This is a genomic window from Brevibacterium sp. S22 (genome assembly GCF_004745485.1).
GTDB lineage: Bacteria > Actinomycetota > Actinomycetes > Actinomycetales > Brevibacteriaceae > Brevibacterium.
Map to the genome: position 1 here is coordinate 1 of NZ_RHFG01000024.1, position 57,671 is coordinate 57,671.

46 protein-coding genes and 1 riboswitch (1 of these 47 running past the window's edge) are annotated in these 57,671 nt (G+C 66.9%); of the genes, 18 read left to right on the forward strand and 28 right to left on the reverse strand.

The annotated features are described in order from the left end of the window. The first annotated feature begins 104 nt into the window (after window positions 1-104). Window positions 105-233: riboswitch (FMN riboswitch) on the forward strand. Window positions 234-348: 115 nt separating this feature from the next. The 4 genes from ribD to ribH all read left to right on the forward strand — a co-directional run bounded on the left by ribD (window position 349) and on the right by ribH (window position 4,225). Further along, window positions 349-1,455, forward strand: coding sequence for a bifunctional diaminohydroxyphosphoribosylaminopyrimidine deaminase/5-amino-6-(5-phosphoribosylamino)uracil reductase RibD (gene ribD, locus EB835_RS15950; RefSeq protein WP_240688792.1), 1,107 nt, complete (start codon window positions 349-351; stop codon window positions 1,453-1,455). Window positions 1,456-1,519: 64 nt separating this feature from the next. Further along, window positions 1,520-2,248, forward strand: a complete 729-nt coding sequence (locus tag EB835_RS15955; protein ID WP_135810445.1) for a riboflavin synthase — start codon at window positions 1,520-1,522, stop codon at window positions 2,246-2,248. Then, window positions 2,241-3,629, forward strand: a complete 1,389-nt coding sequence (gene ribB / locus EB835_RS15960) for a 3,4-dihydroxy-2-butanone-4-phosphate synthase (RefSeq protein ID WP_135810446.1) — start codon at window positions 2,241-2,243, stop codon at window positions 3,627-3,629. The genes EB835_RS15955 and ribB overlap by 8 nt, the downstream gene beginning before the upstream one ends. A 125-nt stretch (window positions 3,630-3,754) precedes the next feature. Next, window positions 3,755-4,225 carry a 6,7-dimethyl-8-ribityllumazine synthase gene (gene ribH / locus EB835_RS15965; protein WP_135810447.1) on the forward strand — a complete coding sequence of 157 codons (471 nt, stop codon included), beginning with the start codon at window positions 3,755-3,757 and terminating at the stop codon, window positions 4,223-4,225. Between the two features lie 30 nt (window positions 4,226-4,255). Here the strand turns inward: ribH and poxB are convergent, their stop codons facing one another. From poxB to EB835_RS16005, 8 genes are all read right to left on the reverse strand, one after another. Next, window positions 4,256-5,971, reverse strand: coding sequence for a ubiquinone-dependent pyruvate dehydrogenase (poxB, locus tag EB835_RS15970; protein ID WP_135810448.1), 1,716 nt, complete (start codon window positions 5,969-5,971; stop codon window positions 4,256-4,258). A 344-nt stretch (window positions 5,972-6,315) separates the two neighbouring features. Beyond that, complete coding sequence (locus EB835_RS15975; protein ID WP_240688793.1) at window positions 6,316-7,482, reverse strand: MFS transporter; 1,167 nt, start codon at window positions 7,480-7,482, stop codon at window positions 6,316-6,318. Then, entirely contained in the window at window positions 7,469-8,899 is a 1,431-nt protein-coding gene (locus EB835_RS15980; protein ID WP_135810449.1) for a Wadjet anti-phage system protein JetD domain-containing protein, read from the reverse strand. Before EB835_RS15980 ends, EB835_RS15975 begins: the two co-directional genes overlap by 14 nt. Beyond that, window positions 8,896-12,375 carry an ATP-binding protein gene (locus tag EB835_RS15985; protein ID WP_135810450.1) on the reverse strand — a complete coding sequence of 1,160 codons (3,480 nt, stop codon included), beginning with the start codon at window positions 12,373-12,375 and terminating at the stop codon, window positions 8,896-8,898. Before EB835_RS15985 ends, EB835_RS15980 begins: the two co-directional genes overlap by 4 nt. Beyond that, window positions 12,372-13,214 carry a DUF4194 domain-containing protein gene (locus EB835_RS15990; RefSeq protein ID WP_346763158.1) on the reverse strand — a complete coding sequence of 281 codons (843 nt, stop codon included), beginning with the start codon at window positions 13,212-13,214 and terminating at the stop codon, window positions 12,372-12,374. Before EB835_RS15990 ends, EB835_RS15985 begins: the two co-directional genes overlap by 4 nt. Continuing rightward, window positions 13,211-14,674 (reverse strand): DUF3375 domain-containing protein, encoded by a 1,464-nt coding sequence (locus tag EB835_RS15995; protein WP_135810451.1) that lies wholly within the window; start codon window positions 14,672-14,674, stop codon window positions 13,211-13,213. Before EB835_RS15995 ends, EB835_RS15990 begins: the two co-directional genes overlap by 4 nt. A gap of 45 nt (window positions 14,675-14,719) precedes the next feature. Further along, complete coding sequence (locus tag EB835_RS16000; RefSeq protein WP_135810452.1) at window positions 14,720-17,560, reverse strand: DEAD/DEAH box helicase family protein; 2,841 nt, start codon at window positions 17,558-17,560, stop codon at window positions 14,720-14,722. Next, window positions 17,553-18,005 (reverse strand): MmcQ/YjbR family DNA-binding protein, encoded by a 453-nt coding sequence (locus EB835_RS16005; RefSeq protein ID WP_135810453.1) that lies wholly within the window; start codon window positions 18,003-18,005, stop codon window positions 17,553-17,555. Before EB835_RS16005 ends, EB835_RS16000 begins: the two co-directional genes overlap by 8 nt. Window positions 18,006-18,058: 53 nt before the next feature. Between EB835_RS16005 and EB835_RS16010 the strand changes: the two genes are divergently transcribed. Beyond that, the gene (locus tag EB835_RS16010) at window positions 18,059-19,060 is read left to right on the forward strand and encodes an asparaginase (RefSeq protein WP_135810454.1); all 1,002 of its coding nucleotides are present in this window, start codon (window positions 18,059-18,061) and stop codon (window positions 19,058-19,060) included. A 54-nt stretch (window positions 19,061-19,114) separates the two neighbouring features. Here EB835_RS16010 and EB835_RS16015 read toward each other — a convergent pair whose 3' ends face one another. Continuing rightward, window positions 19,115-20,122, reverse strand: a complete 1,008-nt coding sequence (locus tag EB835_RS16015) for a LacI family DNA-binding transcriptional regulator (protein ID WP_135810455.1) — start codon at window positions 20,120-20,122, stop codon at window positions 19,115-19,117. A 237-nt stretch (window positions 20,123-20,359) separates the two neighbouring features. On the opposite strand from EB835_RS16015, the gene EB835_RS16020 reads away from it, so the two are divergent. The 5 genes from EB835_RS16020 (at window position 20,360) to EB835_RS16040 (ending at window position 26,924) form a co-directional block, all read left to right on the forward strand. Then, window positions 20,360-21,721, forward strand: a complete 1,362-nt coding sequence (locus EB835_RS16020) for an MFS transporter (RefSeq protein ID WP_205749961.1) — start codon at window positions 20,360-20,362, stop codon at window positions 21,719-21,721. Window position 21,722: 1 nt separating this feature from the next. Further along, the gene (locus tag EB835_RS16025) at window positions 21,723-22,076 is read left to right on the forward strand and encodes an L-rhamnose mutarotase (protein ID WP_135810456.1); all 354 of its coding nucleotides are present in this window, start codon (window positions 21,723-21,725) and stop codon (window positions 22,074-22,076) included. A gap of 75 nt (window positions 22,077-22,151) precedes the next feature. Next, window positions 22,152-23,321, forward strand: a complete 1,170-nt coding sequence (gene rhaI, locus EB835_RS16030) for an L-rhamnose isomerase (protein WP_135810457.1) — start codon at window positions 22,152-22,154, stop codon at window positions 23,319-23,321. Window positions 23,322-23,427: 106 nt separating this feature from the next. Next, on the forward strand, window positions 23,428-25,464 hold the full coding sequence (locus EB835_RS16035; protein WP_135810458.1) for a bifunctional aldolase/short-chain dehydrogenase: 2,037 nt from the start codon (window positions 23,428-23,430) through the stop codon (window positions 25,462-25,464). Further along, complete coding sequence (locus EB835_RS16040) at window positions 25,464-26,924, forward strand: rhamnulokinase (protein WP_135810459.1); 1,461 nt, start codon at window positions 25,464-25,466, stop codon at window positions 26,922-26,924. The genes EB835_RS16035 and EB835_RS16040 overlap by 1 nt, the downstream gene beginning before the upstream one ends. 98 nt (window positions 26,925-27,022) lie before the next feature. Here EB835_RS16040 and EB835_RS16045 read toward each other — a convergent pair whose 3' ends face one another. Both EB835_RS16045 and EB835_RS16050 read right to left on the reverse strand, forming a co-directional pair. Beyond that, window positions 27,023-28,045, reverse strand: a complete 1,023-nt coding sequence (locus EB835_RS16045; protein ID WP_135810460.1) for an NADP-dependent oxidoreductase — start codon at window positions 28,043-28,045, stop codon at window positions 27,023-27,025. Window positions 28,046-28,093: 48 nt separating this feature from the next. Continuing rightward, entirely contained in the window at window positions 28,094-28,981 is an 888-nt protein-coding gene (locus tag EB835_RS16050; protein WP_205749962.1) for a ribonuclease FAU-1 family protein, read from the reverse strand. A 123-nt stretch (window positions 28,982-29,104) separates the two neighbouring features. On the opposite strand from EB835_RS16050, the gene EB835_RS16055 reads away from it, so the two are divergent. Next, window positions 29,105-30,022 (forward strand): amidohydrolase family protein, encoded by a 918-nt coding sequence (locus EB835_RS16055; RefSeq protein WP_240688794.1) that lies wholly within the window; start codon window positions 29,105-29,107, stop codon window positions 30,020-30,022. Window positions 30,023-30,114: 92 nt separating this feature from the next. Here the strand turns inward: EB835_RS16055 and EB835_RS16060 are convergent, their stop codons facing one another. The 13 genes from EB835_RS16060 to EB835_RS16120 all read right to left on the reverse strand — a co-directional run bounded on the left by EB835_RS16060 (window position 30,115) and on the right by EB835_RS16120 (window position 46,936). Next, on the reverse strand, window positions 30,115-30,864 hold the full coding sequence (locus tag EB835_RS16060) for an SDR family oxidoreductase (RefSeq protein ID WP_135810461.1): 750 nt from the start codon (window positions 30,862-30,864) through the stop codon (window positions 30,115-30,117). A gap of 63 nt (window positions 30,865-30,927) precedes the next feature. Next, window positions 30,928-31,863: a DUF4097 family beta strand repeat-containing protein gene (locus tag EB835_RS16065; RefSeq protein ID WP_135810462.1), complete on the reverse strand. Its 936-nt coding sequence runs from the start codon at window positions 31,861-31,863 to the stop codon at window positions 30,928-30,930. A gap of 1 nt (window position 31,864) precedes the next feature. Beyond that, window positions 31,865-32,509, reverse strand: a complete 645-nt coding sequence (locus EB835_RS16070) for a response regulator transcription factor (RefSeq protein ID WP_135810463.1) — start codon at window positions 32,507-32,509, stop codon at window positions 31,865-31,867. Then, window positions 32,497-34,485, reverse strand: coding sequence for a sensor histidine kinase (locus EB835_RS16075; RefSeq protein ID WP_135810464.1), 1,989 nt, complete (start codon window positions 34,483-34,485; stop codon window positions 32,497-32,499). The genes EB835_RS16070 and EB835_RS16075 overlap by 13 nt, the downstream gene beginning before the upstream one ends. Before the next feature lie 285 nt (window positions 34,486-34,770). Beyond that, window positions 34,771-36,051: a trans-sulfuration enzyme family protein gene (locus tag EB835_RS16080; RefSeq protein ID WP_276606005.1), complete on the reverse strand. Its 1,281-nt coding sequence runs from the start codon at window positions 36,049-36,051 to the stop codon at window positions 34,771-34,773. A gap of 263 nt (window positions 36,052-36,314) precedes the next feature. Beyond that, window positions 36,315-38,345, reverse strand: coding sequence for an FAD/NAD(P)-binding protein (locus EB835_RS16085; RefSeq protein WP_168216761.1), 2,031 nt, complete (start codon window positions 38,343-38,345; stop codon window positions 36,315-36,317). Next, the gene (locus EB835_RS16090; RefSeq protein ID WP_135810467.1) at window positions 38,338-39,303 is read right to left on the reverse strand and encodes an LLM class flavin-dependent oxidoreductase; all 966 of its coding nucleotides are present in this window, start codon (window positions 39,301-39,303) and stop codon (window positions 38,338-38,340) included. Before EB835_RS16090 ends, EB835_RS16085 begins: the two co-directional genes overlap by 8 nt. Beyond that, window positions 39,300-39,917 (reverse strand): NADPH-dependent FMN reductase, encoded by a 618-nt coding sequence (gene ssuE, locus EB835_RS16095; protein ID WP_135810468.1) that lies wholly within the window; start codon window positions 39,915-39,917, stop codon window positions 39,300-39,302. Before ssuE ends, EB835_RS16090 begins: the two co-directional genes overlap by 4 nt. 1 nt (window position 39,918) lies before the next feature. Beyond that, entirely contained in the window at window positions 39,919-41,349 is a 1,431-nt protein-coding gene (locus EB835_RS16100; RefSeq protein WP_135810469.1) for an NtaA/DmoA family FMN-dependent monooxygenase, read from the reverse strand. Next, entirely contained in the window at window positions 41,342-43,300 is a 1,959-nt protein-coding gene (locus EB835_RS16105; RefSeq protein ID WP_135810470.1) for a dipeptide ABC transporter ATP-binding protein, read from the reverse strand. Before EB835_RS16105 ends, EB835_RS16100 begins: the two co-directional genes overlap by 8 nt. After that, window positions 43,297-44,235 carry an ABC transporter permease gene (locus EB835_RS16110; protein ID WP_135810471.1) on the reverse strand — a complete coding sequence of 313 codons (939 nt, stop codon included), beginning with the start codon at window positions 44,233-44,235 and terminating at the stop codon, window positions 43,297-43,299. The genes EB835_RS16105 and EB835_RS16110 overlap by 4 nt, the downstream gene beginning before the upstream one ends. Next, window positions 44,232-45,302, reverse strand: coding sequence for an ABC transporter permease (locus tag EB835_RS16115; RefSeq protein WP_135810472.1), 1,071 nt, complete (start codon window positions 45,300-45,302; stop codon window positions 44,232-44,234). Before EB835_RS16115 ends, EB835_RS16110 begins: the two co-directional genes overlap by 4 nt. After that, complete coding sequence (locus EB835_RS16120; protein ID WP_135810473.1) at window positions 45,302-46,936, reverse strand: ABC transporter substrate-binding protein; 1,635 nt, start codon at window positions 46,934-46,936, stop codon at window positions 45,302-45,304. The genes EB835_RS16115 and EB835_RS16120 overlap by 1 nt, the downstream gene beginning before the upstream one ends. Before the next feature lie 512 nt (window positions 46,937-47,448). On the opposite strand from EB835_RS16120, the gene EB835_RS16125 reads away from it, so the two are divergent. Both EB835_RS16125 and EB835_RS16130 read left to right on the forward strand, forming a co-directional pair. Continuing rightward, window positions 47,449-47,814: an ArsR/SmtB family transcription factor gene (locus EB835_RS16125; protein WP_135810474.1), complete on the forward strand. Its 366-nt coding sequence runs from the start codon at window positions 47,449-47,451 to the stop codon at window positions 47,812-47,814. After that, window positions 47,811-48,302: an SRPBCC domain-containing protein gene (locus tag EB835_RS16130; protein WP_135810475.1), complete on the forward strand. Its 492-nt coding sequence runs from the start codon at window positions 47,811-47,813 to the stop codon at window positions 48,300-48,302. The genes EB835_RS16125 and EB835_RS16130 overlap by 4 nt, the downstream gene beginning before the upstream one ends. Here the strand turns inward: EB835_RS16130 and EB835_RS16135 are convergent. Further along, a complete protein-coding gene (locus EB835_RS16135) occupies window positions 48,271-49,842 on the reverse strand; it encodes an acyltransferase family protein (protein ID WP_135810476.1) in 1,572 nt (523 codons plus the stop codon). The genes EB835_RS16130 and EB835_RS16135 overlap by 32 nt on opposite strands. Window positions 49,843-50,109: 267 nt before the next feature. Between EB835_RS16135 and EB835_RS16140 the strand changes: the two genes are divergently transcribed. Beyond that, window positions 50,110-51,141, forward strand: a complete 1,032-nt coding sequence (locus EB835_RS16140) for an NAD(P)H-dependent flavin oxidoreductase (protein ID WP_135810477.1) — start codon at window positions 50,110-50,112, stop codon at window positions 51,139-51,141. A 48-nt stretch (window positions 51,142-51,189) separates the two neighbouring features. Here EB835_RS16140 and EB835_RS16145 read toward each other — a convergent pair whose 3' ends face one another. Further along, on the reverse strand, window positions 51,190-51,921 hold the full coding sequence (locus EB835_RS16145; protein WP_168216762.1) for a response regulator: 732 nt from the start codon (window positions 51,919-51,921) through the stop codon (window positions 51,190-51,192). A gap of 168 nt (window positions 51,922-52,089) precedes the next feature. Here EB835_RS16145 and EB835_RS16150 point away from each other — a divergent pair, with 168 nt between their 5' ends. From EB835_RS16150 to EB835_RS16160, 3 genes are all read left to right on the forward strand, one after another. Next, the gene (locus EB835_RS16150) at window positions 52,090-53,001 is read left to right on the forward strand and encodes a DMT family protein (RefSeq protein WP_135810478.1); all 912 of its coding nucleotides are present in this window, start codon (window positions 52,090-52,092) and stop codon (window positions 52,999-53,001) included. Beyond that, on the forward strand, window positions 52,998-54,995 hold the full coding sequence (locus EB835_RS16155) for a sensor histidine kinase (RefSeq protein WP_135810479.1): 1,998 nt from the start codon (window positions 52,998-53,000) through the stop codon (window positions 54,993-54,995). The genes EB835_RS16150 and EB835_RS16155 overlap by 4 nt, the downstream gene beginning before the upstream one ends. A gap of 74 nt (window positions 54,996-55,069) precedes the next feature. Next, window positions 55,070-55,969 (forward strand): hypothetical protein, encoded by a 900-nt coding sequence (locus EB835_RS16160; RefSeq protein ID WP_135810480.1) that lies wholly within the window; start codon window positions 55,070-55,072, stop codon window positions 55,967-55,969. Here EB835_RS16160 and EB835_RS16165 read toward each other — a convergent pair. Next, on the reverse strand, window positions 55,911-56,315 hold the full coding sequence (locus tag EB835_RS16165) for a hypothetical protein (RefSeq protein ID WP_135810481.1): 405 nt from the start codon (window positions 56,313-56,315) through the stop codon (window positions 55,911-55,913). The genes EB835_RS16160 and EB835_RS16165 overlap by 59 nt on opposite strands. Beyond that, the gene (locus EB835_RS16170) at window positions 56,312-57,325 is read right to left on the reverse strand and encodes a CPBP family intramembrane glutamic endopeptidase (RefSeq protein WP_168216763.1); all 1,014 of its coding nucleotides are present in this window, start codon (window positions 57,323-57,325) and stop codon (window positions 56,312-56,314) included. The genes EB835_RS16165 and EB835_RS16170 overlap by 4 nt, the downstream gene beginning before the upstream one ends. A 181-nt stretch (window positions 57,326-57,506) precedes the next feature. Between EB835_RS16170 and EB835_RS16175 the strand changes: the two genes are divergently transcribed. Continuing rightward, window positions 57,507-57,671, forward strand: the 5' portion of a protein-coding gene (locus EB835_RS16175; protein WP_135810483.1) for a sensor histidine kinase. Its footprint extends 1,230 nt past the window's final position; only the first 165 of its 1,395 coding nucleotides appear in the window; the start codon lies at window positions 57,507-57,509; the stop codon falls past the right edge of the window.

Here is a 57,671-nt window from a genome sequence, read left to right on the forward strand (position 1 = left end):
CCCCTCGCCCTGCCCGCGGTGCCGCCCTCCCCCTCGTCCCGCGAAGATGTCGCTGTGTGACGAACTTCACGGCCGCCTCGGTGATGGTCGTGCTAACCTGGCCTCACATGTTCCGGGGACGGTGAAATTCCGTACCGGCGGTCAGAGTCCGCGACCCGCTCGCATTCGTGCAGGCGGTTGATTCGGTGAAATTCCGAAACCGACAGTCAGAGTCTGGATGGGAGGAGCATGGCGGCCTCGGCCGCTGTGTTTCGGTGCATTCGACCGCACCGTCGCACGCAACCGAGACGCCCTGATGGTTGCACCCGCAATATCCTCCCTCCCGGCGAAGGCTCGGGAGGTTTTTTCATGGGCGCACAGCTCAGTGACGCAGCGGAGTTCACCGAACTCGAATCCGCGGCGATGACCGCCGCCCTCAACGCCGCCCGCGAAGGATTTCGCGGAGCGAACCCGCTGGTGGGTGCGGCAATCCTGACCGCCGACGGGCAGATCGTGACCGGTCACCACGGAGGTGCGGGAACACCCCACGCCGAGGTGGACGCCATCACCACTGCCCACGACCTCCACATCGATCTCACCACCTCGACGCTGTTCGTCACGCTCGAACCCTGCGCCCACCACGGCCGAACCGGCCCCTGCACCGAGGCGATCATCGCCGCCGAAATCCCCTCCGTCGTCTTCGCCTCCCCGGACCCGAACCCGCTGGCCGCAGGCGGTGGGGACACCCTCGCCGAGGCGGGACTCACGGTCCGCTCGGGACTGCACGGGCAGGACTCCCGCGCACTCAACGCCCGCTGGGTCCGGTCCACGGCCGAGGCGCGCCCGTTCGTCACGGTGAAGATCGCGCAGAGCCTCGACGGTGTCGTCGCCGCGGCCGACGGCACCAGTCAATGGATCACCTCTGAGCAGTCGCGGACGCATGCCCATGAGATCCGATCCCGGGTGGACGCCATCCTCGTCGGCACCGGTACGGCGCTGGCCGACGACCCGCGCCTCAACGCCCGGGGCCGTGACGGAATCGCCCTGGACGATCAGCCCCGGCCCGTCGTGATGGGCACCTCCGATCTGCCGGTGACGTCATTCCTCGCCCTCAACCCGAACACTCTTCATCTGCGCACCCACGACGTCGGGGACGCTGTGGACCAGCTGCACGCGGCAGGAGTCCGGCACCTTCTCGTCGAAGGTGGGCCAACCGTGCTGGGCGCGTTCTTGGCCGCCGGAATCGTCGACGAAGTCTTCTGCTATCAGGCCCCGATGCTCATCGGCCCCGGGCGCAGCAGTGTCGAAGGTCTGGACATCCGCACCCTCGGGGACGCGCTGCGGCTGGTGCCCGACGACGCGGAGACGCCGGCGTTGTCGCAGCTCGGCCCGGACTTCCTGCTGCACTTCGTGACCGAGGATCTGGAACCAGACTGCTCCGAAGAGCCCGGCGGGTCCGCGCCGCCGGGGAACTGAAACTGCTCCGCTCACCGCAGTCCCCCAGCAACCACCGACCACCGCCTAAGCACTTTGGAGGCACATGTTCACCGGAATCATCGAAGGTCTCGGCACCGTCGAGTCCATCGAGCACACGAACGATTCGGCCGCGATCACCATCGATGCCGGCCAGCTCGTCGCCGACCTCGACCTCGGCGGCTCGCTGGCCGTGAACGGAGTCTGCCTGACTTCGACGCGGCGGCCGGCCGCACAACGGCCGGGGCTCTTCACCGCCGAGGTCATGGGCGAGACCCTGCGCCTGACCGGTCTCGGCACCTTGGCCACGGGTGACCGAGTCAACCTGGAGCGCTGCACTCCCGCCTCTGGGCGCTTCGACGGTCATGTCGTCCAGGGCCATGTCGACGGCCGCGGCGAACTCCTCGACCGCATCGACCGCCCCGACTGGTCGACCCTGCGCATCGGGATCCCGAGCGAACTCGCCCCGCTGACCGCGGTCAAAGGCTCGATCGCCCTCAATGGGGTGTCCCTGACCCTGACGGCCGTGTCCGAACCGAGCGATTCCTCGGCGTGGGTGGAGGTCGGGCTCATTCCGGCCACCCTGACACACACGACCTTCGGCGAATTGCCGGTCGGAGCGGCCGTGAACATCGAGGTCGATGTGCTCGCGAAGTACACCGCCCGCCTGCTGTCCTTCCGCACCTCCGACCGCAACGTCGCTGCCGCCAGCGACGCGGTCCCCACCGACTCGAGCCCCACCTCGGCGGGGTCATCCTTTCCGAACAGCACCCAGCAAGGAGTCGATCATGACTGATCCCATCGCTCACGCCAGCCGCCTCGATCCCATCGACGCAGCCATCTCCGCCTTCGCCGCGGGCCGGCCCATCCTCGTCGTCGATGACGAGGACCGGGAGAACGAGGGCGACCTCATCATGGCCGCCGAATTCGCCGATGCCGCGACGATGGGCTTCTTCGTCCGGCACACTTCGGGCGTCATCTGCGCACCCATGACCGCCGACCGCGCCGCCGCCATGCACCTGCCGCCGATGGTCACCGACAACGAAGACCCGAAGGGCACCGCGTACACCGTCAGCTGCGACGCAGTGGGAGGGACCACCGGAATCAGCGCCGCCGAACGCGCTCAGACCGGTCGTGTGCTCGCCGCCGCCGACCCGGACCCGGCGGCGATATCGCGGCCCGGTCACGTGTTCCCGCTCATCGCGAAGGACGGCGGAGTCCGCGAACGCCCCGGCCACACCGAGGCGGGAGTGGAGTTCGCGCGCTTGGCCGGTGCACAGCCGGTGGCGATGATCGGCGAGGTGGTCTACGACGACGGATCGATGATGCGCTTCGACGCGGTCCGGGACTTCGCTGACGCTCAGGGGCTGGTCATGGTCTCGATCGAGCAGCTCATCGAGTACTTGGAAGAGCGGGATGCGGGTGCGTCGTCCGAGACCGTGACTTCGGCCGCGTCGCCAACCGTGGATGATTCCGCCACCGAGGCGGCCGCGTCGGTGATCGCCGACCGCGCACCGGACGAGGCCGCCTCGTTCGAGGCGACGGTGGAAGTTGCCCTCCCATCAGAGCACGGCAGCCTGCGCGCCCGCGCGTTCACGATCAACGGGCATGACCACCTCGGCGTATTCGGGGGATCCCCGGATTCCGAGACCGACGGTCCCGCACCTCTCGTGCGACTGCATTCGGAATGCCTGACCGGGGACGTCTTCGGTTCGCACCGGTGTGACTGCGGTGAGCAGCTCGACCTGGCGCTCGACCTCATCGCCGAACACGGCGGAGCGGTGCTCTACCTGACCGGGCACGAAGGGCGGGGAATCGGACTGAGCAACAAGCTGCGCGCCTACGCACTGCAGGACCAGGGGCGAGACACCGTCGATGCGAACAGAGACCTGGGATTCACCGACGACGCCCGCGACTACCGGGCCGCAGCGACGATTCTGCGCGAGATCGGGCTGACACGGATCCGCCTGCTCACGAACAATCCGGCGAAGACCTCCGCCCTCGAGGCGCTGGGCATCACGGTCGAAGCGGTGGTTCCGCTCGAGGTCGCGGCCCGGCCGGAGAACACGCACTACCTGGCCACGAAGCGCGAACGCATGCACCATGTGCTCTCGCTGCCGGAGGTCACAGGCACGTCCGGCACGGGCGCGAGCACCGCCGGAGCCGTCGCCAGCTGAGATTGCGGCTGCAACGTCGCCCGCTGAACTCACAGCGCTGCCGGCTCGGCCCACGGGGGCGGCAGCACAGCATTCCTACCACGTACCATTTCGGCTCTGCGGAGCCCCGAACAAAGGATCTACCCATGGCTCATTCCGGAGCACCAGAACTCGCCGTCGATGCCGCTGACCTGCGCGTCGCCGTCGTCGCCGCCTCCTGGCACACCCAGATCATGGACGGCCTCGTCGACGGAGCCCAGCGCGCCGCCGCCGAGGCCGGAGCCGACGCCACCCTCGTCCGCGTGCCCGGCAGCTTCGAGCTGCCCGTCGCCGCCGCCCGCTTGGCACCGCACTTCGACGCGATCGTCGCTCTCGGCGTCGTCGTCCGCGGCGGCACCCCGCACTTCGACTACGTCTGCCAAGCGGCCACCGACGGTCTGAGCCGTGTGGCCATCGACTCCGGCAAGCCCGTGGGCTTCGGCGTGCTCACCTGCGACACCGAACAGCAGGGCATCGACCGGGCCGGACTAGAAGGCTCACAGGAGGACAAGGGGCATGAGGCGATGACCGCCGCCCTCGTCACCGCCCAGGCCCTGGCGCCTTATGGGCAGAGCTGAGCGGGACGAGCGGCTGGCCCCGGGCCGACGTCAGAAGAGCTGGCGGAGGTTCGTCCGGGCGAGGTCGATGAGTTCGTCGCCCTTGCCCGAGAGCACCGTGCGGATGGCGTAGAGGGCGAAGCCCTTGGCCTGCTCGACGGTGATCGACGGCGGCATCGACAGCTCCTGGCGCTCGGTGACCACGTCGAGCACCGCAGCACCCGGGTAGGCGAGGAACTCACGCACCACCTTCGGCAGGTCCTTGGACTTCTCGACGCGGAACCCCTTGATCCCGACCGCCTCGGCGATGGTGGAGAAGTCGGGGTTGTCGAGGTCCGTGCCGAACGTGACGAAGCCTGCCGCCTTCATCTCGAGTTCGACGAAGTTGAGCGAGGAGTTGTTGTATACGACCGTCTTGACCGGCAGTTTGTTCTGCGTGAGCGTGATGAGCTCACCGAGCAGCATGGCCAGTCCGCCGTCGCCGGCGAGCGCAATGGTCTGCCGGTCCTCGAACGCCGACTGTACGCCGACGCTCTGGGGCAGGGCGTTGGCCATCGACCCGTGGCTGAAGGATCCGATGAGGCGGCGCTTTCCGTTCATGCTCAGGTAGCGGGCCGCCCACACCACTGGTGATCCGACGTCGGGGATGAAGACCGCGTCGTCATCGGCCATCTCGTCGATGAGGCGGGTCAGATACTGCGGGTGGATCGTCCGCTTCGACGGTGTGGCCAGTTCGTCGAGGTCCTTGCGGGTCTTCTGATAATGCTTGGTCAAGGACTTCAGATGAGTGCTGCTGCGGTTGGATCTGATCTTCGGCAGCAGCGCCTCGACGGTGTCGGCGACCGTTCCGACGAGCGGAATGTCGACCTTCGTGCGCCTACCGATCTGTGAACCGCGCACATCGACTTGGATGACGGTGGCATCCTCTGGGTAGAACTGCTGGTAGGGCAGGTCGGTGCCGAGCATGAGGAGGGTGTCGCAGTCCTTGAGCGCCGCGTAGCCGGAGGAGAATCCGAGCAGACCGGTCATCCCCACGTCATAGGGATTGTCGTATTCGACGAACTCCTTGCCCCGCAGCGAATGGACGATCGGGGCCTGGAGCTTCTCGGCGATGGCGAGCAGCTCATCATGGGCGCCCGCGGTACCGGCACCGGCGAGGATCGTCGTCTTCTTTCCCTTGTTGAGCGCCTTGGCCGCGGCTTCGACCTGGGAATCCGCGGGAATCATATGCGACGGGTAGGCCCTGACCTCCTCGGCGGCGGCATCGATGTCTGTCAGTCCGATGTCACCGGGGATGACGAGGACGGCGACTCCGCGCTTCTCGATCGCCTCGCGCATGGCGATGCGCAGCAGGCGGGGCATCTGTTCGGCCGAGGACACGTTCTCGACGTAGACGCTGCAATCGCGGAACAGCTCGGTCGGGTGGGTCTCCTGGAAGTAGTTCGAGCCGATCTCGTCACTGGGAATCTGGGCGGCGATGGCCAGAACGGGAACCCGCGAGCGCTGCGCGTCGAAGAGCCCGTTGATGAGGTGGAGATTGCCGGGGCCGCAGCTGCCGGCGCAGACCGCGAGCTCACCGGTCAGGGCGGCCTCGCCGCTGGCTGCGAAGGACGCGGCTTCTTCGTGGCGGACATGCACCCACTCGAGCTGCGGGTTCACGCGGAGCGCATCGGTGAATCCGTTGAGCGAATCTCCCGGAATGCCGTAGACCCGCTGGACTCCGCTGGCGACAAGGGTATCGACGATGTTTCTGGCGACGGTGGGCATTGACTTCCTTCCGTTGAAACATGGGCGCCGGGGCGCTGACGCGGATCCCGGCAGGGGCTGCCCCGATGCGGGGCCTTGACCGCGCCTTCAGTCTAGCCCCGCACACCTGCACCGAGGCTGTCCGATTCCTCACCCTCGTCTGCGGGAATAGGTGGGAGCATCCTCACCGAGGTGGTGCGCCGGAACAGCAGCGGAACCGCCGAGGCACGTCTGCAACTGCACTTGATCGGCCCTGAAGAACATGACAAGCGATTTTCCGTATCTCCGCGACGTGTAAAGAATTCGTCGTCTTCTTTACACGTTCGGCCGATGTGGCAACTGGCTTGTCAGATCTGAGCGCGCATTCACGTCCGTGCCGAGAGCAGCGTCGCCAGAGTGAGCAGCCCCGCCATGGCCACCGCCATCATCGGGTACCCGCCGAGCACCCCGGCCAATGCCGGACCCGCCACCGGAGCCAGTGCCGTGCCCGCGGTGATCGGGGCGACGAAGACACCGTTGATGGCCCCGAAGTTCTTCGTCCCCCACCGGTCGGAGACTGCGGTGGCCTGCAGCAGCGTCATGCATCCGCGCACTCCACCGGTGACCATGGCGATGCCGATGAGCAGCCAGACCGGTCCCGGGACGAAGGCGAGCAGCCACAGCCCCACCGCGCCGGCGGCGAAGAGGATGACCGTGCGTGCTCGTGTCGAGGAGTGTCGTTCGAGGCTCGGGTAGCCGAATCGTCCGGCCACTTGTCCGAAGCCGACGAGTCCGAGTGCGATGGCGGCCAGACTGTATCCGGCCCCGCGTTCGATGATGAGCGGGATGATGTTGATCGTCACGGCGAAGAGGGCGAACGTGGCGATCGCGACGGCGACCTGAAGGGTGATGAAGCGCGGGTGACGGGTGACCTGGCGCAGTTCGGCCCGGCTCGGTTTCACCGTGGACGCGGCCTCCTCGTCGGTCCATATCCGATTGAGGAAGAACAGGTGCATCGGCAGTGCGAGGACCGCGAGCAGCCCGGCGAGGACGCCATAGGTTCCCCGCCAGCCGAGTGCCTCGATGAGCCAGGCGATGACCGGGGCGAACACGGTCGAGGCGAGTCCGCCGACGAGCGTGATCGTCGTCAGCGGCTTCGTCCGCTCCGACCCGTACCAGCGGGTGATGACGGCGAAGGCCGGCGGGTAGAGGGTCGCGGCCTGGGCGAAGCCGGCAAGGATCCAGGCGGCGAAGAAGACGAAGAGGTTCGGTGCGACCGCGACGAGCCCAAGGGCCACGACGCCGATGAGCGTGCCCGTGCCCATGATCAGCCGCGGTCCGTGGTCGTCGAGCATCCGCCCGACCGCCGGCCCCACCAGCGCAGAGACTATGAGTCCGACCGTCAGCGCGGCCGTGACCGTCGTGTGGCTCCACCCCATGTCCGCCGAGATCGGCGTGACCGCCACCGGCAGCGAATAGTAGAGCAGACCCCAGCAGACCAGTTCGGCCAGGCACAGTGCAGCCAGTCCCCCGCGCGGCCTATCGGTGATCATCAGGTCCTTCGCCGAGGTGGCCCGACGACCCGGTATCACCGTCGTCATCATCCCGGCGACGTTCTTCCTCGCCGAGGTGGCCCGCCGTCATATCGTCGACCGCGATCTGCAGACGGCTCAGCGCCGTCTCCCAAGGGATCCGCTCCTGTTCGAGACGGACGTCGCCTTCAGCACGGATGCGGTCGAGAGTGCGCGTTTCGGAGCCGGTGAGATCGGCGAAGGTACCCGTGCTCGGCTTCGGTTCGGGCACCCACAGGTCTTTGTGCGCGAGCAGCGTCACTTCGTCCATGAGCACGGATTCGACCCTGGGAAGGTGGCTGCGCAGGCGGTTGAGGATTGCGAAACCGTGTGAGTCGAGATCGCCCCAGTAGATGATGCGGGCGCCGGCGATCCAGCCGAGGCGAGCCACTTGGTCGACGGCGTAGCCGGATCCGTGGACGGCCACGGCCGATGGCCAGCTCGGCATGGCGAGCACCGATTCGAGGTTCTCGAAGACGAAGACAAACTTCGGGGACAGCGGCAGCCCGCCCAGCTGGGAGATCGGTGCGGTGATGTCGGCGAGCCCGTCGGAGGAGACGTTGGTCGGTGCGGGGACGGCCACGGTACCTGAGACCGCGATGGCGCTTGGACCTGCGGCAGGGAACAGCGCCGGGTCAAGGATGCGCAGGCGCAGTCGCGGTTCGGCATCGAGGACGCTCACCGCATCGGCGTGCCCGATTCCGGCGAGCAGTGCGGTGACGAGGCTGCGGTGGGTTTCGAACCATTTTGAGTCGACTCCGCGAATCGGCAGCTGCCGGGGTCGCAGCGAACCGAGCCGGTGGCCGCGCAGCCAATCGACGACGGCGATGACGGTATCGAACTCCGCGTCGCTGAGCCCGAGTATCCGCTTGGCCTGTGACCGGACGGCAGCGGCAAGAGGGTCGCCGGTAGAATCCCCTTCTGGTCCCGCGTCGCCGACCGAAACCTCAACTCTGCCCTCGAACTGGTGCCGGATCGCGGCGGCGCGGTCGCGCAGTCTCCGCCACTCGCGGGCAGTGTCGCCGCCGACGAAGGCGGCCACCTCGTCGGGTGTAGTCAAGCGCAGTCGGATGGGAACGCGTTGACGGCCGATGCGCGCCCAGTTGCGCTCTTCCCAATCGATCTCGAGTCCCGGAAACGCACCTGAATCTGCATGAGACTTCGGCTTCGGGGAAACCGCCCCAGTCCCCTCCCCGACAATCTTCGACTCAACGGCCCGCCAACTCGCGGCCCAGTCGGCGGCGGCACCCTGATCGGCCAGAACCTGCTTCTCCGTCGGCGCTTTCAGCGCGATCTCGAGTCGCACCTGACCGACTGACTCCGCCGCCCACGCAGCCATCGACGAGGTCAGGCGACCCCGCACCTTCGCTCGGGCCTCGGCGACGGAGAGCATGGTCATCGGCCCTCAGGCTCCTCGAATTCGAGTTCGACGGACGAGTCGGCCTCATCCGCATCACCGTCCGCGCTATCGGCGCTGTCACCTTCCGCGCCGGCCCCGTCGGAACTGTCCCCGCGCTCCGATTCGTCCCACACCATCGTCGAGGTCAGGGTCTTCTGCCGGCTCGGGTTCTCGATCGACGTCGCCGCACCCACATAGGGTTCGATCGTCTGCAGCAGCTTCTGCGGAGTTGCGAGCACCATGTGGAAGCCGAACTCGATGAAGATGTCGAGCGCCATCCGCGTGTACCGCGTATCGGCCTTGTCGAAGGCTTCGTCGAGGATGATCGTGCCGTACTTCGAGATCGCTTCGTCCGGGTCGGCCAGCTGATAGCGCAGGGCCGCGGCCAGGCAGAAGATCACGAGCTTCTGCTGCTGCCCGCCGGACATCGCCGCGCCCGAATCGTAGGTCGCATGCGCACGCCCATGGTCGTCGATCTCCTCGGCGAGGAAGCTCACATGCAGACGCGTGTCCAGGCACTGGGTCTTCCAGACCTTGTCGACGTGCTCGCTGGAGGCGAATCGGCGCATCACCTCGGCCAGGGTGTCGTACTTCTTCTCCGCGGTCTCCATATCGTCCTCGCCCCAGCTGCCGGCGGCGACGAAACGCAGATCGGCGATGAAGGCGTTGACGGTCTCCGACCGGCGGGTCTTGACCTTCAGCCGCAGGTACCGGTCCTCGTCGAACTGCGAGCGCAGCAGCGAGGAGTTGATCGGCGCGACCCGGTCCTCGATCTCGCGCGGGGCCGCGTGGATCTCGTTGAGCAGCTCACCGATGAGGTCTCGCGACCGCTGTTGGAGCAGCTCCCGGAACCGGTTCTCGTGATCGGGCAGACCGTGAGCCTCGATCTCATCGAGCATCGCCAGATACGCCCGACGATCGTCTACCTCAGCAGTGAGCTGGGACGACACCGATGGCCATGCGGCCTTGAACTCGGCGGCCAACCGGGTCACGGACTGACCGGCACGGCTCGCCTCGGCCTGCGCCCGGTCCTTCTCTTCCTGCAGCACCTGCGAGACCTGCTGGCCCACCTCGGCGAGGTTCTCCCGCTTGATGCTGCGTTGGATCTTCCGGAACCGCGCATCCAATTCCTCGCCGAGGTGGCCCTCCACCTCGGCGACGCGACCGGCGTTGACGTCATCCTCGATCCGGGTGATGTTCGAGCGCAGCCCCGTCGATTCCTCGTTCGCCCGACGCAAGGCATAGTCGGCCTCGGACCGGGCGGTCTCGGCCGAGTCCTTGACCGCCTTCGCCTCACGTTCGGCACCGATCGCCTGCTGCAGATCGCCGTCGGCGTCTTCGAGTTCGGACAGCTGACGTTCCAGTGACGCAACCTTCTCGGCAGCACCGTCGCGGTCGACGTCGCGCCAGGACTGTTCGCGGATGCCGGCGAGGATGCCGCGACGGCGGTGGGCCTGTGCGGTCTCGGCGTCGGCGGCAGCAACGATCCGCTCGGCCTCCGTGAGCTCCTTCTGCGCTTCCTTGAGGGATTCGACGAGCGCTTCGAGTTTGGCTTCCCGGTCGCCGAGGACCCATTGGCTGCGGTCGTCGATGGCGCGCCGGTCGTCTTTTTCGTACCGCGTGCGTGAGGTCTTGACCTGGCCTTTGACGGTGACGGCGCGCGGGTGGTCGTCGAGTTCGTCAGGATGGTCGACGCAGGCGAAGTCGAAGCGTTCGGACAGCGTGGACCGGACCCAGTCGCCGAACCCCGTGTCGGAGACGTGGACTTTGTTGACCAGTGACTTCTCGCTGCCGACGGGGCGTGGGCTCGGCACCTGGTGCGGGATCTCCTCGAAGACGAGGCGCCCGCGGATGCGGTGGGCGTCGACCCAGGTGCGCACCGCCGAAAGATTCTCCGAGCGGACGAGGACGGTCAGTGCGATCGGACGCAGCACGCGTTCGATGGCTCCGGTCCACCGGGCCTCGGCCGGGTCGACTTCGATGAGTTCGGCGGCGAACGGCAGAGCCTTCTCGCTCAGACCGGTGCCGGCGGCGAGTTCGGCTCTGATCGCCATGAGGTTGTTCGGCACGGTCGAACCGGACCGGCGCAGAGATTCGATTTCGCCCTCGAGGTCACGGACGCGAGCACGCGCCTGCGAGAACCGGTCGTGGTCGGCATGACTGGGTCCGGCGACCTGGGTGTCGTCGTCGAGGCTGGATGCGATCTGGGCCTGGAGTTCGGCGAATTCCGCGGCCGTGGTCGGGGCGTGCTCGATCCCGGCCTGCTCGAGCTGTCGGGCCAGCCCCGACCAGCGTTCGGCGATGGCACGGCGTTCGGTCTCGGCGGTGTCGATGCGCTGCTGCAGGTGTTCGGCCTCGGAGCCGCCGAGCTCAAGAGTCGCCCGCCTGGCCAAGTCGTATTCGTCGACGGCGGCGGCGTAGTCGCGCCCCGCCCGATCGGCGGTGACTTCGAGTTCGACGATCTGCCGCGTCAGCGCTGACAGGTCGGAGCGGAGGATATCGAGCTCGCGCCGCTTCTGAAACGGCAGCAGGGCTTCGCTGAGCGCAATCGACTTCGCGGCAACGTCATTGGCGGTCTCGAAGCGGGAAGCGGCTTCACGCAGCTGGAGCAGATGGTCACGCTGTTTGCGCAGCTGAACGACATGGTCATGAGCGTCCTTGAGGTCACCGAACTGGGCGACCGCGGTCTCGGCGAGGTCGAAGGTCACCGGGGTCTCGAGCATGTGGTCGCGGAAGAGCCGGTCGAGGCTGTCGAGACTCTTCGCCGACTGCGTCTTGTGCAGCAGCTGGAGGGCGGATTCGTCGGCCATGCCGAAGGTCTTGCGCATCCGCGCATAGAACTTCCCGTGGTGGCCGTTCGAGGTGACGACAGCATCAGGATGGTCGGCCTTGAGTTTGCGGGTCTCGAGCCCGGACCGGGCATAGTGCTGAAGATCGGCGAGGTCGAGGTCCGTGCGCTCGAGAACGCAGGCGTCGGAGAGATCCGTCGCCTTCGTGCCCGAGCCCTTGATGAAGAAGAGCCGCGCCAGGGACAGTGGGCGGTCGGTGCCGTTGTCGTAGCGGAGGATGATGCCCGACCAGGTGGCGCGGGGTCGCAGGTATTTGCTGACGACCCTGTCCTCCTCGGTGTCGGCGGTCCGGGTCCAGGCACCGCGGACGTAGCTGACGAGGCTGCGCTGGTCGAGCCTGGCACCGGCGGTCTGGGCGGCGACGTTGAAGCGCAGCCACTTGTCCGGGGTGAGGACGGCTGCGATGCCGTCGAGGAGGGACGACTTGCCCGAGCCGGAGGGCCCGGTGATGAGGTGGCCCTTGTGGGAGACGGGGATGCGGTGGATATCCGCATCGAAGGTGCCCCAGTTCGCGATCTGGATCTCGCTCAGCCGCCACTGGCTGCCGACATCGGGACGATTCGCCCCGCGGGCGCGCGCCTGATCAGCGACGAAGGCCGCGTCGAGCGGGAAGAGTGCTTCGGTCACGCGTCGTCCTCCTGTGTGTCAGCCTCCGCGCCGGCGCCGGAATCGCCCACAGCACCATCGCCGGCATCGGCGTCGCCTTCACCAGCATCACCGAGACCCTCACCGGCATCGGTCTCACCTGCGGCGATGCGTTCGTAGACGGCGATGAGTTCACGCACTCGGTCCTCGTCGATGAGGAACTTCACCATCGGTGAGATCTCGAACCGATCCTCGCCGGCCTTGTGCAGCACGCGCAGCCGGTTGCTCATCCGCGACCACGCGCCGTTGAGGTTGCGCTGGAACGTCGATTCGTCGCCGGTGCGGTAGATCGCGAGCCTCTCGTAGACCTCCTCACGGTCGACGATGACACGCTTCTCACCGGGTGCGGCGAGCAGCAGCTGCCGCAGCACCAGCAGCATCGCAGTGTCGAGGAAGGTCAGCCGTTCGCTGCGCACCGCGGCCGGGGCATCGATCTCGTCGGTGACGATCTTGCGGGTGAACGCGAACTCGTCGACACGGTCGATGACGAGGTCGAGGAACAGGTCGTGCAGGCGTGAGCGCACGAGCCCTTCGTCGGCCACGAGCGCCGTCCACAGCTGCGGGCTCTGCACCCCGGAGACATAAGGTCCCTTGAGCAGTTCGAGCAGCACTCGCCGGGTCCGCTCCCCCAGGGTCCCGGTGTCACCGGACCACAGTCCGGACGGGTTGTGGTCGACACCGTCCCCGAAATCGGCGGATTCCCTCGCCGAGGCGGCCCCCACCTCGGCGAGTGCCCTGCCGTCACCGGCCGGTGAGGTCGGGTGGGCACCGGTCCGGGCGGTCGCCTCGGCGGTGGGTTCGGTGTGGTCGGTGGGGCTCATAGGGTGATGCCTTCGGTGAAGTAGTGGCGTCGGATCGTGGCGGTGCGGGCGATGCCGTCGACGCCGGACCAGGTGAGGATTTCGCGGTTGCCGACGTCGACGTGACCGTAGGTGCTGGCCAGGGACAGCAGCCCGACGACGCTGGCCAGGCCTTGGGTGGCGGGGAAGGTCTCGAGCACTTCAGCGACGGAGGCCTCGTGGGAACTCGTGACGACGGAGTTGATGTTCTCGGTCAGCTCAGCGAAGTCGATTTCGGACTCGCGGGCGACGGCGATGAGTTCGGCGAAGTCGATCTCGGATTCGGCGGCCTCGCCGAGTTCGTCACCGGCGTTGAACTCCTCGGGGTCATGGAGGATGACTTCGCCGACGCTGCCCAGGGACACGCTCGAGAGTTCGAGGTCGATGCCGATCTCGTCGTAGGGTTTGAGTTCCTGAGACACCGGTGCTGCCGCGGCCAGGCCCTCTTGGAGGAGGGTGCGCATGACGCGGTCGCGTTGGAATTCGTGGGAGTGGACGTAGCGGCGCAGGCCCCGGGCGAATTCGGTGAGGATGTCCGAGACCTCGTGGGAGCCGTCCTTCATCTGCCGCATCAGGGTGCGCAGGGACCGGCGGGTGGCCAGCGACAGGGTGGCGGAGAAGTCGCGGTCGAGGATGGCGGCGATGTCGTCGTCGAAGGCCGCGGACTGTTCGGGGTCGCGCACGAGCGCGGAGAAGGCTGCGAAGGTGCGGCCCTCATCGGAGGATTCGATGAGGTCGACGCCGCGGAAGACCTCGTCGAGGACCTGGGACTGGGAGTCCTCGGCGGCGAGGATCGAGATCCGCAGTTCCTGGTTGAGCTCTTCGAAGCGGGCGCGCACGCGAGCGAAGTCGGCCGGCAGCCCCTGGGCCTGCTGGAGGATGTCGGAGACGCGTTCGTTCGCCCGCCTGCGGTCGAGGACGACTGAGCGCGGATCGCCGCGGCGGACCCGTGCGATCTCGGCGTCGATGCGGTCGCGTTCGGCGCGCAGGGCGGCCAGTCGGCGGGAGCTGTCCGGGTCGGTGTCGATGGCCAGCTGGTGCACGGACTGGGCGAGGCTGACCAGCCGGGATTCGGTGGCGGTCTGCGGTGGGGTGCGCAGCTGTTCGAGCATGCGGATGGCGTCGAAGCCGGCGGCGGAGAGTTCGTAGGTCTCGCCTCTGGCCGAGGTGGCGGGACGGCGGACGAGGATCTCGGCGCGCCGCCAGTCATCGCAGTAGGCCTTCGCGGTGCGCAGCGAGAGGTCGAAATGGTCGCGCAGCTCTTCGAGGTCGGCGTCGATGCTCTCGTGCAGGTCCTCGGTGTTCATCCGGGTTCCCGGGCGGCCCAGGTGGGTGTCGAGGGTTCCGGCCATGACGGCGAGGTTGTCGGCCCGGAGCATGCGCAGGGTGGCATTCGACTCGAGCAGGCGCCGGTAGGCGAGCGCGGATGACAGGGCGGACATACGCACTATTCTCTGCGCCCGGGCGGGTGTGCGCCAATTCCGCGTTCAACGCCAGCGCATGCGCAGCACTGAGGTCAGCCCCCAGGGATCGCCTCCACGCACGGCCACGAGGACACCGGCTCCATCGGGATTGCGGGTGTAGACGGGATCGCCTCCTCCGATCCATGTGTCCCAGGCTGCGGCGAAGACCATCGCACGGTCCTTCTTCGTCCCCAGCACAGTAGGCACACCCACCCAGATCGGTGCGTCTTCCTGGGCGGCGGCGATCCCCCACCGCATTCGGGTCCACCAACCGCACAGCCCGTGAACGTGGCTCGGCAGTCGCCAGCACGGCAGCAGATACCGCGGATCGCCGATCGGTGACACCGCTTCGTCGAGGGCGAGGGCGAAGACCTCCGCCGAGGCGGGATCCGCATCGAGGTGGCACCGCAGGTCACCGTGTGAGTCGATCGCCATCCGGACGGCGTCGGCACCGGCGCTGCTCAGTTCGAGGGTGTGAAGCGCCTCGGCGAGGGCACCGGCGATCTGTGCAACGGTCGGGGCGGCACCGTAGACGTGTTGTCTGCGGCCGCCGGCCACGGCGAGAAGCACCGGCAGACTCACCAGCAGACCGGCGGCGATGAGGCCGAAGACCCAGGCTGCGGCTCCGCCGCTCAGCATTGCCGCCGTGAGTATGAGGAGTCCCACCGCTGCCCACACGATGACGACCGGAGCGCGCACAGTGAAGGGAAGGATCGCGCCGGGGTCGCCGTCGGCGTGCCGCGGCATCGGGATGATGCCCTCGCCTTCGGCACCATCGGTGCTGTCGGAGGCCGTCCCGGTGCGAGCGCCCTCGGGCACGGCACGGTCGGTGCCGGCGGCGACGATGCGCACGGATCGCAGCTCTTCGTCTCGATAGTCGGCGCCGACATTCCACCGTTCGGCCACCTCGGCGCGGGATTGGGACCTGCGGGTCATGCGCGCATTGATGGCGTCGATATCGTCCTCGGGCGGGTGGAACGGTGAGAATGCGGGATCGATATGGGCGACGCCGTCGACGATCTCACCGCTTGAGTCAGTGCCGAAGAAGCCGTCGTGTTTGCGGACGAGGCGGCTCCAATCCTGGCCTCCGCGCGGGTGGTCCGGGCTGATGCACACGACGGTCCAGTTCAATGCGACCTTGTCCGCCCACTTCGGGTCCTCGCGCAGCGCCCGGCCGCGGGTCTGCGTCACAGCGGTCGGGGTGGTCGCGCTGGTGAGGTCGATGAGTCCGGTCACGGCCGGCGCGTCCCATCCCTCCCCGAGAAGCGCCCGGGTGCCGATGAGCACCTGCGCCGACCCGGAGATGAAGAACGAGGTCACGTACGGCACCCAGTCACGGCTCGTCCAGCGCCCGTCGACGCGGCTGATCCCGGCGACGGGATCGGTGACGCTCAGTCGGGCGGCCAGATCCGCATCGTCGACGGCGATGTGGTCGATCAGCGCGCGCAGGACACCCGGTTCTCCCGCGACGGTGCGCCCGGAGACGAGCAGCGGGTGCAGACGTGCCGTCTGGGCGTCGGCGGCCAAGGTCTCCAAGGTCAGGAGTGCGGATCCGGACCGTTCGTCGAGGACGTCGCGGACGTCGGCGGCCAAGGTCGCGGTCGCGGACTCGAAATCGCAGAGGACGAGCATCCGCAGGTGATCTCCCAGAGTTGCGGCTTCGGCGGAGACGATGTCGACGCAGGCGCTCGGCTTCGACGCCGAGTGGGACAGGACCCGATCGGTCGGGGATCGGCCGGCGATGATTCCATGGCGGCTCCAGCGGTGGCCGATCGCGGGCAGTCGGCGTCGGATCTCCTCGGCGAGGTCCTGGTCAGATGGGGCATCGGAGACGAGCAGGTGGTGGCGCATCCAGTCTTCGACGAGTCGGGCCCAATCGTCGGGATCGGGGTCTCGGCGGTGCTGTTCGCCGGGTCGGGCTCCGGGCGGCAGGCGAAGCAGATCGGCGTGGTGGAGGCGCAGCGCCGCATCACAGAGCTCGGGGCGCTGCCGGCTCATGGTCTGCCAGCTCACCGATTCGGCACGGTCGCCGAGGAAACGTCGGTCCACCCATTCGAGCAGACCGATCGTTCCCTGGTCAGGGTCGAGGATGCCGGTGATGAACTCGGAGTGCCGTTCTGCCTGCGCTGCGAGCCAGTCCTGTTCCTGTCGAGTGGGTTCGGTCACCCAGACGAGGTCCGCGAAGGGGACGAGGTCGCCTTCTTTGACGAGTGCGGGGATGGACGCGGAGTAGCGGATGGCGGAAAAGAGGTCGGTGACGAGTTCACGCTGTCTGTTCGACATCGTCGCCGGTGGGGTGGCGGTGAGTCCGAGCACCCAGATGTCGGGCAGCAATGCGAGCAGGTCTGACAGCAGGCGCCCCCAGACTTCGAGCAGGTGGTGGCATTCGTCGAGGATGAGCAGCATCGGACCGGCTGCGACGAGGTTGTCGACGAGGGCCCGACCGCCGGGGGCCAGGGAGTCGAGCAGGCTGTGCTGGCTCCCGGCAGCACGGTCGTCCTCCGGTTCCCGATCCGCGTCGAAGACGGCCAGGGACTGATAGGTCAGGGCGGTGAAGGTCTCGGTGAGATCACGTGTATGTCCGGCAGGAGGACGACCCCCGCCGAGGCGGTCCCATACCTTGGCCCACTGACCTTGGATCGCCGTATTCGGGGCGAAGGCCACGACGCGTTCGACGAGGTTCCGGTCGAGCAGATGAGTCGCGTACTCGATCCCGACACGGGTCTTTCCAGCGCCCGGCGGCAGAACGATCCACGACCGGCGCTCGTCGACATCCGTCCCCTCACGCAGGGTCGCGAGTGCTTCTCCCTGGTGACGACGCAGTGATGGCCGGGTCGCCGTCGTCTCCCGCACGTTCTCAGCCATCGCCGCGCCCACCGAAGGTGTCCGGGTCAACGGGTCGATCTTTTTTCGGCATCTTCGCCACGACAAGACAGTAGGACTCGAGAACGAGGTCGTGGAGAAGGTCCGGGTCCAGCCGGTCACGGTCGCGGTGACTCACATCGTCATCAGCACCATGTTCACCGTCGGGCACGGTGTGGATCGCTGCCCCTGTGACGGTGACCCAGTGCTTCTTGTTCATGTGATAGCCGGGAGAGATCTCCGCATAGGCGTCACGCAGCACCTCACCGTCGAGGGGGTCGATCTTGAGATTGAGGCTCGGGGTCCCGCGCAGCTCGAAGGCCATCATGAACATCTTCCCGCGCACCTTGTAGACGGCATTGTCCGGACCGAACGGGTGGTCGATCTCAACCGAAGGGTACTGCATGGCCTGCTCATCGGCCAGAAGGAGCACTGTATCGGGTTCCATGCGTGGAGGTTAGCAAACGGCACTGACTCGAGACCTGACGATAGACTCGAATCATGCCTGAGACCTCTTCGCAGACCGCTCCTCACCTGCTGCTCGCCGCGCTCGGCGGCACCATCGCCTCGACTGCCGATGCTTCCGGCGGGGTGGCTCCCGCACTCAGCGGTGCAGAGATCGCTGCAGCCGCCGGTCTCGATCGGGTGTGGCCGAATCTCCAGGCCGATTTCACGCAGGTCGCTCAGGTCTCGAGCGCGAACGTCACCCTAGGGATGCTCTTCGACGTCGTCGCACTCGCCCGCACGAGCGCGGCAGACGGAATCGTGCTCACGCAGGGCACCGACACCCTCGAGGAGTCGGCCTTCGGGCTCTGGCTGCTCAATGATTCGGGCACCCACATCGCCGTCACCGGGGCCATGCGCAATCCGACCCTGCCCGGTGCCGATGGGCCCGCGAATGTCAGGTCCGCCGCACTCACTGCGCTGTCCGTCAAGGTCAGCGACCTGCCCGCGACTTTCGTGTTCAATGACGAGGTGCACGATCCGAGGTTCGTCACGAAGTCGCACACGACCTCGACGGCAGCGTTCTCTTCGGGGCCCGTCCTCGGTGCGATCGGCTGGCTGAGCGAGGACGATCTCCACCTTCCGCACGCGCCCCAGACACCGACATCGCCCTTCGCGGGACTGCCCCGTCCCGATCAGCTGGCGAAGGTCGCCCTCGCCGAGGTGGGGATGGGTGAGCCGGCAGAGACCCTCGATCTCATCGCAGGATCCGGATTCGACGGCGCAGTGCTCTCCGGAGTCGGCGGCGGACACGTCCCCGAGGACCTCCTGCCCGCGGTGACCCGCCTGGCAGATGCCATGCCGGTGGTCCTCGCCTCCCGCACGGGTTCAGGTGTGAGCCTGCACCGGACCTACGGCTATCCCGGTGGAGAGATCGGCCTGCTCAAGGCCGGACTCATCCCCGCAGGCATCCTCGATGCCCGCAAGGCCCGCATCGTGCTCACCCTGGCGCTGAGCTTCGGCCTGACCCCCGCCGAGGTGTTCGCCCGCTTCGCGTAGGCCACACCTGCTCGACCCGCTTCGCCCGGGTCCGGCCTCCGACGCAGTTCCGGCTCACACCGGCCGAGTGGATCCCCGCACCACGAGCTCGGGTGTGAACCGACGATCGTGATGAGCGTCTGAGGCCGATGCGTTCTCCTGCAGAAGCGTTTCCACCGCGGTGCGCCCGAGCAGGGCGGCCGGCTGGCGGACCGATGTCATCGGCACGATCGTTGAGAACGCATAGTCGATATCGTCATAGCCGAGGATCGCGATGTCATCGGGAATGCTCAGATCGCTGAACATGATGACCGCCTGCATGAACCCGACTGCCAGCAGGTCATTGGCGCAGAAGACTGCATCGGGCCGCTGGTCGGCAGGCAGACCGACGACCTTCTCACCTGCATCGCGTCCGGCCAGGATCGTCAGTTCCGGGGTGCTGTGAACCGGCAGCTCAAGCCCTGCCTCGAGCGCTCTCTCTGTGGCACCGGCCAGTCGATCTGCCACCTGCGGCAGTGACTGCGGTCCCCCGATGAAAGCCGGCCGCCTGCATCCTCCGGCAATGATGTGATCGAGCGCCATCCGTCCGCCGGCGATATTGTCCACCGTCACCGAGGACAGAGCGTAGCCGTTCGAGTCACGGTCGACGAGCATGACAGGAGTGCCCCGGGCCGCAATCGATTCGAGCCGCGACAGGTCGGAGCCGGTCGGGGTCACGAGCAGTCCGTTGACTCGCTGTTCGGCGAAGAGGTCGAGGTATTTCCCCTCTCGCTGCTCATCTGTCCCCGAGTCCCCGATGAGCAGAGCCAAGCCGGCTTCATCACAGGCCTGCCGAGCACCGTGCGCGACGGAGGCGAAGAACGGGTTCGAGGTGTCGAGCACAACGAGACCGAGACTGCTGCTGTGCCCCGAACGCAGCTGCCGGGCGGCGGCATTGCGAACAAAGCCGAGTTCCTCGATGGCGGCGTTGACCTTGGCCGCCGTCGCCTCGGCGACCTTCGAGGATCCGTTGACAACATGCGACACGGTGCCGACCGAGACTCCGGCGCGGTCGGCGACCTCGCGCATACTCACCTTCGCCATGAGTCTCCTCTGCGATCAGTAGTCCGAACCCTCCGACGCCGCGGCCGGGGGCATGTCTCATTGTGCCTGACGCGAATCGTTTTGGTCCGTCCCTCCGCGCTTGACCGTCGCCGCTGCTCGGCACCGTCTTGATGTGACCCTGATGACATGCTAATGTTCCCAGCAACATGATTGAAACGTTTCAATCAGATGTCGGCATCGCGGAGTCGCGACCCCGATCAACCCCCGGAGGAACCTATGCAGGGCACAACGACGTCGTCCAAATGGAAGGCCACGGTCGCCGTGGCCATGTCGAACTACATCGAGGCCGGTTCGATCATCGCGATCGCCACGAGCATCGGCCTGTGGCAGACCGAATTCGGCCTCGACAGCATGGCCGTCGGTCTGCTCAGCGCCTTGAGCGCCAACGCCTTCGGCGCCGCGATCGGCGCAGCTATAGGCGGTCCGCTCTGCGACCGCTACGGTCGCAAGTTCATCTACACCTATGACCTTCTGCTGTACATGTTCGGCACGCTGTTCGCAGTCTTCGCGTTCAACTTCGCCTCGCTGCTCATCGGTTTCGTCCTCACCGGCATCGCCGTCGGCGCCGGTGTCACCGCCGCGTGGACCTATATCGCCGAGGAGGCCCCCGACGGCCGTCGCGCCGGCCATGTCGGCGTGGCTCAGTTGGCGTGGTCGATCGGACCGATGATCGGCTTCCTCCTGGCGGCTCTGCTCGAGCCCATGGGTCTGCTCGGCTCTCGGATCATCTTCGCCCACCTCTTCGTCATCGCCTTCATCACGTGGTGGGTCCGCCGCGGACTGAGCGAATCGCGACGCTGGAAGGAAAAGCACGCGAATCCGAACACCGTGGGCACCTACCGCGGCATCTTCGAGATGTTCACCAAGAAGAAGAACATCACCGCGCTCCTCTTCCTCATCGGCGTCTACGGACTCTGGAACACCGTGGCCGGGCAGGCCGGAATCTTCCAGCCCCGCATCTACGAAGCCACCGGACTCACCGACGCCCGCTCCCAGTACCTCCTGCAGGTCCTCGTCTGGGGTCTGACCAGCGCAGCGACCTTCTTCGGCTTCATGCGCTACGGCGATCGGGTCTCGCGCAGGTGGCTCTACGGCTTCGGCGCCGGTCTCGGAATCATCGCTTGGGCCGTGCTCATCTGGGGACCGGCCGGTTGGTTCTCGCTGCTGGTCTTCGCCATCGGCTGGGGCATCTCGTCCGGCCTGGGCGCTCAGGCCTTCTACGGACTGTGGGCTGCCGAGCTGTTCGCCACCCGCTATCGCGCATCTGCGCAGGGCTTCATGTTCATGATCGTGCGCGTCATGGTCGGCGTCCTCTCCCTGTGGTTCCCACTCATGCTCGAGAAGACCGGCATCCACGGGGTCGGATTCCTCATCGTCGGGCTCCTCGTCGCCGCACTGCTCATCGGCATGATCTGGGCCCCGAACACGCAGAACAAGACCCTCGAGGAGATCGAGATCGAACGCTACGGTCGACTCCTCGACGCCGATCACGCCACCGAGGTGGCCGCGGGCAATGTTCGCACCGACGGACCCGACACGGCGGGCTCCCCCGACTCCACCACGGTCAGGGAGTCCTGAGATGGAGCGTGTGTGCTTCCGCATGCAAGTCGATCCGGCCCGACTCGATGAGTACATCGCGGCCCACCGCGCTGTGTGGCCGCAGATGCTCGAGGCACTCGAAGCCACAGGTTGGCGCAACTACACGCTCTTCGCGGATCCGACAGGAATGGTCATCGGCTATCTCGAGACCGAGGACTACGAGGCCGCACAGAACGGCATGGACCTGACCGAGATCAACGCGGCCTGGCAGGAATCGATGTCACCGTTCTTTGTCGCTGGAGGCTCCTTCGACGCCGGCCCCGAACGGCTGCGGGAGGTCTTCCACCTCGAAGACCAGCTCGCCGCCGTCCGCGCGACCGACGGGCCTGGATGACTCCGACGCTCACCACAGCAGCACGCGACCATGTCTGACTCAGCACCACCGCAACAGTAAGGAACAGCCACTCTCATGAGCACTCAACCCAGCTTCGCCGACATCTCCGACCAACTCGCCGCACAGGAGATCGAACTGCCGTCCTGGGCATTCGGCAACTCCGGCACCCGATTCAAGGTCTTCGGCACCCCTGGCACGCCACGTGACCCGTTCGAGAAGATCGCCGATGCGGCGAAGGTCCACGAACTCACCGGGCTCGCTCCGCAGGTGGCACTGCACATTCCGTGGGACCTCTGCGATTTCGACGAGTTGGCTGCCCATGCTGCGGACCTCGGAGTGCGCCTGGGCACCGTCAACTCGAACACGTTCCAGGACGACGACTATAAGTTCGGTGCGCTGACCCATGAGGACGAGCGCATCCGCAACAAGGCCGTCGACGCCCATTTCCAATGCATCGACGTCATGGATCGCACGGGGTCGAGGGACCTCAAGATCTGGTTGGCCGAAGGGTCGAACTACCCAGGTCAGGCGGATATGCGCGGGCGCCAAGACCGACTCCACGACTCGCTGACCAGGATCTACGACCGCCTCGGCGAGGAACAGCGGATGGTGCTCGAATACAAGTTCTTCGAGCCCTCGTTCTACCACACGGACGTCCCCGACTGGGGCACGAGCTACGCCCAGGTCGCAGCCCTGGGCGACAAGGCGATGGTCTGCCTCGATACCGGACATCACGCGCCGGGAACGAACATCGAGTTCATCGTCATGCAGCTGCTGCGGCTGGGCAAGCTCGGTTCCTTCGACTTCAACTCCCGCTTCTACGCCGATGACGACCTCATGGTCGGCGCCGCCGATCCGTTCCAGCTCTTCCGCATCCTCCACGAGGTGATCCGCGGAGGCGGCTTCAACAGTCCGGATATCGCGTTCATGCTCGATCAGTGCCACAACGTGGAGAACAAGATCGAGGGTCAGATCCGCTCCGTGCTCAATGTCCAGGAGATGACTGCCCGCGCCCTCCTCATCGACACAGGCGCACTCACCGAAGCCCAGCGAACTGGGGACGTCATCACCGCCAATGACATCTTCATGGACGCGTTCTACACCGACGTGCGTCCGGATCTGGCTGAGTGGAGAGTCTCTCGCGGACTGCCCGCCGACCCCATCCGCGCTTTCCGCGAATCCGGCTACCAGGAGCAGATCGCCGCTGACCGTGTCGGCGGCACCCAAGCCGGCTGGGGCGCCTGATCCTGCACTTTCTGAGGACCCCCGGTAGATTCCGGGCCGCCTCAACCGCGGCCTCTCGCCGACCCATCATTCGCTTTCGCCATTCGCACCGCTATCGAGGAGAACCATGACCAACCCGACAGTGAACGAACTCATCGCCCGCTCGAACTCACTGGGGGCCGACCGTCGCAATACGAACTATGCCGGCGGAAACACCTCGGCCAAAGGCACTGACGTCGACCCGGTGACCGGCGAGGACGTCGAACTCATGTGGGTGAAGGGCTCCGGCGGCGACCTCGGAACGCTCACCCCCGAGGGGCTGGCGGTGCTCCGTCTCGACCGGCTGCAGGCGTTGGAGAACACCTACCCTGGCGTCGATCGCGAAGACGAGATGGTCGCAGCTTTCGACTTCACCCTGCACGGAAAGGGCGGTGCCGCTCCCTCGATCGACACTGCCATGCACGGTCTCGTCGATGCCGCTCATGTCGACCATCTCCATCCGGACTCCGGAATCGCCATCGCCACAGCCGCAGACGGTGAAGAACTGACGAAGACGATCTTCGGCGAGAAGGTCGTGTGGGTGCCGTGGCGTCGGCCCGGCTTCCAACTCGGCCTCGACATCGCCGCGATCCGCAAGGAGAACCCGCAGGCCGTCGGCACCATCCTCGGTGGTCACGGCATCACGGCATGGGGAGCCTCCTCGGCGGAGTCCGAGGAGAACTCACGGTGGATCATCGACACCGCGGCACGCTACATCGAGGAGCACGGCCGTCCCGACCCATTCGGTCAGGTTCGGCCGGACTATGCGGGCCTGCCGACAGACGAGCGCCGGGTCAAGGCGGCCGCACTCGCACCTCACCTGCGCGGTCTGGCTTCGACCGACAAGGTCATGGTCGGTCACTTCACCGACGATCCCGCAGTACTCGAGTTCCTCGCCGGCGACAAGCTCAACGCCCTCGCCGAACTCGGCACGAGCTGCCCCGACCATTTCCTCCGAACGAAGGTGAAACCGCTGGTCATCGACCTGCCCGCGGCCACCCCGGTCGAGGACATCATTGCTGCACTTCCAGCCCTGCACGAGGCATACCGCACGGACTACGCGGCCTACTATGACCGCCACGCCGATGCTGACTCTCCAGCGATGCGCGGAGCTGACCCTGCGATCATCCTCGTCCCCGGTGTGGGTATGTTCTCCTTTGGTGCGGACAAGCAGACAGCGCGCGTGGCCGGTGAGTTCTACATCAACGCCATCAATGTCATGCGCGGGGCCGAAGCGCTGTCGTCCTACGCCCCGATCTCCGAAGCCGAAAAGTTCCGCATCGAGTACTGGGCGTTGGAAGAGGCGAAGCTCAAACGGAAACCAGCGCCGAAGCCCATGGCCTCCCGTGTCGCCTTCGTCACCGGGGCCGCTTCAGGCATCGGCAAGGCGATCGCCACACGCCTGGCCTCCGAAGGCGCCTGCGTCGTCATCGCCGATCTCGACCGCGGCAAGGCCGAGGCCGCCGCTGCGGAGCTTGGCTCCTCCGATGTCGCCATCGGTGTCACCGCCGATGTCTCCGATGAGGCCGGGGTGCAGTCGGCACTCGCCGAGGCGGTGCTCGCGTTCGGAGGAATCGACCTCATCGTCAACAACGCCGGGCTGTCTCTGTCGAAGTCGCTGTTCGACACGACCGAAGCCGATTGGGACCTCCAGCACAATGTCATGGCAAAGGGCTCGTTCCTCGTGTCGAAGAACGCCGCACGGATCCTCGTTGGCCAGGACATGGGCGGCGACATCGTCTACATCTCCTCGAAGAACTCCGTGTTCGCAGGCCCGAACAACATCGCCTATTCGGCGACGAAAGCCGACCAGGCACATCAGGTGCGTCTGCTCGCCGCCGAACTCGGCGAACACGGCATCCGCGTCAACGGGATCAACCCCGATGGAGTCGTCCGCGGATCCGGCATCTTCGCCGGAGGCTGGGGTGCCCAACGAGCGAAGACCTACGGCGTCGAGGAGAAGGACCTGGGCAAGTTCTACGCCCAGCGCACCATCCTCGGCCGTGAGGTCGTTCCAGAGAACGTCGCGAATGCCGTCTTCGCTCTGTGCACCGACGACTTCTCGCACACGACCGGTCTGCACGTGCCCGTCGACGCCGGCGTCGCCGCCGCCTTCCTGCGGTGATGTCGGACTCGACCGCCAACAGGTCCGCTGAACTCACGCTCGCGGCCGTCGACCTCGGCGCCACGAGCGGCCGCGTCATCCTCGGCGGGGTGACCGAGGGTGTGCTGAGGATGAAACATATCGCGAGGTTCCCGAATGTGCCGCAGTTACTGGGTGAGAGTCTGCATTGGAACATCCAATCGCTTTTCGCCGGCCTGAGCGACGGTCTGCGTGAGGCGATCAGTGCGAGTCCAGGGCTCACCAGCATCGGCATCGACTCGTGGGCGGTCGACTATGGCCTCCTGCGCGACGGACGACTGCTCGGCATCCCGCATCACTACCGGGACGGGAGGAACCTGCGCGGTGTCGAGGTCGTCCATGACCTGATCGGCCCCACGGCGCTCTTTGCTCACAATGGCCTGCAGCATCTGGATTTCAACACTGTCTTCCAGTTCGCTGTCGAAGCCGAAGCCGGGTTCCTCGAACTCGCCGATCGGGCCCTGCTCATCCCGGACCTCATCGCCTATTGGCTGACCGGTCAGATGCGAACAGAGCTGACGAACGCCTCGACCACGGGCCTGCTGTCGGTGACAGAGGGCACCTGGGATGTCGACCTGATGAGCCGACTCGGACTGCCGAGCGACCTGCTGCCCGACCTCGTCTCCCCCGGCGAACACATCGGGGACCTCTCCGAGCCGGTCACGGAGCGTCTCGGAGCTTGCGCACCGATCCAGGTCACGGCCGTGGGCAGCCACGACACCGCCTCGGCGGTGGTGGCAGTTCCTATGGAGGGTCCGAACTGCGCATTCATCTCCAGCGGGACCTGGTCCTTAGTCGGTCTCGAGATCGACGCTCCCGTCGTGACCGAGGAGGCCCGTCTGGCGAACTTCACGAACGAAGGCGGCGTCGACGGCACGATCCGGTTCCTCAAGAACGTCTCAGGACTGTGGCTGCTGAGCGAATCGATGCGTCAGTGGGAACAGGACGCCACCGACGCTCAACGCAGCTCGGACCTCGAGACCCTGCTCGCCGAGGCAGCCGAAGTCGAGGATCCGGTGGCTGTCTTCGACCCGTCCGACGACCGTTTCACTCCGCCCGGGGACATGCCCACCCGCATCCGCGAGTGGTGCATCGAACACGGTCAGGGACCACCGCACACCCGCGCCGAGGTGGTCCGATCCATCCTCGAATCGCTCGCCGCCGCCTATGCCTCGACGATCGCGACCGCCGAAGATCTGACCGGCACGACGGTCGAGACGATCCACATCGTCGGCGGCGGTTCACAGAACGCGCTGCTGTGCCGACTGACGGCCGAGCGCACCGAGTGCCGTGTCATCGCCGGCCCTGTCGAGGCCACCGCGATCGGCAACCTGCTCGTCCAGGCCAGGGCGGTCGGGCAGGTCGATCCGACCGCGGGATTGGGCGAACTGCGTCGGATCGTGAAGAACTCGTTCCCCGTCGTCGAATACTCCTCGTCCTGAAATCGGGAGCTGATGTGTCCGCTAGCCGGAACAACCAGTGCCCATTCCCTGCGACAGGAAATGGGCACTGGTGTCAGTCTCAGAGCGTCCGGGAAGCCTCAGCTCTCGGCGCCCACGGCGACGACCATCTTGCCGAAGTTTCCGCCGGTGAGCAGGTCGTTGAAGTACTCGGGCGCCTTGTCGAGTCCGGGACGGATGTCCTCACGGAAACGCACCTTGCCCTCCTTGAGCCAGCCGCTCATGTCGGTCAGGAACTGGCCGGTCAGACGCTCGGCGAACTCGTTCTGGATGAAACCACGGACCAGCAGCGACTTCGTCAGGATCTGTCCCATGAGCGCACCCGAACGATCCGGTCCCTCCGGCAGAGAGGTGAGGTTGTAGTTCGCGACGAGCCCGCACACGGGAACGCGTCCGAAGGTGTTGAGCCGCGGCAGCACGGCACTGAATACCTCCCCGCCGACGTTTTCGTAATAAACGTCGATGCCCTGCGGGACTGCCTCTTTCAGCTCCTGCCGCAGGTTCCCGCTCCGGTGGTCCAGCGCCACGTCGAAGCCGAGTTCCGTCAGGTGCGCGACCTTGTCGGGGCCTCCGGCGATGCCGACCGCGGTTGCTCCCTTGATCTTCGCGATCTGGCCGACGACGGAACCGACGGGTCCGGTGGCGGCGGCCACGGCCACGGTCTCGCCAACCTTGGGCTGACCGATCTCGAGCAGGCCTGCGTACGCGGTGAATCCGGGCATGCCGAGCACACCGAGGTGGGTGGAGATCGGTGCGAGCTCCGGGTCGATCTTGCGCAGATGCCCGGTGTTCTCCACCGAGTACTCCTGCCATCCGCCGTAGCCGAGGACGATGTCCCCGACGGCGAAGTCGTCAGAATTCGATTCGACCACCTCGGCGACGGTCGCACCGACCATGACATCGCCGACCTCGACGGGCTTGGCATAGGACTTCGCGTCCGACATCCGACCGCGCATGTACGGATCGAGCGAGAGGTAGAGAGTCCGCAGCAGCACCTGACCCTCACCCGGAGTGGGCACGGGCACCTCGTCGAGGAGGTAGTTCTCTGCGGTGGGTGCGCCTACGGGGCGCGAGTTCAGGCGAATCCGGTGGTTGGTCGTCATCTGGCTGTTTCCTTTCATCGGATGCTCCGTGTCATCGACACGTCGGTGTCATCGGAACTGTCTGTCATAGCAACCATTCGGGATCGATCGATGTTCCTGATCGATCGATTTTTCTCTCGCCGAGGCGGCCCCGAGTTCTGCTCGCACCGACCCATCCGTGTCGGCCGCAGCAGCATCGTCGCCGGCCGAGCCCGCCGATTCGCCCGCGAGCCTGCGGGCGACGGTCTCCCAGCCGGGGTCGAATGCCCACTCGAAATCACCGAGGCGATCGAGCAGCTCCGTGCCATTGGCGCGGATGATCTCCGACCATTCGGCCGGCCACGCCCCGAAGTTCGCGGCCGCGGCGAGTTCGTCGACGTCCTTGAAGACCGCGCCGGTTGTGTCGAACCCGCCGTCAGGAGTGTGCAGTGGCATCGAGGCGAGGGGAAAGGTGATGTCGAGGATGTGGTCACTCGTCAACAAGGCGTCATCGGTTCGGACGTGCGTGGCTTCGAGGTTGACGTACCACTCGGCCCGCACCCCGCCGGGCGCAGCGGCCCCGTCGTCCTTGAGCAGCACCCACACGGAGAACGGCACCTGCGGCGGAACGATCTTGAGAACTCCGCGCCCTCGCCAAGTCCCGTCGACGTTGATCCGAGTCGGCGCCTCGGCGGGCGGCCGGAACCGCGCAGCCAAGGGGACATCGTGTGGGTTGGTGTCCTCCCACCCGACGATCCGGGTCTCCTGGGTCGGGGTTCCGCCCGACAGCCACAGGACGAGGCCTTCGGGTCCATCGGCGATGACGCGCATCGGTCGGGCCACCTCGGCGAGGTCGCGGTCGAAGTCGAAACGTCGGAACGTCCAGGTCACGGTCTCACCGGGTGCCCGAAACGGCTCTTGGCCGATGGGTCTGACCTGGGACGGAGTGGGGATCGTGTACGGATCGCGCAGCGTCATGCGGGCAGTCTATGCGCCGGGCATGGACGAGCGCTGAAGACGCACGTCCGCTCAGCCGGTGTCCCGGAGGCGGCGGTCATACCACCCTCCGGACCGTGCCCTGTCAGGTCATAGAGTGGGGTCATGAACGACTCCGACGATGCAGCTTCAACGATGACCACTCCCCCGCGCTCGGATGCGGAGATCCCCGCCTATCTCGCCGCGCTCGGTCTGCCGGGACTCGCCGATATCCACGTCCATTTCCTCCCGCAGAACGTGCTCGACAAGGTGTGGGCCTACTTCGACAACGCCGAGACGAACTATGGAAGGTCCTGGCCGATCCACTACCGGTACGACACGGACACCCGCCTGCGCATCGTCCGTGACCTGGGTATCCGCGCGATCCCAGCGCTGACCTACCCGCACAGGCCCGGCATGGCCGCCTGGCTGAATAACTGGAACGCTGAGTTCGCCGCATCCCACGACGACGTCATCCACTGCGGCACTCTCTTTGCCGAACCCGAAGCCGCCGACTACGTCCCCGCCGCCTTAGCCGCCGGTGCGAAGCTGTTCAAAGTCCACATCCAGGTGGGCGGGTTCTCTCCCGATGATCCCGTCCTCGACCCCGCGTGGGCGGCGCTGGCGGAGGCGCAGATGCCCATCGTCATCCACGCGGGTTCTCGTCCGCTGCCGGGTGAGTACACCGGCCCGCGGGCGGTCACGAACGTGCTCAAGCGCTTCCCCACACTGCGGTTCGTCATCGCCCACATGGGCATGCCGGAGTACGACGAATTCGCCGACCTCGCCGAAGCCTACGACGGTGTCCGCCTCGACACGACGATGTACGTCTCCGGATATTTCCAATCCCCCGCCGAGGTGGCCCCCGCCTACCGTGAACGCTTGGCCGAACTGCAGGACAAGATCATCCTCGGTTCGGATTTCCCGAATATCCCCTACCCGTATGCCGATCAGATCTCGGGACTGGCCGGGCTCGGGCTCGGTGACGACTGGATGCGCTCAGTGCTGTGGACGAACGGGGCACGGGTGCTCGGTCTGGAGTGACGGATAGGCCTCCGGATCGAAAGACAGCCTCCTCGCCTGACCAACACAGTGCAGCCACCTCGGAGCCGCATGTCGCTGCGCATGGGCCTGACTCAGCGCGTACGCAGCCATTCGTCGACGGTGACGTCGGAGAGCCTCGGCGAGGGCGGGATGAGTCCATCGCGGGACGCCGGTCCGGGCAGGGGGATGCCGATGACCTTCGGGGACTTCTCGCCGGCGGACCGGGCTCGTGCCTCGGCCAGTCGGCGTGCGATCGCGGCGAAGTCGCTGATCTCGGGGCCGGCGACCTCGATGGTGCCGGTCTCGCCTGAGTCGATGGCCTCGGCCATCATGCGTGCGGCCTCCGCAGCGGCCAGGGCCTGCACGCGCATCTTCGGCACGAATCGCAGCGGACCGACGGTCATCGTCATCGCGTCGACGAGTTCGAACCATTGGGCAGAGCGGAACATCAGCAGCCGATCCGACGGGACGATCCGTCGGTAGATGCGTTCCTGCATCGCTTTGCCCTGGTAGTAGCCGAGCAGCTTCGATTCGCCGACCTCGGGTCGGAAGGCGATCGACAGGCAGGCCACGGATGTGCCCGGCTGCTCGGCTGCGGCGACGGCGATCGATCGGGAGCTGTGGGAGAAGTAGTCGACGGCCTGACGTCCATTCATCGTCATCCGGTTGACACAGTCGACGAGGACATCGCTGCCCTCGGCCGCCTCGGCGACTCCGCGACCGGTGTATGTGTCGACTCCGGTTCCACGGTGGGCGGCGATGACCGTGTGCCCACGCTGACGCAGCTGGTCGACGAGGCGGGCCCCGAACGTTCCGGTGGCTCCGAAGACGGTGATCTGCATGGCTGCCCTCTCAGACGCCGCACGGGCGGGCCCGTGACGAGCCCGCCCGTGCGCCGACGCTTCTCAGTTCTGGTTGACCGTGACCATACCAGTGTCGGCTGTGGCCGAGATCGGCACGAGGGTCTTGTCCTCGGCGTCCTTCGGGTCCTCGGACACATCGAACTTCTTCAGGTCCGAGGCCAGATCGACGGACCCGTCGTTCGACTTCGCATTGATCCGGTAGACGAAGTCATCGTCGCTCTTCTCGTTCGCGAGCCTGAGGTTCGGCAGCTGCAGATCGATCGACCCTTCCTCGGTCTTCGCGCTGATGCCGCCGGACGGGACCGCCTCATCGGTGAAGGCGAGGTCGAGTGTGCCCGTCGAGGTGACCGCGTCGAGGCGGTCGGTGACGGTGAGGTTCTCACCGTCGATGGCGCCGACCCCGGTCTTGGCTTCCACAGTCCCGAAGGTGCCTTCGAGCGAGGTCGCACCCCAGTCGGTCGAGGTGCGGATCCGGTCGGCCGACCCGGCGACGAACAGTGCCCCACCGTCGGTGTCGGCGATGATCTCCGCGTAGTCGCCGTCGACGTCGAACGTGCCGTAATTGCTGTCGAGGATGAGCTTGAGGTCGCGAGCCGTCTTGGTGGGGACAGTGACCGTGATCCGGGTGTTCTCGAGCTTCCTGGCTTCGTCCAAGGCCACCTCGGCGACGCCGCCGTTCGAGTCGACCGTGAGATCCGGAGCGGCATCGCGGGGACCGGTGGCATTGAGTTTGATGGTGGGATCGGTGTCGTCATCGGTCCGCACGTCGACGGAGGCGCCCATGGCGAGGCCGACTTTGAGTTCCTTCATCGTCGCCGGCAGCGGCTGGGACGATTCGAGCTTGCCGTAGTGCAGGCGGGAGGCACCATGGGCGGCGGTGACGATCACGGGGACGAGGAGGACGACGACGGCGAGGATGATGAGGACCGTGCGCAAGCCGAGTCGGGCGGATTCGCTGATGCGAACTGTGGCAGGCATTCTAGGCTCCGAGGAATGTGAGGACGGCGAGGACGCGTCGGTTGTCCGAGGTGTCGGCGGTGAGGCCGAACTTCGTGAATACCGAGCTGATGTGCTTCTCAACGGCTCCGGCGCTGAGGTAGAGGGTGCGGGCGATCGCGGCGTTTGACTTGCCTTCGGCCATGAGCTGGAGGACTTCGACCTCCCGGGGGCTCAGGGTCGACAGGCCGTCCTTCTTCCGGGTGCGCACGAGGATCTGGGACACGACCTCGGGGTCGAGGACAGTGCCTCCGGAGGCGACTTCGTCGACAGCGGCGAGGAAATCCTCGACATCGGCCACGCGGTCCTTGAGGAGGTAGCCGAATCCGCCGGTGTTCTCGGCGATGAGCTCCGAGGCGTACTGTTCCTCGACGTACTGGCTGAACACGAGGACCTTGACGTCGGGGTTCTGCTTGCGGATGAGCACGGCGGCGCGGATGCCTTCGTCGGTGAACGTCGGGGGCATGCGCACGTCGATGACGGCGAGATCCGGCGGATCGTTGTGGACGACGGCCAGGAGTTCATTCGCGTCGGGGACGGCGGCGATGACCTCATGTCCAGCGTCGGCGAGGAGTCGTTCGAGTCCGGCCCGCAGGACGGCAGAGTCTTCAGCGATTACGATGCGCATGGCACCTCCACAACTACAGTCGTTGGCCCACCTGCGGGGCTGGTCAGGTTCAGTGTGCCACGGGCGGCTTCGACGCGGTCGATGAGACCGGCGATGCCGGTGTGCCGTCCGCTCCGGTCGACGCGGGCTCCGCCCTGTCCGTTGTCGGTGACGACGATCTGAACGCCGGTCTCGATCGGGGCGATGAACACGCTGGCCTTGGTGGCGCCGGAGTGCTTGGCGATGTTCGTCAGACACTCGGCGACGACGAAGTAGGACACGGCTTCGGCTTCCCGCCCGATCCGCCCTTCGAGGCGCACGTCGACGTCGACGGGGATCGTCGAGCGTCCGGCCAGTGCCGACACGGCGGCGTCGAGTCCCCGGTCGGTGAGCACCGCCGGGTGGATTCCGCGGGCGAGCTGACGCAGTTCGTTGACGATGCCCTTGGCCTCGGTGTGGGCCTCGGAGACGAGTTCCTTGGCGCGTTCGGGATCGGAGTCGATCTTCGTCTTCGCCATGCCAAGTGTCATGGTCAGCGCGACGAGGCGGGGCTGGGCTCCGTCGTGGAGGTCGCGTTCGATGCGCAGTCGTTCGGCGGCGGCCGCCTCGATGCCGGCCATGCGGGCCCGGTCGAGTTCGGTGACTTCGGCTTGGAGGGCGACGGTGCGGGCCGGGGCCAGCAGCGCCCTGTCGAGAGCGCGGTCGAGGATCGGTGCGAACCACAGGATCGCCAGGGAGCTGGCGAGCACGATGACCGAGCCGATGGCGACGCCGAGACGAGCCGATCCCTCGATGGATTCGCCGGTGAAGAAGGTGTTGACTCCGTCGGGGTTGATGGCGAAGAAGATGCCGAAGATGGACCCGCAGATCGCTGCGATGGTGCCGGCGACGACGATCAGGCCGAGGAGCATCTTGATGTAGTGGTGGGCGGTCGAGCGCCAGAAGGCACCGGATTTCACCTGCAGCCAGCGGTTGTGGAGGAAGCGACCCATGCCGGGATCGCGATTGCTGCTTTCGATCTTCGGGACGGGGATCTTATCGGAGTAGATGAGTTCGGCTCGGTAGCGTTCGGCGTTGTTCGCGCCCTGCTGGACGAGAACCCAGACGAGGAGGGCGAGGACGCCGAGACCGAGGGCGAAGATTCCGCCGATGCCGGTGAACAGCAGTCCGAGCGGTATCCACGCCCAGATCAGGCCGAGGACGGCGGAGAGCACGAGGTTCGCGACGCCGATGATTTCGGTGGGGCGCTTGGGCCAGGTGATGGGGCCGTCGGCGGGGATCTCCGTGACGTCTTCACGGCTGAGCGGCAGCGAACCGGTGACCGGTGCGTATGCGACGGGTTCGCGTCGCGGCTTCATTCGCCGAGGCGGCCGTTGACGTGGCATCGGCTGAGCGGCCGGCATGGGCTGCGCGTTCGGGGCGGGGTGCGCGTTCGGCATGGGTTGCGCATTCGGCGCGGGCCGACCGAACTGCGCGGCGGGTTGCTGGGCGGGGTGCGGTCCGGGCTGAGGGGCGTGGCCGGGCGGCCCGGGGTAGTTCGGGGTGTTCGAAGGGGCGTACCCGGATGGTGCGGCCTGAGCCGAGGGATGAGTGTGGGTGCCCGGCTGGGCAGGAGCCATCGGGGTCGTGTGGGTGACTGGCCGGGTGGGGTTCATCGGCGGGTAGTCAGGTCGCTGAGCCTGGTCGCCTGATCCCATCACTCGGGTCGTGCCCGTTGCAAAGGGAACATCGAGGTCGACGGGCTTCGTCCGGAACTCGCCGGCTTCGCGAGCGGTCGGTTCGTCGACTTCGGTCGCGTCCACCTCGGTGGTCGGCGGAGCGTTGACGATGGCTTCGGCGCTGATGGACTCTTCGCGCTCCATCGTGCCGGGGGCAGATTCCGCGGTGCCGTGATCGTCCGCGGACTCGCCGGGATCCACCTCGGGGGTCTGAGTCTCCTGCGGATCGGGGCCGACCGGCTCCTGATCCTGCGGGTTCTCGGGGGTCTTCTCACTCATAGCAATAACGCTACGGGAGCCGTGGGCGCGCGAACAGCACGAAGACCTCCGACCCCACGTCGGGTTTTCCCGACACCCTGTGACCACGGACACGGGATCCTCGGTGGACTCTGGATTCCCGCGCGCTCCTCACGCCGTGCCGTACCTGAGCATCCCCCACCCTTCGCAACGAATCACCCCGGTGCAAGGAGGTGTTTCGCCACAATGAGTGAGGGATGCCGAAGCACCGGGAGGACGTGCCACTCGGGGTGGGATGTGACGCTGCCGGTGCGTGATGGCTGCCGGCTATGCGAGGACCGAGACTCCGATAACCGAGGCATCCGGGTCGGCAATACGGCTTGAGTCAAGGTCGGATGGCGCCTCGGCCGATCCCTCCGCCGTGGCATCCAAGGCCTGGGCGAGGTCGGCGAGGATGTCATCGATGTCCTCGATGCCGACGGACAGGCGGATGAACCTGCCGGAAACGCTGACCTCGCTGCCTGCCACGGACAGATGCGTCATCGTCGCCGGGTGGTCGATGAGTGACTCAACTCCTCCGAGCGACTCGGCCAGAGTGATGAGCTTCGTGTTCGCCACCAGGGACAACGCCCGCTCCTCGGTGTCGGTGCGCAGGGACACCACTCCCCCGAACCCGCTCATCTGCCGCTTCGCCACCTCATGCCCCGGGTGCGACGGCAGGCCCGGGTAGATCACATCGGCCACCTCATCGCGAGTCTCGAGCCATTCGGCCACCGCCTGCGCATTGGCGCAGTGCGCCTTCATCCGCACCGGCAGGGTTTTGATCCCGCGCCTGGTCAGCCAGGCGTCGAACGGGGAGATACCCAGCCCGACGGACGCGAGGTGGTTCTCGAGACGGTCGACCACCTCGGCGGCGCGGGGACAGGTCGTCCCATCACCGGTGAGAACGGCACCGCCGATGACATCGGAGTGACCGTTGATGAACTTCGTCGTCGAGTGGACGACGATATCGGCACCGAGCTCCAGCGGACGCTGCAGCACCGGGGTCGCGAAGGTCGAGTCCACGGCCAGGAGTGCATTCGCGCGGTGGGCGAGCCGGGCCGCCTCGGCGATGTCGATGATGTCGAGACCGGGATTGCTCGGTGTCTCAACCCAGATGATCGCGGTGTTCTCATTGATGGCGGTGGAGAGCTCTGCTGAGTCGGTGAGGTCGACGGTGCGGATGGCCACGCCCCAGCGCACGTACTCGTTCTGCAGGAGCCGGAAGGTCCCGCCGTAGACGTCGCGGGGCAGGATGACCTCGTCCCCGGGACGCAGCAGAGAAGAGAACACGGCCACCTCGGCCGAGGTTCCCGAATTGACGGCCGCGGCGAACGACGCGCCCTCCAATTCGCACAGAGCCTGTTCGAGGTCGCTGCGGTTCGGCGTGCCCGTGCGCGCGTAGTCGAAGCCGGCGCGGGTCTCTCCCGGAGTGTCCATCATGAAGGTGGAGGTCTGGAAGATCGGAGCCACGACCGAACCGGTGTGTGCCTCGGGCATGGCTCCCGAGTGCACCGATCGGGTCGAGATGCCGGCGGGTGTGGTGGGTTCGAAACGGGGTGAACTCACGGCGGATCCTTCCTTCACTGATGGGCACCGCTGCATCTGCGGTGTGATTCAGTGTGCGTGTCCCCGATGTGCTCGCGCGAACGCGCCGTCTCGGATGGTCACGTCGCGTCATATGTCGTCGATGAATGTCATTTTTCGACGTAGAAGGTCGGCATCCCTCGCCGAGGCGGTCCGCCGACTCGTACGCACGCGACGTGATCGTCCTTCGTTCCCACCCCGGCAGCTCTCTGTGACGATCGAGCAGTCCCACTGCCGGTCACCGGTCACCCGGCCAGGAGCTCTCGCCGGTCGGACCCTGCCGCCACGGCGTCGAGGATCGCCCCGGCAATGCGCTCGTTGTCAGCGAACACGGGGGCGCCAGTCTGCGGGCGGGTGAAGGCCTCGGCGGTCGATCCGGAGACCGCGGGACCGAGCAGGAACAGATCGCCTTGTGCCCGACCTTGTGCGTCGAGCGCGCGACCGGCCCCGTCGGTGCGCAGCTTCGCGTGAGCCGCGGTCTCGAGCAGCAGTCGGCCGTCCGCCCGCAGTGTTTCGAGGACCGGATCGGCTGCCTTCTCCGCACTCTGCCGAGCCAGGCGCGCATCGACGAGATGCGTGAAGGTCTTCGCCTCCGGGTAAGCGGTGGAGCGGGCGGTGAAACCGGCAGCATCGGCGTCGATGCTCAACCCGGGACCGAGGAACCGAACGAAACCGGCTTCGTGGAGAGCGAGGATCTGTCTGACTCTCTTCGGCGGCGGGCCGCTGCCGACGAATGAGAACAGGGAATGAAAGCTGCCTTCGACGAACTCCGTGCGATCGCCATTGCTGACTCGACCGTCGCGGACGAACATCCTGATCTGCACATATGCCTTGACCAGAGCGGTGAAGACGGCGAGGTCGGCAGAGTGGTGCACATCGGCACTGCGCTTGAGTTGCCCGGAGATGTGATCGCGCACGCTCGCCTCTGCAGAAGAGAGATCATCGCAGCGCAGATCGGCCAGCGGACGGTTGATGCGGTCCAGGTCGAACAGATCGGCCTCGTCGGCGATGACGTCGCGGGCGGCCTCGGCGATGGTCTCGAAGACGGCGCCGGTGGTGGCTTCTGCCCCGTTCGCGCCGATGCGGCCCGCGCGGACCCGCTCGGCGGTTGCATCGATGCGCTCGAGCAGTTCGGGAGCGTCGATGCCGCGCTTCCACAGCACGTGTTCGTAGTGGGCATAGGTGAGTTCGAGTTCGAACAGCGGACCGAGCACCGCATCGAACTCGATGAACCGGGAACTCTCGCCGAGGCGGTGCCCACTTCCGCGACGGTCCCCTCCCACGCGGCCGGTTCTCTCAGCCACGCGGTCCAAGTAGCGCAATTCCACGGCCGGTGCGCCGGGGACATCGACTTGACTGTAGCCGAGCTTCGGACTGTAGGAGACCCCACGGGAGGATCCCACCCACAGCACCGGTTCGGTGCCGGAGGGCCGGTAGCGAAGCCGTTCGCCGTCGTCGACGAACTCGCCGCCGCGGCCCTCGGTGACCATGACCATGAAGTCGAGGAACGCGAGTCCGAATCCGCGGGTGAGCACCTCAGCGCCAGCGGGGATGCCGCTGAAGTCGAGGTCGGCCGTGTATCCGGGAGCCTGATAGTACAGATCATGTCCCGCCGAGGCGGCAGCGCGGTCGGCCAGGATCGCATCCTGCTCGGCGGTGTGCATGTCGAGATGCCCCTGAGCCGAGACGAGGATGTCGGTGGCGATCTCCGCACCGATAGAGGTGGTGACCACGAAGCCGCGGTCGTCATCGCCGCGGCGCACCGCCGCGGCGCGGGCGCGATGGATGTGCACCTGAGCATCGAGACGATCGAGGGCGGTCTCGAAGGCCGCCGTCAGGTAGTGTCCCTGGACCCGGCGGCTGGCAAATGATTGGGAGTCGAGCCCTGCCGCCTCGGCGCCGAGGCCAGCCTGCGTCAGGCGCTCCCGACCGGGCCCGTGGATCCACTCGTGCAGGGTCGGTCCCATGATGCCGGGATTCTCGAGCAGGCAGGACTCGTCCGGGAAGATCGTGATCTCCTCGGTGCGCGAGTTCATCCACAGGTGCGGCGACTGTTCGGTCCGCCATATCCGCCCGGCTCCGGCCGGATACGGGTCGACGAGGTGGATGCGCAGGCCTGCCCCGGCGTCCGTGTTCGCGGCGATCGCGAGCAGGATGCCCAGGGTCTTCGGCCCGGCCCCGATGAAGGTGAGGTCGGCGCGGTGCCCGCCCGAATCGGATGCCGTCGACGCATCACCGCCGGTCGTGAGGTCCGCCGCAGCCGACGTCTTACACATCGGCATAGAGGCTCACGGCCGGGGCGAGTCCGAGGCGGCCGCGCAGATCGCTCGCGTCGCTGCCGCCGCCCAGTGCCGCAACGACCTCAGGGGTGTCACGCAGTCCCGCCGCGTGCAGGGCGGGCAGGATCTCGGAGACGATGCGGACGCTGAAGTCGAGTTGATTCTCAGCTGACGCGGTCAGCAGCACCCCCGAGGCCCCGCGTTCGACGAGGATGCGCACGGAGCTGACGAGCTCGGCCACCTCGGCGCGGTTCGTCGGTGCCGGCAGGACGGTGAGCACCGGCACCCCGGGGTCGAGTTCGGTGCGCAGATCCTCGAGCGAGATGGTGCCGGCGGCCTCGTCGGCGAGAACGACGTCGGCGGCGCCGCGGGCCGCCTCGTTGCCGGCCTCCGCACGGACGATGATCGGCGGGTGGCCCTGCGGCGGGCGCGGCGTGATCGAGGGGCCGAGCACCGAGTAGTCGACTCCCGTCGAGTCCTGGACCTGCGCTTCGATGTAGTGGAGGCGGTCGCGATCGATGTACCGGTCGGTGGCCTCGTCGCGGATGATCGCGTCGTCGTCCCAGGAGTCCCAGAGTCGGCGGATGACGTCGATGACGGATGCGGCCTCGGCCCAGGCAGCGGGTGCCGGGGCGGGGCCGCGTCGACCGAAGAGGGCCGCCTCGGCGGGGGTGAATGAGATGCCCACAGCGAGTCCGGCACGGGCCCGGGCCGCGTAGTCGAGCGTCGCCGAGGCGGTCGCGAGGTGGAAGGGCTCGAGATGGGTGGCGCGGACCTCGGGGACGATCCCGAGCCTGCTGGTCAGCGGGCCGAGCCAGGAGGCGAACTCGAGCGCGTCGTACCCGGTGAAGTCATCGGGGACGAGGGCGAAGTCCGCATGTCCGTCAAGGGTCTTCGCGGTCGCCGGGCCGGAGATCGGATCGGGGTTCAGCGTGGTGGCGATGATGACGCTCATGAGGGATTCCGTTCGGTCGTGATCGGGGTGGTGATGAGGGATTCGGCGGCGGCTGCCTCGGCGTGGGTGCACGACCGGGCTCGGGCGGTCAGTTCGGAGTCGAACTGGTCGATGGCGTCGACGACGTCGCGCTCGACGGATTCGTCGATGCTCGGAGGGGTCGTGTCCGTGGCCGGGAGGATGTTGCTCGATGCGACAAAGCGGCCGCGGCCGATCGAGCTCGCCCCGAGCGTGGCCAGCAGCGGTTTGAGGCCGTAGTCGAGGGCGAGGACGTGGGCGGCGGATCCGCCGGTGAGCAGCGGCAGAACGGGTTTGCCGTGCAGGGCGTCCATCGGCAGCAGATCAACGAAGACCTTGAGCAGTCCGGTGTACGTGGCCTTGAAGACCGGGGATCCGACGATCACCGCGTCGGCGGCGGCGACCGTGTCCCGCGCCGAGGCGATGAGGCCGTCGCTCGAATCCCCCGTCAGGAGGGGGCCGGCGGGCAGGTGGCGGAGTTTGATGAACTCCGTACGGTGGCCGTACTGGCCGAGCCTGCGGGCGATGAACTCGAGGAGCGCTTCGGTCTTCGAGTTCTCCGAGGGGCTGGCCGAGAGCAGGACGACACGCGACATGTCAGCCCACCTCCTTGAGTTCGCGGGTCGGAGCGTCGGGGGTGCCGGCGACACCGATCTCTGTGGTGTCGGTTTCTGCGGCGGCGGTGCTGCGGGCTTCGCGACGGGCGGCGGCCCAGTCAGCGGCGGTGCGGGCGGCGGGCAGTCCGATGCTCTCGCGCAGGGACCCGTCCGGATACTCGGTGCGATAGACCCCGAGTTCCTGGAGTTCGGGCACGACCTTCTCAACGACCTCGTCGAGTCCGCCCGGAGTGAGGTGGGGGACGAGGATGAAGCCGTCGGCGGCCTTCGTGCGGACCGCCTCGGCGAGGTCGGTCGCGACCTGGTGCGGGGTGCCGACGTAGGAGTGACGGGTCGAGACCCGGATGACGAGTTCTCGGGCGGTGAGGTTCTCGGCCTCGGCCAGCTGCCGCCAGGAGGCGATCGTGGCTTCCGCGTTCTTGATGTGCTTGACCCGGCCCTGCGAGATCGATTCGCCGGCCGGCGGCACATCGGGCAGAGGTCCGTTCGGGTCGAAGGCGGAGAGGTCGCGGTCCCAGACGCGTTCGAGGAAGGCGATAGCACCGGCCTCGCTGACCTGCTGGGAGGCGACCTCGCGGGAGCGTTCGGCCGCCTCGGCGGGGGTGTCGCCGAGGATGACGGAGACTCCCGGGTAGATCTTCAGGGAGTCTTCGGTGCGGCCGTAGCTGGCCAGCCGGGATTTCACGTCCGCGTAGAACTTCCGGCCGGATTCGGGGTCGGAGTGACGGGTGAAGATGACGTCGGCAGAGCCGACGGCGAAGTCGCGGCCGGAGTCCGAGTCCCCCGCCTGGAAGACGACGGGGTGACCGCCGGGCAGGGCGCCGGCGGGGAAGCGTCCGGCGATGTCGAAGAAGTCGCTGGCATGCGTGAACGACCCGTCACCGGCGGCGGTGTCCCAGAGTCTCCGAGCCACGTCGATGAAGTCCTCGGCGCGGCGGTAGCGGTCGGCGTAGTCGAGGTAGCCGCCGCGGCGGAAGTTCTCGCCTGTGAAGGCGTTGGAGGTCGTGACGACGTTCCAGGCGGCGCGACCGTTCGAGAGGTGGTCGATCGTCGCGAGCCGGCGGGCGATGTCGAAGGGTTCGTTGAACGTCGAGCTCAGTGTCCCTGCCAGGCCGATGCGCTTGGTCACAGCGGCGAGCGCGGACAGCACGGCCGTGGTGTTCGGACGACCGACGACGTCGAGGTCGAAGATCTTTCCCTGGTGTTCGCGCAGGCGCAGGCCTTCGGCGAGGAAGAGGAAGTCGAAGAGTCCGGCCTCGGCGGTCTGTGCGAGGTGAGCGAAGGAGTCGAATTCGATGTGGCTGCCCGAGGCAGGATCGGACCATACGGTCGTGTTGTTCACGCCCGGGAAGTGCGCGGCGAGGTGGACCTGCCGCGGCTGGCCGGGGATGCTGCTGTCGAATTCAGGCATGGGATGCTCCTGTCAGTTCGGTGGGGTTCGGGGTCAGCGATACGTCGCCGGTGTCGGTGGACGTCGCGCGCAGGTCGGTGTCGGTGGTCTCTGTCGAAGTCGCGCGCTCGGCCGTGCGCACGGCGGAGTCGTCGAAGCACGGCACTGCGTCGATGAGCGCCCGCGTGTAGTCGTCACGGCTCTCGTGCAGCACACGAGAAGTCGGCCCGGATTCGACGACAAGTCCGTCCTTCATCACGATCACCTCGTCGGCGATCTGCTCGATGACGGCGAGGTCATGGGAGATGAAGAGGTAGGCGACGCCGAGGCGATCCTGCAGGTCGACGAGCAGCTGGAGGATCTGCGCCTGCACGCCGACGTCGAGTGCGGAGACGGGTTCGTCGAGGATGATCACCTCGGGGTCGACGGCCAGCGCACGGGCGATCGCGAGCCGCTGCCGCTGCCCTCCGGAGAGCTCCCGCGGGGTGCGTTTGAGGAGGCTGTGATCGAGGGCGACGGAGTCGAGCAGCTCCCGCACGCGTCCCGGCCGGTCGGCTCGGGTGCCGATGCGGTGGCCGCGCAGCGGTTCGGTGAGGATCCGCTCGACCGTGTAGTGCGGGTCGAGAGCCGCGCTCGAGTCCTGGTGGACGTACCGGATGCGCCGTCCGAGGTCCTTCCGCCGGTAGTCACTGACGGGCTTTCCGTGGAGGGTGATAACTCCGGAATCCGCCCGGTCGGCGCCGCGCAGGATCCTCGCCGAGGTCGTCTTCCCCGACCCGGATTCGCCGACGATTCCCACAGTCGATCCTGCCCGCAGATTGATGTCGAGACCGTCAACTGCGGGACGGTCCCCACCGAAGTTCCGTACGATCGCACGGCCGGACAGGACCGCCTCGGCGCCGGTGTGGGTCTCGGTGGCGCCAGCGTCGGTGCTCGGCCGCAGTCTCCCCCACCCGAGGTGCGGGGCCGCGGCGAGGAGCGACTGCGTATAGGCATGCTGGGGGTCGGCGAGGACGGCTTCGGTGGGCCCGGTTTCAACGATGCGGCCGGCCTGCATGACGAGCAGCCTCGCGGCGCGTTCTTTCGCCACCCCGAGGTCGTGGGTGATGAGCACGAGCGCGGTCTGCGAACCGGCGACGAGGCCGCCCAGCACGTCGAGGACCTGTTTGGCCACGGTCGCGTCGAGCGCCGAAGTGGGTTCGTCGGCGATGATGAGCGCCGGCCGGGCGGCGATCGCATTGGCGATGAGCACGCGCTGCCGCTGCCCGCCGGAGAGCTCGTGCGGATACCGCCGTCCGTGGGTCTGCGGGTCGAGTCCCACGGCGGTGAGAACCTCGGCGACACGGGGTCTGACCTGCGGTTTCGCATAACCGTTGACGGTCAGGGTCTCGGCCAGGGCGGAGGCGATCGTGCGCACCGGGTTGAGCCCGGCGCCCGCGTCCTGCGGCACGTACGCGATTCCCGTACCGAGGATCCGCTGCCAGGTGCGCGGCTTCGCCGAGGTGAGGTCTTCGCCGAGGTGGCTGTGCGTGTGCGCGTGGACCTTCGTCCCAGCCGGGAGGAGTCCGGTCAGCGCCGCGGCCGTCGTGGACTTGCCGGATCCGGACTCGCCGACGATCGCGAGCGTGTCCCCGGGGGCGAGGCTGAGGTCGATGTCCGCGATCGCCGGGGTGGGAGCACCGGGGTAGGTGACGCTCAGTCCCGCAACCTCGAGGACTGGAGGCCCCTGGTGGGCTGATGACTCGGGTGCCTGGACACCGGGTGCTGATGACTCGGGTGCCTGGACACCGGGTGCTGAGGTCTCGGGTGTTGAGGCATCGTGCGCTGGGGTCTCGGGAGTTGCGGTCGAGGTTGACGAGTCGCGGGTGTCTGCCGCAGCGGCATCCGCCGCGGGAGTCTTCGCGTCGGCATCGTCGAGGAGTTCGGTGCCGGCACCGGCTGCGGGCCAGGCGAGGAGATCGGTGTTGATCATCGGAATTCCTTCTCGGAGTTGACGGCGTGGGAGAGACGGTTGGCCGCGAGCACCACCGCAGCGACGACGAGTCCGGGGAAGGTCGTCATCCACCAGGCTGCGGCGAGGAAGTCGCGGCCCTCCGAGACGAGCAGACCCCATTCCGGCTGCGGCGGCGGGGCACCGAAGCCGAGGAAGCTCAGGGCGGAGACGGCGAGCACAGCGGACCCGAATTCGAGTGCGAGCAGTGCCCCGATCGGGCCTCTGACCTGGGGCAAGATGTGCCGGGCGAGGACCGATGCGGCCGAAAGTCCGTCGGCGCGGGCGGCGCGGACGAATTCCGTCGAGCGCCATCGGATCACCTCAGCACGGGTCAGCCGGGCGAACGAAGGCACGGCCGCGACGCCGACGGCCACGGCGACGTTGAGGGTGCCGAAGCCGAGCGCGGTGATCACTGCCATCGACAGCAGCAGGCCGGGCACGGCCTGGAGGACATCGACGGTGCGCATGAAGATCGCGTCGAGCACCCCGGTGAAGAAGCCGGCGAGCAGGCCGATGAGGACGCCCGCGCCGACCCCGATGAGCACGGCGGCGAGGCTGGCCGACAGGGTCTGCGCGGACCCGTGGATGGTGCGGGCGAAGACGTCGCGGCCGAGCTGATCGGTGCCGAAGACGTGCTCGGCACTGGGTGCCAGGAGGCGGTCGGTCGGGTTGCCGGTGAGCGGATCGACGCTGGTGAGCAGGGTCGGCCAGACGGCGGCGAGTGCGGCGAGTCCGAGGACGATGATCGCGATGACTTCGACGATCCCGATGCGGGTGGAACCCACCGCCGAGGTGAGTCGACGCAGCCGACCGGGCGTGCCGCCGCCGGGGACCCGGTCCTCGTGGGGCCGGGCCGCACCGGGCCCGGTCGGTGCGAGCTGGGCGTTCTTCTGCAGTTCGGTGGCCAGGCTCATGCGCGCGCTCCTTCGGTCTCCGTCGATGCGGACTCTGCCGTCGAGCCGGCCGGGCTCGCACCGGCGGGTGCGTCCTCACGGTCGGCCGCCTCGGCGAGGGTGTCACTGGCCTTGGTTTCGAGCTTCCGGCGGGCGCCGCGCAGCCGCGGATCGAGCAGCGGGTAGGTGAGGTCGGTGATGAGGTTGACGAAGACGAACACGGCCGCGGCGAAGAGGACGATGCCCTGGACGAGCGGGATGTCCTGCCCGGTCACGGAGGTCTGCGCGAGCCGACCGAGGCCCTGCCTGGAGAACACGTTCTCCACCACGACGGACCCGGCGAGCGCCTGGCCGAAGAGCACCCCGCCCATTGTCAGCGCCGGCAGCAGCGCCACGGGCAGGGCCTGGCGCAGCAGCAACCGCAGCCGGGTGTAGCCCGATGCGTGGAAGGTCGTGACGAAGGGCTGGATCCAGGCATTCTGCAGCGAGCGGAAGAGGACCTGGGCGATGATCGCCGACAGCGGGATCGCCAGGGTCACGGCCGGCAGCACGATCGCGGCCGGGGAACCGGTGCCCACCGCAGGGAAGAACGGGAGGCGGAAGGAGAAGATCTGCAGCAGCATCAGTCCGACCCAGAACGTCGGCAGTGCGACCCCGAGTCCCGGCAGAGCCGCGAGGGTGTCGCGCAGCCACGGGCGGCGGGTCAGGGTCGCGGCAACCGCGATGACGATCCCCACCGCCAAGGCGAGACCTAAGGCCAACGCGGCGAGTGCGAGCGTCGGGGGCAGGGCGGCGGCGATCGCCTCGGTGACGAGGGTGCCGGCCTGGATCGAGGTGCCGAAGTCAAGGCGGACGACGGCCAGGAGGGCGAGCAGGTACTGGATGGGCAGCGGCTGGTCGAGGTTGAACTCGGCACGAAGCCTGGCCACCTCGGCGGGGTCGAAGCTCTGCAGCTCTCCCCCGGCGCCGAGCATCGTGATGACCGGATCGCCGGGTAGCCAATAGAGGAGGAAGAAGCTGAAGGTGAACGCGATCCACAGGACGAGCAGTCCTTGGGCCAGCCGGGAGGCCAGGTAGCGCAGGCTCATCACCGCTCACCGTCCAGCCAGGTGTCATAGAGCTGGAAGCGCGAGGAGGCCTCGTACTTGAAGTCGTGGACATTCTTGCCGGTGCCGATCACTCCGGAGAGTTCGACGATCGGAATCGAGTAGCCTTCGTCGATGAGGATCTTCGCGGCCTTCGTGAAGTCCGCCGTGCGTTCCTTCTCGTCGAGCGTCGAGGTCGTGCGGGCGAGGATGTCGTCGAGCTTCTCCTTCTTCTTCCTCACGTTGCCGTTCTGTTCGTCGACGCCGAAGTAGTTGCGCAGAACATCGCCGTCGGCACGGGTGAGGTTGCCGAAGGTCAGCTCTTCCTTGCCCTCGGCCTGCTGGGCGGTCACCTCGGCAGTGGTCTTCTTCTCGAGCTTGAGGTCGAAACCGATCTCTCGCAGCTGCTGCTGGACGAGCTCGAGGAATGGGGCGTCCTGCCAGTAGGTCAGCGTCGTCGACAGCTTCTTGCCGCTCTTGACCCTGATGCCGTCGTCGCCGGGCTTCCAGCCGGCATCGTCGAGGAGTCTCTTCGCCCCGTCCGGGTCGTAGGCGAGCAGATCGGAGAGGTCTTCGTACTCAGGGGTCGACTTCGCCAGCACCGAGGTGGCCGGAGCCTGGTGCTGCGAGATCACGCTCTGCAGCTGGTCGCGGTCGATGCCCTTGACGAGCGCCTGACGCACCGACCTGTCCTTGGCGATGTTCCCGGTGAGCTTGGGCACGAGGTTGTAGACGACGCCCGGGTTCGGTCGGGAGGCGATGCCCAGTCCCTGCGCCTCGAGGGTTTTCTCGTCCTGGGATTGGACGGAGAAGTCGACATCTACCTGCCCCGACAGCAGTGAACCGTTGCGCACCGAGGCCTCGGGGACGATGGAGAATTCGATGCCGTCGAGGTGGGCCGGCCCTTCGTGCTCGGCGATCGATGACGGCCAGTCGTAGTCGTCGAACCGGGCGAGCTCGATCGACTTGTTGTGCTCGAAGGACTTCACCTGGAACGGGCCGGTGCCGACGATGTCTCCGGTGCAGCGTTCCTCGGGGGACTTCGCGAGTGTGTCCGAGGAGTAGAAGCCCAGCGACATCGTCGACGTCGCCTGGAGGAACTGGGCGTTGGACTTGTCGAAGGTGAATGTCACGGTCTGCTTGTCGGGAGTCTCGATCGACTTCAACCCGTCGAGGTAGGTCTGTCCCAGGGAGGCCTTCGCCCCGAGATCCTGGATCGCTTCGAAGTTCTCCTTCACCGAGGCGGAGGTGAAGTCCGTGCCGTCCTGGAACTTCACCCCGTCACGGAGGTGGAAGGTGAAGGTCTTCGCATCATCGGAGACATCCCAGCTCTCGGCGAGCCACGGCTTGATCTCCTGGGTCTCCGGATCCTGATCGGTGAGCGAGTCCGTGATCTGACGAGTGACATTGAGGGTGACGTTCGTGCCCTGCTGCTGTCCGTCGAGGCAGGTCGGATCGACGTCGTAGGCGATCTTCAGAGTTCCGCCGTCCTGAGGTGTGGCATCTTCGTCCTCGGCCTGTGCCGATCCGGAGCACCCGGCGAGGAGGAGGGAACCTGCTGCGAGCACGGCGAGAGCGAAGTGAGAGCGGCGCTGCGGCGAGCGGGTCGGAGCGGCGGGAGAGCTGATGGTGGTCATGGGTGTCCTGGGTGGTGTCAGTGGTGGATGTGAATCAGAGGTGGTTGCGAAGGTGTCGGCGCGAGTTGCGACGATCACGGGCCGACCATTCGGCAGTGATTGCTCAACATATCGCCGGAAAGATCAAGCGCTTTCGGTTCGGCGCCCCAGAATCACGCGAGAACGCGGAGCGTCCGGCGAGGCGAGGCGAGCGAGGCCCGACAGCCTCCGCCGCAGAAAAGCCCGGGCGCCCGGAATCGGCGGGAAATCAGCCGTTGACGAGCCGGAACATCGGCATGGGCATGCAACAGTCAAGAGCTTCGAACCGTGCGGACAGCGCCCAGGTCTGCGAATTCTTGAAAGCGATCATCATGCCCTCTGCTGAAGTGATGTCGTGGAATGTTGACGATCAACACCGTATCAGTAAACCCAATTGCTCAACAATAGTTAAGTATGATCGCCGTCATCATTCGTCACAGAACTTTCAGCCGCCCTCTTCCCATAGGCCACCCCAGGGTGTAATACTTAGCCGCATGGTTAAGTATTCGGATGAGCTCGATGCGATGTTCTCGGCATTGGCCGACCCCACTCGCCGCAGCGTGATCGCGCGTCTCGGGCGGGGGCCGGCCAGCGTCGGAGAGCTTGCCGAGCCGTTGTCGATCTCGCTGCCGTCGTTCATGAAACATGTGCGCAGCCTCGAATCGTGCGGCCTCATCCGGACCGAGAAGTCCGGGCGCGTGCGCACCTGTGTGCTCAACCAGGATCGGTTCCATCTGCTCTCGGGTTGGCTCGAGGAACAGCGGCGCATCTGGGAACGCGCCACCGACCGGCTCGAACAGTTCGTCACCACGGGTTCCGTCGACTCCGACGGGCCCACCCCCACAAAGGAGGAATCATGACCACTCAGCTCTCTCGCACACGAAATCAGAATCCAGACCTCGACCTCAGCATCCAGCGGATCATCCACGCCACGAAGCAGGCCATCTGGGAGGCTTGGACCACGCCGGATCAGCTGGCCCAATGGTGGATTCCGGCGCCCCTGAGTCTGCGCGTGGATTCGCTCGAGCTCGCTCCGGGCGGCGCCTTCGTCACCCGGATGAGCGAGGACGGCACCGAGTGGCATCCGCATGTCGATGCGGTGTTCCTCGTCATCGAGGAAGGCAGCCGCCTCGTGTTCACGAACGCCGTCAGCAGCTCCTGGCACCCGTCGCTGCCGGACCCGGTGGCGATGACCACCGAGATCATCCTCGGCGACCATCCCGACGGCACCGACTACCGTGCCATCGTGCGCCACGGCAGCCCGGAGCAGCGCGCCCGGCATGAAGAACTCGGGTTCTTCGACGGCTGGGGCACTGTCACCGACCAGCTGGCTGCCGCAGTGGAGTGAGCCCGGCCGACAGGATGAGCGAACCCATCAGCAGGCCGGCCGCCACGACCGTCCAGATCATCGGCGCGATTCCGACGAGGAGGGCGATCGCAATGCCCATCGTGGCCGCTCCGACAGCGACGATGGCGCGCGCCCGCGAGCTGAATGCCTGGACCTGGAAACCCTGCGGAAGGACAGCACGGACAAGCGCTGAGAGGCTGCGACCGACTGCGGCCAGTCGCTGTTCGGAGGGGAACGGGATCCGCTCCGCGGCCATGGCGGCCAGCGCGGAGAGTCCCATGACTGCAAGCAGCCACGGCAGACGCGTCGCCCACCACCATCCCGACTCGATCTCGGGAAGGATGAACTCGGCGACGGTGCCTGTCGGCAGGTCGAGCAGAATCCCCGTCGGGAAGCCGACGGCTGTCTGCGCCAGCCATCCGAGAGCGCCGATGAGGACGATGACGACGCTCATATGCCACAGGTAGACCTGCATTCCGTAGGTATTGCCCCAGGCGATGACCCGCGCCCGTAACTGGGCGGTCAGAGTTCGGGAGGTGGGGGCCGCCTCGGCGGGCGCCTCTCCTGGAACCATCGTCGACTCTGCGGACGGCTCATCGACGTTGAGCGCCTGATTCAGCCGGGCGTGGAACAGTTGCAGCACGCAGAGCTGCGCGACGCCGAGCAGGACGAGGGCGCCGGTCGGCGGATTGAGGTTGACGAGCATATTCGGGCTGTACACCCCGGCGGCCACGAGTCCGCCGAGGAGACCCAGCGCGGCCGCAAGCGCCGTCCACACCGCGGGACGGCTGATCGGGCGGTCAACGGCATCGGCGAAGAAGAACCCGAGCTGTTGGATCAGCGGCCAGACGACGACGAAATTGAGATAGCCGAGGCCGGCAATCCCTGTCGTTCTGGCGAGAACGTCGACGGCGATGACGGCACCGGCGAGGACTGCCAGGGACCGCCTCGGCGCTCTTTCATGGAAATGGACCGCTACCGGCACCAGCGAGGACAGGCCGAGATAGACGGCGAGGAACCACAGCGGTTGGCCGATGCGGCGGCTCGCCTCGACGATGAGCTCGGACGAAACGCCCATGTCAGCGGCCGCGGACAGTCCGATTCCGGCAATGACGACGAGGACAGCTGTGGGCACGGCGAGGCGGCGCAGTCGGGCACGCAGATAGTCGGTCCAGATTCCGCCTCGAGCACGGGTACGCCGCCATCCGGTGATGCCCGCGTATCCGCCGATGATGAAGAACAGGGGCATGACCTGGAAGAACCAGGACGCTGCGGCGAATCCGGCGGTCGTCGACAGCGCGACCGTCGGCGCCACTCTACCGTCGGGACCGAGTACGGCCGCGCTCATCATAGAGTGGAGGATGACCACGACGACGAGGCAGCCGAACCGGATGAGGTCGATGGCCTGGTCGCGGTGGGGTGCGGCGGCGGTGCGGGGTTCGCGAGTCCGAGGTTCGGCGGGCGGGGCGACCGCGCTCTCGGGGGTTCGGCCGACCTCGGTGCCGGCGGGCGGGGCCGGGTCGTTGAGCATGAGTGTCATGGCAGTTCCTTGTCAGAGTCGTTCAGTGCCGATCACAGGGAATCGGGGCGATGACACCGAAGTTAGGAACCGCGTCTGCCTCGGCACATCACGCCGGAGAGCCCACCTCTCCCCCGCCGACCGATACTTCCGAGGGATACCTTCGACCGGTCACCTCATACTCGCCGCACCCGATCGTGTGAGAATGGCGATGAGCACGCACGACCACGCGGCCGCCTCGCTCGGCGACAGACGCCGAGCCCGGGCCGCCGATAATAGGAGAGAACCGTGACGATCGCATTCGCGAAGACCTCACTGCCCATCATCGGTGCACCCATGGCCGGTGGGACGACGACGCCCGAACTCACCGAGGCTGTCGCCCGGGCCGGCGGATTCCCCTTCGTCGCCGGCGGGTATCTCACCGCCGAGGCTCTCGCCCCTCTTATCACACGGATGCGCGAGACGACCTCGAACTTCGGCGTCAACCTCTTCGCTCCGAATCCCGTCCCTGTCGATCGCGAGGCTTTCGACGGGTTCGTCAGTGCGCTCGAACCGGCCGCTGCCGCCCGCGAGATCACGCTCGATCCCGAACCGGTCGAGGATGACGACAACTTCGACGACAAGCTCGACTGGCTCACCGAGCACCCCGTTCCTCTGGTCTCGCTGACCTTCAATCTGCCCACCGCCGAGGCGGTCGACCGCCTCCACGCCGTCGGCACTCAGGTCGTCGCCACGGTGACCTCGGTTGCTGAGGCCCGTGCGGCCGCCGAAGTCGGGGTCGACGGGCTCATCGTCCAAGGTCCGCACGCCGGCGGACATTCGGGTACGGCCGATCCGACGCGGACCATCGAGGACCGCGCGACCGTCGATCTCGTCCGTGACATCCTCGCCGAGGTGGACCTGCCCGTGGCAGCCGGCGGCGGAGTCGACGGTGAGGCCATGGTGGGAGAGCTCCTCGGTGCGGGGGCGAGCTCAGTCGTCGTCGGCACCCTGCTTCTGCGCTCCGACGAGGCAGGAACGGCACCCACTCATCGGGCTGCACTGGCCGACGACGAGTTCACGGACACCCAGCTGACCAGGGCGTTCACCGGGCGCCCCGCGCGTGCGCTGGTCAATGACTTCGTGCGGACGTTCGACCCGATCGCCGTCGACGCCTATCCGGCCGTGCACCATCTGACGAAGGAGTTCCGCGCCGCGGCGAAGAAGGCCGATGACCCGCACGGCCTGCACCTGTGGGCCGGAACCGGATACCGCAGCGCCCAGGACGGATCCGCAGAGACCATAGTCAAGGACCTCGGAGCCGGCTTCGCCCGCGAGTAGTCAGCGAGCCGGCGTCCCCCGCAGACGCCCCTCTCCGAACCGCGCCGCTCAGTTCCCGGCGACGACCAACCCAGACTCATAGGCGGCGACGACGATCTGGGTGCGGTCGCGCAACCCGAGCTTCGACAGGATCCTCGAGACGTGGGTCTTCACGGTCTGTTCGGCGAGGTACAGCTGTTCGGCCACCTCGGCGTTGGCGTGTCCCTTCGCCACCAGGGTCATCACGTCGATCTCCCGGTCGGTGAGCTGGCCGAGCACGGCGGTGTCCTTGGCCACGGTGGGTCCGGCGACGTATTCGGCGATGAGGCGGCGGGTCACCGACGGTGCGAGCAGCGATTCCCCACCGGCGACGACGCGGACCGCGGTGATCATGTCCTCGGCGGTGGCGTCCTTGAGGAGGAATCCGCTGGCACCGGCCCGCAGGGCTGAGAACACGTATTCGTCGGCGTCGAACGTGGTGAGCATGATGACGCGCGGGTGGTCTCCGGGCATGTTGAAGATCGCCCGGGTGGCGTCGAGACCGTTGAGCGTCGGCATCCGAATGTCCATGAGGATGACATCGGGGCTCGTCCGGCGCACGAGGTCGACGACGGCGGATCCGTCGTCGGCGCTGCCGACGACCTGCATGTCCGACTGTGCGTCGAGCAATGCCCCGAACCCCTGCCGCACCATCGCCTGATCGTCGACGATGGCGACCCTGATCGTCGTCTCCGACGGAGGCGGCACACTCGCCGAGGCGGCTCCCCCGTCCCCGCCCAGCGCATCCTCAATTCCCGGCATGGTTCCAACCTACCGGACAGTGTGGTCACGGAACCCGCGCAATCCCCGAGAATCCGCCGACCGTGCCCGGTTTCGACCGAATTTCATCCTCATGGGTGATACGTGCGGCACCCATTTCACTCCTGCGTATGATGTGCCGGCGCATACCGCCTCCCTAATGTTCGAGTCATGATCATCACCGCCGTCATCCTCGCCACCGCCGCAGCGTTCTGCCTGGCCTTGGGAACCCACTGCCAGCAGCATGCCGTGGCCACCATGGCCCCCGGCCTGCGCCGTCACGCCACCTGGGTCACCGGGCTCGGCCTCATGGGGCTGGTCACGGTGCTCAACGTCATCGCACTCGGACTCGGTCCGGTCTCCATCGTCCAACCCATCGGCGCGGTCTCGCTCGTCTTCGCCGTCCTCATCGGCCGGCGGTACTTCGGTCTCCGCCTCGGTGCTCCGCTGCTCATCAGCATCGCGGTCACGCTCTTCGGGATCTTCTCCTTCGTGGCCACCTCGGCGAGGTTCGCCCACGATATCTCCGTGAACGCACAGTCGGTGACCTGGCTGCTCGCCGTGCTCATCGCCCTCACCATCTTCGCGGGGTTGTTCTCATTCAGCTCCGCCGGCCACATCCCCCGGGTCGTCATGACCGGGATCGTCTTCGGCACGGTCGCCGCGGCCACGCACGTCCTCGCCCGATCCGTCGTCATGTCGGGACTGCCCGGACTCGATACGTTCGGTCTGCGCTGGTGGGCGCTGTTGGGCGCGGTCGGCCTGGCCTCGGCGGCGGGATTCTGGCTCGTCCAGACCGCGTACGCCTGCGGTCCCGCCGAGACTGTGCTGGCCGGCCTCACGGTCATCGACCCGATCGTCGCCGTCATCATCGGTGCCGCATTCTTCGGCGAGTACACGGGCCTGACTCCGCCGGCCACCCTCGGTCTGCTCGTCTCCGCAGCCATCGGCATCGGCGGAGTGTGGATGCTCTCGCGCTTCCACCCGAAGGTCCTCGAATCCCGCAGCACCGCTCGCACTGACACTGAGGTCGGCACCGCGCAGACGTCCTCGCACACAGCACAGGAAGGAATCACGCTGTGAACCACTCCCCCGATCTCACCTCCCCCGCACCCGCCGACGCGTACGCTGGAGACGTGCCCCGCCCAGCAGAGCCTCCGCAGATCGGCCCGAACTCCCAAGCGGCCGCAGGTTCTCGGGCCGCGACCGCGCCGCGTTCGCGGTGGGGCAGGCTGTGGCACAATCTCGGCCGCGATGCCGGCCTCGTCGCCCCGAGCCTGGTCATCTCCCTCATCGCGTTCCCGGTGCTCGTCACCCTGTTCTCCGTCTCGATCGCCACGGTCATCGTCTGGGTCGGCGTGCTCCTCCTGCCGCTGACACTCACCGTCGCCCGCGCGTTCGGCAACCTCTCCCGGGCCCGTGCTCGTGCGTGGGGTGCCCCCATCGCCGAGGCGGCTCCCCGTCCCCGTGGACGCGGACTCCGCTGGTGGTTGGCTCCGCTGTCCGATGCGCGTGCGTGGTTGGATCTGCTCTTCGAGGCAGTGTTCGCACTGCCGATCCGGCTCTTCACGTTCTCGATCTCCCTGGCCTGGTTCGCAGGCGGTCTTGGCGGGATCACGTTCTTCGTCTGGGGCAGGTTTCTCCCCGAAGACGAAGGCGACACCGTCGACTGGGTGGTCGCCTGGGTGACGAACTCCCCGGTCACTGACCTCGGGTTCTCCGCCGAGGCGACGTTCCAATTCGTCACGGGCATCGTCCTGCTGCTGACTTTCCCCTTCATCCTCCACGCCATGGCACTGCTCGAGATCGTCTCGATCCGCGCTGCCGGGTCGACTGATGGGGCAGCTGTCTCCGCGCAGGCGACTCGCTCAGAGCGGTCGGCTCATCCGGCGCAGTCGTCTGCACTGTCGGCCATCGCCGGGAGTCAGGGGTGGTTCTGGCTCATCGCAGCGTTCGTCGGGGTCGTGCTCGTCGCGGTCGCCTGGCCGGTGACCACCGTGCTCTACGGTGTCCCGACAGTCTTCGCGATGGTTCTTGCGTTCAGTCTCAGCGCCGCGCTCCTGCTGGCAGTGCGCTGGCCGATACCGGCGATCGGCCTCGGCCTCGTCGCTCAGTTGGCAGGCATTCTGCTCACTGCGGACGTTTCGGGAGCAGTCCGACCGTTCACGGTCACCTCGCTGCTGGCTCTCGTCTTCCTCCACCTCATCATCGGTCTGCGTCACCGCTGGATCCACCTCGTCGCACTGTGGTCGGGCAGTGCGCTCATCGGCGTGCTCGCCCTGGTCCTGCCGCATGCCGGCGAGCTGCCTGGGGCCTTGTCGAACGTGATCACCACCGCGGCGGTCGCCGCCGGTGCCGGAGTCATCGGCGTCATCGGCAACCTGCTCATCAAAGGTCGCAGGCAGCTCGAATCCGAACGCGAACTCAGCGCCGCGGAGCTGGCGAAGCGACAGGAGTTGGAGGAGCGCAACCGGATCGCTCAGGAGCTCCATGATGTCGTGGCGCACAGCATGTCGGTCATCAGCGTCCAGGCGACGACGGCGAAGTACCGGCTGCCCGGACTCGATGAGCGCAGCCTCGGCGAATTCGATTCGATGGCGGGATCGGCCAGGCAGGCGCTCACGGAGATGCGTGGGCTGCTCGCAATCCTCCGCGGTGGCCGGGATGCCGACCTGGCGCCGCAGCCGACCGTCGACGACATTCCAGCTCTCGTCGATGTCACGCGCGGCTCCGGTGCGGTCGTCGATCTCGACTTCCCCGCCGAACCTCTCGCGCTGCCGCCGACGACGAGCCTCACGGCGTTCCGGGTGGTTCAGGAGAGTCTGTCGAATGCGCTGCGGCATGCCGCCGGCGCACCCGTGGCGGTCACCGTCACGGCCATCGGCTCCCGGCTCGAGATCTCCGTGCTCAACGGGGAACCCGACGGCGGGGCGGATGCGGATGGGCACAGCCACCTCGGCGCAGGATTCGGCATCAAGGGGATGCGCGAACGCGTCGAAGCCTTGGGCGGAAGCCTGCGGGTGGGGCCGACCGAGCACCGTGGTTTCGAGGTCAGGGCGTCGTTGCCGATGGAGTGAGTGCCTGCGGATCGATGACATAATCGATCAGGGATCCCTGCTGTCTGAAATCCCCTCCGAAAGGTGCAGAAACAGTGACTCACTCATCCCCATCGACGCCATCTGACCCCTCGACGCCGGCGCCGGAACCCGCGGCGCGAGAGCAGTCCCGGTTCGTCCGGGACCTGCGGCGCACGATCGCCGTCATCATCGTCGTGGCCTTCAGCGTGGCGGCGATCGGCGGGATTATCGTCATGCTCGGCGATATCGAGTCCGAACCGACGTTCCAGGTCATCGCCACGACGGCGGTGACCGGCGCCTGCAGCGTCGCTGCCTTCTGCGGGGCGACGCTCATCGGTCGGCGAGCCCAATGGTTCGGCAGCGCCACGATCCTGCTGGCGTTCATCACCCTGCTGGTGAGCATTCTGTTCATCTGGGGCGATCCGTACATGTGGGACGACCCCGTCCCCGGCTCCACCGGCTTGACCATCGGCGACATCCTCTACCAGGTGCTCGCGTCGATCGTGCTTGTCACCGCCGTCGCTTCGGTCAGTTCGCTCATTCTGCTGCTGGTGCCCCGGTCTCGGGTGGTGCGCATCGGGTTGCCGATCACGCTCGGCCTCCTCGCGCTCGGCACGAGCCTGGTTCTCGTCACGATCTGGGTGGAATCAGCGTGGGAACTCGAGTGGCTGACCCGCCTCAACGGCATCGTGTGGATCCTCGCCGCACTTGGGGTCATCGTCGTGCCCCTGACTTCGCTGCTGCTCAGGGCCGGGTCGAAGCCTGCGGGCGCCGACCGCGCCGGCGAGACGTCAGCCCGATCGACTCAACCGTCGTCGTCCGAGCCGTCGTCCCAACCGGCGCCGGCCCTGTCGCCTTCGACGCTCGATCGCATCAACGCCGCCGCGCGGGCCGAGGGCATCACTGCAGATGAGCTCATCGATCGGCTTCTGACTGCGGAGCCTCGAACCCCTTCGGCAGACGAGAGTCGATGAAACCTGCGACGAAGGCGCCGATGGCGAGCAGGACGAGGAGCGCGATCATGCCGGCGAAATTCGACAGCACAGGGTTTGTGAAGTCGAACAGTCCCGGCCAGATGGCGTAGACGACCACACAGCACACGCCCACGAATCCGAACACGTTGAGCGTCGCCTGGCCCGTGGACCGTGCGCGCTTCCCGCTGTGCTTTGAGGCTTTCTCTTCGGGGGTGCCGAACTCGGCGTCGGGTGTCGCCCCTGCCGCCTCCGCTCTGTCTTTGACCTCGTGGAGGACGGTGAGGACCTGGTCTTCTTCACACCCGCGCTTGCGCAGGTTCTGGGCGAGCTCGCTGTAGTAGCTCATGACAGGTTCGCTTTCGTTTCGGTGTCGGCATTCACATCGCTGTCCACCGCGGTTTCCTCGTTCTCTGGGCTGTCCCCGCGGGGACGCATCGGTTCACGGTCGGTCGGGCCGCCTCGGCGAAAGGTCGATCCACCTCGGCGGCGATGGTCGAGAACGACGATGATGCCGAAGATGATCGGGGCCGTGATCGACATGACGACTTCGATCGTCGGGGCGCTCGTCGCATTGAGGTCGGCTCCGGCGAGCACACCCAGGCCGAACGCGAAGACGTTGTTGACGATATGGAAGGCGATTCCGGCCTCCAGACCGCCGGTGATGATCGTCAGGGTGCCGACGATGACGGCGAAGATGCCGACGTCGATGAGTCCCGGCAGGTCGTAGACGTGGCCGACGACGAAGATCGGCACGGGGATGAGCACGGCCCATGCGGGGTGGCGCAGCCACGAGCCGATGATGTTCATGGCCAAGCCGCGGAAGACGACCTCCTCGGCCGTCGCCTGGAACGGAACGAGGAGGATGATGGCGACGAGCATGGCGAATACTTGGCCGTTCCACACGATTCCCGAGGTCAGGTTGCCCATCGACCCGTCGGAGAAGGCGACCATGACGATCGCGCAGACCACCCATACGGCCGCACCGACCAGCAGATACCGGCCGAGCTGCCCCCATCGCATGCCGCCGCGGAGCGAGATCATCGAGGAGAAAGAGCGCCGGTAGATGCATAGGGTCGCGAGCTCGGCGGCCGGCCACATGAGGATGACGTTGACGAGTCCGAAGAGGACGCCCGTGGTCGTGTTCATGTCGATGAGGCGTTCCGACCATGTGTTGAAGTCACCGTCGACGCCGAGGGCGAAGAGTGCCCAGAGAAAGAAGCCGACGAACAGGACGACGATTGCGATGAGGTAGAACACCGCGGTCAGGAGCGCGACGAGGATCGGCTTGAACCACCTGTTGTCGGGCAGTGCGGCGAACTGACGATGATAGTGCAGAGTGTAGGGTCGGTTTCTCATGTCTCCACCCTTTCGAAACCGGCGGCCGCCCACCATCGGTCAAGGGCATGATTCATGTCATCCGATCGGATGAATGCGCACGTCAGGGCGCATCCGGCCGGGCTGCCGCGCCCTCGCGGCCGCTCCGAATTCATCCTTTCGGGCGACACCCTCGCGGCCCGCGCCCGGGTAGGCTCGAAGGGTGACACCTCGCCCCGCCCGCCGCCCGCTCGCGCATGCCCTCCTCTGGACCGGCATCTCCGCGGTCGTCGGCGCGCTCATCCTCTTCGTTGTCATCGGAAACCAGTGGCCGAACCCGAAACCCACCGGGGCTGAGGCGGACGCGCTCAGTGCCGAGATCTTCGTG

Coding starts and splice junctions, on each gene's coding strand:
- ribD (WP_240688792.1), top strand. CDS start 349: ATGGGCGCACAGCTCAGTGACGCAGCGGAGTTCACCGAACTCGAATCC.
- EB835_RS15955 (WP_135810445.1), top strand. CDS start 1,520: ATGTTCACCGGAATCATCGAAGGTCTCGGCACCGTCGAGTCCATCGAG.
- ribB (WP_135810446.1), top strand. CDS start 2,241: ATGACTGATCCCATCGCTCACGCCAGCCGCCTCGATCCCATCGACGCA.
- ribH (WP_135810447.1), top strand. CDS start 3,755: ATGGCTCATTCCGGAGCACCAGAACTCGCCGTCGATGCCGCTGACCTG.
- poxB (WP_135810448.1), bottom strand. CDS start 5,971: ATGCCCACCGTCGCCAGAAACATCGTCGATACCCTTGTCGCCAGCGGA.
- EB835_RS15975 (WP_240688793.1), bottom strand. CDS start 7,482: ATGATCACCGATAGGCCGCGCGGGGGACTGGCTGCACTGTGCCTGGCC.
- EB835_RS15980 (WP_135810449.1), bottom strand. CDS start 8,899: ATGACCATGCTCTCCGTCGCCGAGGCCCGAGCGAAGGTGCGGGGTCGC.
- EB835_RS15990 (WP_346763158.1), bottom strand. CDS start 13,214: ATGAGCCCCACCGACCACACCGAACCCACCGCCGAGGCGACCGCCCGG.
- EB835_RS15995 (WP_135810451.1), bottom strand. CDS start 14,674: ATGTCCGCCCTGTCATCCGCGCTCGCCTACCGGCGCCTGCTCGAGTCG.
- EB835_RS16000 (WP_135810452.1), bottom strand. CDS start 17,560: ATGGCTGAGAACGTGCGGGAGACGACGGCGACCCGGCCATCACTGCGT.
- EB835_RS16005 (WP_135810453.1), bottom strand. CDS start 18,005: ATGGAACCCGATACAGTGCTCCTTCTGGCCGATGAGCAGGCCATGCAG.
- EB835_RS16010 (WP_135810454.1), top strand. CDS start 18,059: ATGCCTGAGACCTCTTCGCAGACCGCTCCTCACCTGCTGCTCGCCGCG.
- EB835_RS16015 (WP_135810455.1), bottom strand. CDS start 20,122: ATGGCGAAGGTGAGTATGCGCGAGGTCGCCGACCGCGCCGGAGTCTCG.
- EB835_RS16020 (WP_205749961.1), top strand. CDS start 20,360: ATGCAGGGCACAACGACGTCGTCCAAATGGAAGGCCACGGTCGCCGTG.
- EB835_RS16025 (WP_135810456.1), top strand. CDS start 21,723: ATGGAGCGTGTGTGCTTCCGCATGCAAGTCGATCCGGCCCGACTCGAT.
- rhaI (WP_135810457.1), top strand. CDS start 22,152: ATGAGCACTCAACCCAGCTTCGCCGACATCTCCGACCAACTCGCCGCA.
- EB835_RS16035 (WP_135810458.1), top strand. CDS start 23,428: ATGACCAACCCGACAGTGAACGAACTCATCGCCCGCTCGAACTCACTG.
- EB835_RS16040 (WP_135810459.1), top strand. CDS start 25,464: ATGTCGGACTCGACCGCCAACAGGTCCGCTGAACTCACGCTCGCGGCC.
- EB835_RS16045 (WP_135810460.1), bottom strand. CDS start 28,045: ATGACGACCAACCACCGGATTCGCCTGAACTCGCGCCCCGTAGGCGCA.
- EB835_RS16050 (WP_205749962.1), bottom strand. CDS start 28,981: ATGACGCTGCGCGATCCGTACACGATCCCCACTCCGTCCCAGGTCAGA.
- EB835_RS16055 (WP_240688794.1), top strand. CDS start 29,105: ATGAACGACTCCGACGATGCAGCTTCAACGATGACCACTCCCCCGCGC.
- EB835_RS16060 (WP_135810461.1), bottom strand. CDS start 30,864: ATGCAGATCACCGTCTTCGGAGCCACCGGAACGTTCGGGGCCCGCCTC.
- EB835_RS16065 (WP_135810462.1), bottom strand. CDS start 31,863: ATGCCTGCCACAGTTCGCATCAGCGAATCCGCCCGACTCGGCTTGCGC.
- EB835_RS16070 (WP_135810463.1), bottom strand. CDS start 32,509: ATGCGCATCGTAATCGCTGAAGACTCTGCCGTCCTGCGGGCCGGACTC.
- EB835_RS16075 (WP_135810464.1), bottom strand. CDS start 34,485: ATGAGTGAGAAGACCCCCGAGAACCCGCAGGATCAGGAGCCGGTCGGC.
- EB835_RS16085 (WP_168216761.1), bottom strand. CDS start 38,345: ATGTGTAAGACGTCGGCTGCGGCGGACCTCACGACCGGCGGTGATGCG.
- EB835_RS16090 (WP_135810467.1), bottom strand. CDS start 39,303: ATGAGCGTCATCATCGCCACCACGCTGAACCCCGATCCGATCTCCGGC.
- ssuE (WP_135810468.1), bottom strand. CDS start 39,917: ATGTCGCGTGTCGTCCTGCTCTCGGCCAGCCCCTCGGAGAACTCGAAG.
- EB835_RS16100 (WP_135810469.1), bottom strand. CDS start 41,349: ATGCCTGAATTCGACAGCAGCATCCCCGGCCAGCCGCGGCAGGTCCAC.
- EB835_RS16105 (WP_135810470.1), bottom strand. CDS start 43,300: ATGATCAACACCGATCTCCTCGCCTGGCCCGCAGCCGGTGCCGGCACC.
- EB835_RS16110 (WP_135810471.1), bottom strand. CDS start 44,235: ATGAGCCTGGCCACCGAACTGCAGAAGAACGCCCAGCTCGCACCGACC.
- EB835_RS16115 (WP_135810472.1), bottom strand. CDS start 45,302: ATGAGCCTGCGCTACCTGGCCTCCCGGCTGGCCCAAGGACTGCTCGTC.
- EB835_RS16120 (WP_135810473.1), bottom strand. CDS start 46,936: ATGACCACCATCAGCTCTCCCGCCGCTCCGACCCGCTCGCCGCAGCGC.
- EB835_RS16125 (WP_135810474.1), top strand. CDS start 47,449: ATGGTTAAGTATTCGGATGAGCTCGATGCGATGTTCTCGGCATTGGCC.
- EB835_RS16130 (WP_135810475.1), top strand. CDS start 47,811: ATGACCACTCAGCTCTCTCGCACACGAAATCAGAATCCAGACCTCGAC.
- EB835_RS16135 (WP_135810476.1), bottom strand. CDS start 49,842: ATGACACTCATGCTCAACGACCCGGCCCCGCCCGCCGGCACCGAGGTC.
- EB835_RS16145 (WP_168216762.1), bottom strand. CDS start 51,921: ATGCCGGGAATTGAGGATGCGCTGGGCGGGGACGGGGGAGCCGCCTCG.
- EB835_RS16150 (WP_135810478.1), top strand. CDS start 52,090: ATGATCATCACCGCCGTCATCCTCGCCACCGCCGCAGCGTTCTGCCTG.
- EB835_RS16165 (WP_135810481.1), bottom strand. CDS start 56,315: ATGAGCTACTACAGCGAGCTCGCCCAGAACCTGCGCAAGCGCGGGTGT.
- EB835_RS16170 (WP_168216763.1), bottom strand. CDS start 57,325: ATGAGAAACCGACCCTACACTCTGCACTATCATCGTCAGTTCGCCGCA.